Origin of the sequence: Pseudonocardia tropica (assembly GCF_040105315.1) — a bacterium.
GTDB classification, from domain to species: Bacteria; Actinomycetota; Actinomycetes; order Mycobacteriales; family Pseudonocardiaceae; genus Pseudonocardia; species Pseudonocardia alni.
In genome coordinates this window covers 56,500-106,366 of the sequence record NZ_JBEDNP010000017.1, presented here as the reverse complement: position 1 = coordinate 106,366, position 49,867 = coordinate 56,500, and the positions used below count along the sequence as shown (strand labels likewise).

At 75.0% G+C, this 49,867-nt stretch carries 47 protein-coding genes, 2 tRNA genes and 1 pseudogene; 28 read left to right on the top strand and 22 right to left on the bottom strand.

The genetic code is table 11. The features are described 5' to 3' along the window. Positions 1-152: 152 nt before the first annotated feature. From WHI96_RS23400 to WHI96_RS23390, 3 genes are all read right to left on the bottom strand, one after another. A complete protein-coding gene (locus tag WHI96_RS23400) occupies positions 153-1,691 on the bottom strand; it encodes a tyrosine-type recombinase/integrase (RefSeq protein WP_345649949.1) in 1,539 nt (512 codons plus the stop codon). A gap of 82 nt (positions 1,692-1,773) precedes the next feature. Beyond that, positions 1,774-1,846, bottom strand: a tRNA-Arg gene (locus WHI96_RS23395). 68 nt (positions 1,847-1,914) lie between these two features. Continuing rightward, on the bottom strand, positions 1,915-2,388 hold the full coding sequence (locus WHI96_RS23390) for a GNAT family N-acetyltransferase (protein WP_345649952.1): 474 nt from the start codon (positions 2,386-2,388) through the stop codon (positions 1,915-1,917). A 360-nt stretch (positions 2,389-2,748) separates the two neighbouring features. Between WHI96_RS23390 and WHI96_RS23385 the strand changes: the two genes are divergently transcribed. Beyond that, on the top strand, positions 2,749-4,077 hold the full coding sequence (locus WHI96_RS23385; RefSeq protein ID WP_345649955.1) for an MFS transporter: 1,329 nt from the start codon (positions 2,749-2,751) through the stop codon (positions 4,075-4,077). Between the two features lie 451 nt (positions 4,078-4,528). On the opposite strand, the gene WHI96_RS23380 is transcribed toward WHI96_RS23385, so the two are convergent. Beyond that, complete coding sequence (locus WHI96_RS23380) at positions 4,529-4,675, bottom strand: hypothetical protein (protein WP_345649957.1); 147 nt, start codon at positions 4,673-4,675, stop codon at positions 4,529-4,531. A 289-nt stretch (positions 4,676-4,964) separates the two neighbouring features. Here WHI96_RS23380 and WHI96_RS23375 point away from each other — a divergent pair, with 289 nt between their 5' ends. From WHI96_RS23375 to WHI96_RS23360, 4 genes and pseudogenes are all read left to right on the top strand, one after another. After that, the gene (locus WHI96_RS23375; protein WP_345649959.1) at positions 4,965-5,363 is read left to right on the top strand and encodes a 6-pyruvoyl trahydropterin synthase family protein; all 399 of its coding nucleotides are present in this window, start codon (positions 4,965-4,967) and stop codon (positions 5,361-5,363) included. After that, a complete protein-coding gene (locus WHI96_RS23370; RefSeq protein ID WP_345649962.1) occupies positions 5,360-6,424 on the top strand; it encodes a glycosyltransferase family 4 protein in 1,065 nt (354 codons plus the stop codon). Before WHI96_RS23375 ends, WHI96_RS23370 begins: the two co-directional genes overlap by 4 nt. 50 nt (positions 6,425-6,474) lie before the next feature. Further along, positions 6,475-7,299, top strand: a complete 825-nt coding sequence (locus WHI96_RS23365) for a class I SAM-dependent methyltransferase (RefSeq protein ID WP_425571667.1) — start codon at positions 6,475-6,477, stop codon at positions 7,297-7,299. Continuing rightward, a pseudogene (locus WHI96_RS23360) lies at positions 7,296-8,138 on the top strand (lysylphosphatidylglycerol synthase transmembrane domain-containing protein); the annotation flags it as partial. The gene WHI96_RS23365 and the pseudogene WHI96_RS23360, both read left to right, overlap by 4 nt. Positions 8,139-8,201: 63 nt before the next feature. Here WHI96_RS23360 and WHI96_RS23355 read toward each other — a convergent pair. Further along, positions 8,202-8,945: a creatininase family protein gene (locus WHI96_RS23355; RefSeq protein WP_345650211.1), complete on the bottom strand. Its 744-nt coding sequence runs from the start codon at positions 8,943-8,945 to the stop codon at positions 8,202-8,204. Between the two features lie 12 nt (positions 8,946-8,957). Here WHI96_RS23355 and WHI96_RS23350 point away from each other — a divergent pair, with 12 nt between their 5' ends. Then, positions 8,958-9,608 carry a GTP cyclohydrolase II gene (locus WHI96_RS23350; protein WP_345650214.1) on the top strand — a complete coding sequence of 217 codons (651 nt, stop codon included), beginning with the start codon at positions 8,958-8,960 and terminating at the stop codon, positions 9,606-9,608. On the opposite strand, the gene WHI96_RS23345 is transcribed toward WHI96_RS23350, so the two are convergent. Continuing rightward, positions 9,602-10,582 carry a zinc-dependent alcohol dehydrogenase gene (locus tag WHI96_RS23345; protein WP_345649968.1) on the bottom strand — a complete coding sequence of 327 codons (981 nt, stop codon included), beginning with the start codon at positions 10,580-10,582 and terminating at the stop codon, positions 9,602-9,604. The two genes, WHI96_RS23350 and WHI96_RS23345, sit on opposite strands and share 7 nt — an antisense overlap. Before the next feature lie 93 nt (positions 10,583-10,675). On the opposite strand from WHI96_RS23345, the gene WHI96_RS23340 reads away from it, so the two are divergent. After that, entirely contained in the window at positions 10,676-11,344 is a 669-nt protein-coding gene (locus WHI96_RS23340) for a RibD family protein (RefSeq protein WP_345649971.1), read from the top strand. An 8-nt stretch (positions 11,345-11,352) separates the two neighbouring features. Here WHI96_RS23340 and WHI96_RS23335 read toward each other — a convergent pair whose 3' ends face one another. The 5 genes from WHI96_RS23335 to ppk2 form a co-directional block, all read right to left on the bottom strand. Next, entirely contained in the window at positions 11,353-13,707 is a 2,355-nt protein-coding gene (locus tag WHI96_RS23335; RefSeq protein WP_345649974.1) for a CDP-alcohol phosphatidyltransferase family protein, read from the bottom strand. A gap of 36 nt (positions 13,708-13,743) precedes the next feature. Further along, positions 13,744-14,496 carry an FkbM family methyltransferase gene (locus WHI96_RS23330; protein WP_345649978.1) on the bottom strand — a complete coding sequence of 251 codons (753 nt, stop codon included), beginning with the start codon at positions 14,494-14,496 and terminating at the stop codon, positions 13,744-13,746. A 43-nt stretch (positions 14,497-14,539) separates the two neighbouring features. After that, entirely contained in the window at positions 14,540-15,097 is a 558-nt protein-coding gene (locus WHI96_RS23325) for a TetR/AcrR family transcriptional regulator (protein WP_345649981.1), read from the bottom strand. A 25-nt stretch (positions 15,098-15,122) separates the two neighbouring features. Next, entirely contained in the window at positions 15,123-16,217 is a 1,095-nt protein-coding gene (locus WHI96_RS23320) for an SDR family oxidoreductase (protein WP_345649983.1), read from the bottom strand. A 91-nt stretch (positions 16,218-16,308) separates the two neighbouring features. Beyond that, positions 16,309-17,106, bottom strand: coding sequence for a polyphosphate kinase 2 (gene ppk2, locus WHI96_RS23315; protein ID WP_345649986.1), 798 nt, complete (start codon positions 17,104-17,106; stop codon positions 16,309-16,311). 168 nt (positions 17,107-17,274) lie between these two features. Here ppk2 and WHI96_RS23310 point away from each other — a divergent pair, with 168 nt between their 5' ends. Further along, complete coding sequence (locus WHI96_RS23310) at positions 17,275-18,474, top strand: MFS transporter (protein ID WP_345649989.1); 1,200 nt, start codon at positions 17,275-17,277, stop codon at positions 18,472-18,474. A 6-nt stretch (positions 18,475-18,480) separates the two neighbouring features. Here WHI96_RS23310 and WHI96_RS23305 read toward each other — a convergent pair whose 3' ends face one another. After that, positions 18,481-19,167: an SGNH/GDSL hydrolase family protein gene (locus WHI96_RS23305; RefSeq protein WP_345649992.1), complete on the bottom strand. Its 687-nt coding sequence runs from the start codon at positions 19,165-19,167 to the stop codon at positions 18,481-18,483. An 81-nt stretch (positions 19,168-19,248) separates the two neighbouring features. Here WHI96_RS23305 and WHI96_RS23300 point away from each other — a divergent pair, with 81 nt between their 5' ends. The 5 genes from WHI96_RS23300 to WHI96_RS23280 all read left to right on the top strand — a co-directional run bounded on the left by WHI96_RS23300 (position 19,249) and on the right by WHI96_RS23280 (position 24,942). After that, the gene (locus WHI96_RS23300) at positions 19,249-20,106 is read left to right on the top strand and encodes an NAD(P)-dependent oxidoreductase (RefSeq protein ID WP_345649995.1); all 858 of its coding nucleotides are present in this window, start codon (positions 19,249-19,251) and stop codon (positions 20,104-20,106) included. A 77-nt stretch (positions 20,107-20,183) separates the two neighbouring features. Beyond that, the gene (locus tag WHI96_RS23295; protein ID WP_345649998.1) at positions 20,184-20,879 is read left to right on the top strand and encodes a response regulator transcription factor; all 696 of its coding nucleotides are present in this window, start codon (positions 20,184-20,186) and stop codon (positions 20,877-20,879) included. Beyond that, positions 20,876-22,333, top strand: a complete 1,458-nt coding sequence (locus tag WHI96_RS23290; RefSeq protein ID WP_345650001.1) for a sensor histidine kinase — start codon at positions 20,876-20,878, stop codon at positions 22,331-22,333. The genes WHI96_RS23295 and WHI96_RS23290 overlap by 4 nt, the downstream gene beginning before the upstream one ends. A gap of 63 nt (positions 22,334-22,396) precedes the next feature. Next, entirely contained in the window at positions 22,397-24,226 is a 1,830-nt protein-coding gene (locus tag WHI96_RS23285) for a S1C family serine protease (protein ID WP_345650004.1), read from the top strand. A gap of 224 nt (positions 24,227-24,450) precedes the next feature. Further along, complete coding sequence (locus WHI96_RS23280) at positions 24,451-24,942, top strand: MogA/MoaB family molybdenum cofactor biosynthesis protein (RefSeq protein WP_373324192.1); 492 nt, start codon at positions 24,451-24,453, stop codon at positions 24,940-24,942. 84 nt (positions 24,943-25,026) lie between these two features. On the opposite strand, the gene WHI96_RS23275 is transcribed toward WHI96_RS23280, so the two are convergent. Further along, positions 25,027-25,446 (bottom strand): antitoxin, encoded by a 420-nt coding sequence (locus tag WHI96_RS23275; protein WP_345650007.1) that lies wholly within the window; start codon positions 25,444-25,446, stop codon positions 25,027-25,029. A 166-nt stretch (positions 25,447-25,612) separates the two neighbouring features. Here WHI96_RS23275 and WHI96_RS23270 point away from each other — a divergent pair, with 166 nt between their 5' ends. Next, positions 25,613-25,780 (top strand): hypothetical protein, encoded by a 168-nt coding sequence (locus WHI96_RS23270; RefSeq protein WP_345650010.1) that lies wholly within the window; start codon positions 25,613-25,615, stop codon positions 25,778-25,780. A 29-nt stretch (positions 25,781-25,809) separates the two neighbouring features. On the opposite strand, the gene WHI96_RS23265 is transcribed toward WHI96_RS23270, so the two are convergent. From WHI96_RS23265 to WHI96_RS23255, 3 genes are all read right to left on the bottom strand, one after another. After that, positions 25,810-26,460, bottom strand: coding sequence for an SAF domain-containing protein (locus WHI96_RS23265; RefSeq protein ID WP_345650013.1), 651 nt, complete (start codon positions 26,458-26,460; stop codon positions 25,810-25,812). Positions 26,461-26,562: 102 nt separating this feature from the next. Beyond that, the gene (locus WHI96_RS23260) at positions 26,563-26,919 is read right to left on the bottom strand and encodes an FmdB family zinc ribbon protein (RefSeq protein ID WP_345650016.1); all 357 of its coding nucleotides are present in this window, start codon (positions 26,917-26,919) and stop codon (positions 26,563-26,565) included. Positions 26,920-27,026: 107 nt separating this feature from the next. Next, positions 27,027-27,674, bottom strand: coding sequence for a 5-formyltetrahydrofolate cyclo-ligase (locus WHI96_RS23255; protein WP_345650019.1), 648 nt, complete (start codon positions 27,672-27,674; stop codon positions 27,027-27,029). Positions 27,675-27,710: 36 nt separating this feature from the next. Here WHI96_RS23255 and WHI96_RS23250 point away from each other — a divergent pair, with 36 nt between their 5' ends. From WHI96_RS23250 to WHI96_RS23225, 6 genes are all read left to right on the top strand, one after another. Then, positions 27,711-28,613 carry a UTP--glucose-1-phosphate uridylyltransferase gene (locus WHI96_RS23250; RefSeq protein ID WP_345650022.1) on the top strand — a complete coding sequence of 301 codons (903 nt, stop codon included), beginning with the start codon at positions 27,711-27,713 and terminating at the stop codon, positions 28,611-28,613. 2 nt (positions 28,614-28,615) lie between these two features. Further along, positions 28,616-29,836, top strand: a complete 1,221-nt coding sequence (glp, locus tag WHI96_RS23245; protein ID WP_100879581.1) for a molybdotransferase-like divisome protein Glp — start codon at positions 28,616-28,618, stop codon at positions 29,834-29,836. Positions 29,837-29,841: 5 nt separating this feature from the next. Continuing rightward, complete coding sequence (locus WHI96_RS23240; protein ID WP_062400178.1) at positions 29,842-30,507, top strand: GNAT family N-acetyltransferase; 666 nt, start codon at positions 29,842-29,844, stop codon at positions 30,505-30,507. A gap of 203 nt (positions 30,508-30,710) precedes the next feature. After that, a complete protein-coding gene (gene sepX / locus WHI96_RS23235; RefSeq protein WP_345650029.1) occupies positions 30,711-31,919 on the top strand; it encodes a divisome protein SepX/GlpR in 1,209 nt (402 codons plus the stop codon). 52 nt (positions 31,920-31,971) lie between these two features. Further along, positions 31,972-32,047: transfer RNA gene (locus WHI96_RS23230), tRNA-Ala, on the top strand. Positions 32,048-32,288: 241 nt separating this feature from the next. Continuing rightward, entirely contained in the window at positions 32,289-33,293 is a 1,005-nt protein-coding gene (locus WHI96_RS23225; RefSeq protein WP_345650032.1) for a helix-turn-helix domain-containing protein, read from the top strand. A gap of 264 nt (positions 33,294-33,557) precedes the next feature. On the opposite strand, the gene WHI96_RS23220 is transcribed toward WHI96_RS23225, so the two are convergent. The 3 genes from WHI96_RS23220 to WHI96_RS23210 form a co-directional block, all read right to left on the bottom strand. Beyond that, positions 33,558-34,445 carry a CopD family protein gene (locus WHI96_RS23220; RefSeq protein ID WP_345650035.1) on the bottom strand — a complete coding sequence of 296 codons (888 nt, stop codon included), beginning with the start codon at positions 34,443-34,445 and terminating at the stop codon, positions 33,558-33,560. Between the two features lie 83 nt (positions 34,446-34,528). Continuing rightward, positions 34,529-35,095, bottom strand: a complete 567-nt coding sequence (locus WHI96_RS23215) for a copper resistance CopC family protein (RefSeq protein ID WP_345650038.1) — start codon at positions 35,093-35,095, stop codon at positions 34,529-34,531. Between the two features lie 62 nt (positions 35,096-35,157). Next, entirely contained in the window at positions 35,158-36,753 is a 1,596-nt protein-coding gene (locus tag WHI96_RS23210; RefSeq protein ID WP_345650041.1) for a dolichyl-phosphate-mannose--protein mannosyltransferase, read from the bottom strand. Between the two features lie 25 nt (positions 36,754-36,778). Here WHI96_RS23210 and rsmI point away from each other — a divergent pair, with 25 nt between their 5' ends. Further along, positions 36,779-37,654: a 16S rRNA (cytidine(1402)-2'-O)-methyltransferase gene (rsmI, locus tag WHI96_RS23205; protein ID WP_345650044.1), complete on the top strand. Its 876-nt coding sequence runs from the start codon at positions 36,779-36,781 to the stop codon at positions 37,652-37,654. Positions 37,655-37,666: 12 nt separating this feature from the next. On the opposite strand, the gene WHI96_RS23200 is transcribed toward rsmI, so the two are convergent. Together WHI96_RS23200 and WHI96_RS23195 are read right to left on the bottom strand one after the other, a co-directional pair. Beyond that, the gene (locus tag WHI96_RS23200) at positions 37,667-38,842 is read right to left on the bottom strand and encodes a cation:proton antiporter (RefSeq protein WP_345650047.1); all 1,176 of its coding nucleotides are present in this window, start codon (positions 38,840-38,842) and stop codon (positions 37,667-37,669) included. A 15-nt stretch (positions 38,843-38,857) separates the two neighbouring features. After that, a complete protein-coding gene (locus WHI96_RS23195; RefSeq protein WP_345650050.1) occupies positions 38,858-39,340 on the bottom strand; it encodes a cation:proton antiporter regulatory subunit in 483 nt (160 codons plus the stop codon). 95 nt (positions 39,341-39,435) lie between these two features. Between WHI96_RS23195 and zwf the strand changes: the two genes are divergently transcribed. Together zwf and WHI96_RS23185 are read left to right on the top strand one after the other, a co-directional pair. Further along, positions 39,436-40,878, top strand: a complete 1,443-nt coding sequence (zwf, locus tag WHI96_RS23190; RefSeq protein ID WP_345650053.1) for a glucose-6-phosphate dehydrogenase — start codon at positions 39,436-39,438, stop codon at positions 40,876-40,878. Next, positions 40,875-42,734, top strand: a complete 1,860-nt coding sequence (locus tag WHI96_RS23185; protein ID WP_345650056.1) for a glycoside hydrolase family 15 protein — start codon at positions 40,875-40,877, stop codon at positions 42,732-42,734. The genes zwf and WHI96_RS23185 overlap by 4 nt, the downstream gene beginning before the upstream one ends. A gap of 6 nt (positions 42,735-42,740) precedes the next feature. Here the strand turns inward: WHI96_RS23185 and WHI96_RS23180 are convergent, their stop codons facing one another. Beyond that, a complete protein-coding gene (locus WHI96_RS23180; RefSeq protein ID WP_345650059.1) occupies positions 42,741-43,304 on the bottom strand; it encodes a TetR/AcrR family transcriptional regulator in 564 nt (187 codons plus the stop codon). A gap of 113 nt (positions 43,305-43,417) precedes the next feature. On the opposite strand from WHI96_RS23180, the gene metG reads away from it, so the two are divergent. From metG to WHI96_RS23155, 5 genes are all read left to right on the top strand, one after another. Further along, positions 43,418-45,208: a methionine--tRNA ligase gene (gene metG / locus WHI96_RS23175; RefSeq protein ID WP_345650062.1), complete on the top strand. Its 1,791-nt coding sequence runs from the start codon at positions 43,418-43,420 to the stop codon at positions 45,206-45,208. Further along, positions 45,205-46,038, top strand: coding sequence for a TatD family hydrolase (locus WHI96_RS23170; protein ID WP_345650065.1), 834 nt, complete (start codon positions 45,205-45,207; stop codon positions 46,036-46,038). Before metG ends, WHI96_RS23170 begins: the two co-directional genes overlap by 4 nt. A 264-nt stretch (positions 46,039-46,302) precedes the next feature. Continuing rightward, positions 46,303-47,202 carry a resuscitation-promoting factor gene (locus WHI96_RS23165; RefSeq protein WP_345650067.1) on the top strand — a complete coding sequence of 300 codons (900 nt, stop codon included), beginning with the start codon at positions 46,303-46,305 and terminating at the stop codon, positions 47,200-47,202. 43 nt (positions 47,203-47,245) lie between these two features. Then, entirely contained in the window at positions 47,246-48,142 is an 897-nt protein-coding gene (gene rsmA / locus WHI96_RS23160) for a 16S rRNA (adenine(1518)-N(6)/adenine(1519)-N(6))-dimethyltransferase RsmA (RefSeq protein ID WP_345650070.1), read from the top strand. 34 nt (positions 48,143-48,176) lie between these two features. After that, on the top strand, positions 48,177-49,697 hold the full coding sequence (locus WHI96_RS23155; protein ID WP_345650073.1) for a DHA2 family efflux MFS transporter permease subunit: 1,521 nt from the start codon (positions 48,177-48,179) through the stop codon (positions 49,695-49,697). Positions 49,698-49,867 lie beyond the last annotated feature (170 nt).

Genomic DNA, 49,867 nt, shown 5'->3' with positions numbered 1-49,867 from the left:
GTTCGACGATGTTCGGTGTAGGAACCTTCATCATCAACTTCTCGGGGCCCGCCTCACCGCAGCGACACGACCCCACCCGCGCGGTCGATCACGCCCTCACCTGCACTCCATTTCCGGAAGAGCCGCTTAGTCGTAAGTGTAGCCTGAGGTGACTAGAACGACTTCCATTGATCTCGTGGAGTCACTCGTGCGCGGCGTCCGCGCTCAACTTCGACAAGGCCATTATCCTTTAGGAGTGCGACTGCCCGGTTTGCCGTTCCAGCGGAAACGGAGTAGCTATTCTGTAGCTCCAAAATAGTCGGCAGTGTGTCGCCGATTTTTAAGGCCCCGCAGGCGATGGCTCCTTGAAGATCGGCGGCGATCTTTCGATACGGACTGTTGTCGGAGTGCGGTCGCGGAACTGCCATAGGTTTAATTGTCGAAGACTGTTGACCTTGAATGATTCGCGGTGTTGCTGGCATTCGGACGCCGGTTTGCATTGCTCGCTGGTCAGCTTCTGCGACCCATGCCGTGTATGCCCTAAAGGTGGTCGAGCCTCCGCCGCCGTGGCCAAGGCGCCCCGCAACAGTACGGACATCGACGCCCGATGTGATCAGCTCCGTTGCCGAGTAGTGCCGAAGCTGATGTAGGTGCATATCCCAGCCGAGCTTCTTGCACATGCGGACGTAGCGATTTCCCACTGACGACGGCCGCCGCCACGTACTCCCGTCGACCGCACCGGAGAACACGCGAGCATCGGCGGCGAGCGTGATTCCGAGTGTCGTCGCGTCGGCGTCGCACTGCGCCCGGTAGGCGCGGAGGAGTGCGACGGTGTCGGCGTCGAGCGCGATGCGCCGCTGCTGATGGGTCTTGGTGTCCTTCTCCCATGTCGTCGTGTTGTGCTGCGCGATGCTGGTCCCGATCGTGATGACGGCCCGGTCCAGGTCGATCCGGTCCCAGCGCAGCGCGCACAGCTCGCCCCGGCGCGCGCCAGTCGTCATGGCGAGCCACAGGAACGTCCCCCACCACGCCTCGCGGAACGCCATGTTCAGGATCGCCGCAGCCTGCTCCGGCGTCGGCGGGTCCGGCTCGCTCCGGGCGCCGCGCGGTGGCTCGGCCTGGTCGAGCGGGTTGACCGTGATCCAGCGCCACCGCACGGCGCGGCTCAGGGCGCCGCTCAGGCAGTAGTGCACCTTGCGGACCGACGACGTCGCGAGCGGCTTGCAGACGTGCGGCCTGCACGCCTCCGTGCACTCGTGCGGGTCGTCGACGGCGTGCTGGACGGCCTTGCGCCCGTCACAGTGGTCCCGGCACCGGCGAAGGACCGCCTGATGGCTGTCGAGCGTCTCTCCGTCGAGCCGCGCGACCGGAAGGTGACCGAGTAGCGGGCGGATGTGGCAGCGGATCGTCTGCTCGTAGCGCTGCCAGGTCGTCACCTCGACGTCGAGCAGTTCGAGGTAGCGGTCCATGAGCTGGTTGACGGTCGCCTTGGTGCGCGGGTTGCGCTGCTCGTCGACCTGGTTGATGAACCGGGTCCGGACCTTCTCGGCCTCCGCCCTGGCCTTGGGGCCGGCGGGCACGGTCTCGACGAGGTAGTTCCGCTTGCCGCTCAGGGCGTCGATGCCGGCGTACACGCGCACCCGCAACGACCCGCTGGGGAGGGTGTGGATCTCGCCGCGTTGCCGCTGTCGTGCGCCACGAGGTCGCGCCATGGAGCGAGCGTAGCGGCAACTCGCTCCACGTCTAGCTCCATGAGCGCGGGTCGGAGGATCGTCGTTGTGCCTCTGACCTGCGTGCCCCCGGCAGGATTCGAACCTGCGGCACCCGCTTTAGGAGAGCGGTGCTCTATCCCCTGAGCTACGAGGGCGTGGGTGAAGGTTACCTGGGAGCCCTCCGTGCCTCCCCGCCGCCGTCATCGGTGCGGTCGCCACCCGATCACGCCCGGACCGGGGACAGGTCCAGTCGCATGTGCACGCTGTTCGGGTCGTCGGGGTAGTCCGCGAACGGCGGGCAGCGGACGAAGCCGTGGCGGGCGTAGAGCCGACGGGCCGGGGCGAAGAACTCCATCGACCCGGTCTCGAGGTGCAGCGTCCGATACCCGCGTTCGTGCGCGACCGCGATGATGTGCCGGAGCAGCGCGGTCGCCGTCCCGCGTCCGCGCGCTCCCGGAGCGGTGCGCATGGATTTGATCTCGCCACCGGTGGGCCCGAGTTCCTTCAGGGCTCCGCAGCCGAGCAGGGCGTCGCGGTCGTCGTGGACGGACCACACGGTCACCCCGGGCCCGCGCAGGCCGTCCAGGCCGAGGGCGTGCACGCTCCCCGGCGGGGACTCGGCGCGCATGTCGTCGAGATGCCCGGCCAGCAGCCCGGCGATCCCGGGCCCGGTGAGGTCGTCGACGAGGATGCGCACCCGGTCATCGTGCCGCAGCCGGCGCCGCCCGCTCCCCACCGACGCCCGGCCGGACGCCGTCACCGCTCCGCCGCTGTCCCGGAAACCGCTCCGGAACGGTGGACGTCGCCGTTCGTGATGTCGCGCACCATGACACCGGGAGGCTCCTGCGACCTCCCGGCGACAGCGATCCGGTGGTGAACGCTGCGAACCGCTCCACGCCTCTGACCAGCACTCTCGTCGATCGGAGCGGGAGCGGGAGGGGTACCGCCGACGGGTCGCAGATCACTCCGGAATGCTGCTGCGCACCCCTGGCACCTGATCCGTTGGGGCGATCGGGAAAACGTCCTACGGTCCTCCGCAGTCGACAGGGGAGGGATCGTGCGGCCACTGTTCCGGAATCCGCGTTTCCGCCGGTTGTTCACCGCGCAGATCGTCGCGCTCGTCGGGACCGGCCTCGCGACGGTCGCGCTCGGGCTGCTCGCCTACGACCTCGCCGGCGAGCGGGCCGCGCTGGTCCTCGGATCGGCGTTGACGATCAAGATGGTGGCCTACGTCGTCGTCGGGCCGGTGGTCGGAGCGGTGGCCGACCGGGTGCCGCGGCGGCTCCTGATGGTCTCCGCCGACGTCGTCCGCGCGGCGGTGGTGCTCGTCCTGCCCTGGGTCTCCGAGATCTGGCAGGTCTTCGTCCTGGTCGGGGTGCTGCAGGTCGCGTCGGCGACGTTCACGCCGGTGTTCCAGTCGGTGATCCCCGACGTCGTCACCGGCGAGCAGGACTACGCCCGGGCCCTGTCGGCCTCGCAGCTCGCGAGCAGCGCCGAGACGGTCCTGAGCCCACTGCTGGCCGCGGTGGCCGTCGCGGTGATGAGCTACTCGACGCTGTTCGTCGGCACCTGCGCCGGGTTCGTGTTCTCCGCGGCCCTGGTGGCGTCGACGGCCGTCCCGCCGGTCGCGGGTCGTGCCCAGGGTGGCTTCGCGACCCGGCTGCTGCTCGGGGTCCGGCTGTTCCGGGCGGTCCCGCAGCTGCGGGGATTGCTGGCGCTGAACGTCGTCGTCGCCGCGGTGGGGGTGGTGTCGCTGGTGACGACGGTGAACGTCGTCCGCGACCTGCTCGGGGGCACCGAGGCCGACGTCGGGCTGCTGCTCGCGGTGTCCGGTGCCGGGACGGCCGTCGCCGCGGTGGTCTCCCCGCGCGTGGCGCGCCGGCTGTCGCTCCGCACGACGATGCTCGCCGGCGCCGGGATCTCCTGTCTCGCGGCCGGGGCGACCCTGGTGCTGGCGTGGGCTCCGTCGTGGACGACCGCGGCGCTCGCCTGGGCGCTGATCGGCTTCGGCCCGGGGTGGATCATGGTCAACACCGGTCGCCTGCTGCGCACCTCGGCCGGACCCGGTCAGCGGCCCGCCCTGTTCAGCGCGCAGTTCTCGCTCTCGCACGCCTGCTGGCTGGTCACCTACCCGCTCACCGGGTGGCTGGCGGTCTCGGCCGGCTGGTCGGTGACCTGGTCGGTCCTCGCGGTGCTGGCCGTCGCCGCCCTGGCCGCGGCGGCCCTGGTCTGGCCGACGACCGGTGCCGACCTCGTCCGGCACCGCCACGACCACCACGCCGACCACGCCCACGTCGTCGCGGCACGCCCGTCGGCCCGCGGCTGGACGCACGCGCACCGGCTCGTCGTCGACGACCAGCACCCGCACGGACCCGTCCCGGTGTGACCGTCCAGGCCGCGGGGAGCAGTCCGTCGGCGACCTCCCGGGCCGCGCGGATCGGCCCCGTCCCGCGCTCGACCACCGCCACCGCGGCCGCGCCCTCCAGCAGGACCTCAGGGCCCCGGCGGGCGCCGCGGCCGGCTCGGCCGTCCCCGGCCGGTCGACCTGGGCCTGCAGGTAGCTGCGCAGCGCGGTCTTCTCGTGGTGCCGGACGACCTCGCGGGCCGGGTGGTCGAGTCGGGGCAGCTCCGAGGCCGGCACGCGCGGTGACCTGTGCCTCGCCGTGGGCGTCGGGCTCACCGCCGGCCGGCCGGATCGGGACGGCGCGGACGTTCGCCGTCGCCGCCGCGCTGGGACTGCCGCCTGGGCGCAGTGCATCCGCGGCCGGCGCCGCCGGATGCGGACCGGGCCGCGACGACGGGTCCCCCGGTGCGGACCTACCGCACCGGGGACGGGGTCAGCGACGGGCCAGGGCGCGGCCGTGCGTGACGGCGCTCCAGGTGTCGATGCCCACCCAGATCGCGCGGAGCGTGTCCCCGGTGCGCTGGGCGGCGTCCCGCAGGGTCTCGGACCAGGACGGCATCGGGGTCTCGTGGGTGGTCATCGGCTACCTCCTCGTAGTGGTCGACTCGGAAGCTGCTCTGTCCGACTCGCACCACGAGAGTAACTGGCGAGACATGAATGTCTCAACGATGACGATCGTGTGTCATGCCTCATCCGCTCGGAGCAGCACCGGTGACGGGTCGCAGCACCCGGGCGCATGCGTGTGACCAGGGCGGGCCACCCCCGCGACGCGGCTCGGTCGCCGCGTCGCCGACGTGGTGCTTTCATGAACATTGCCCGCTTTTCGTCTGGACAACCGGTTCAGCGAGCGCCGCGTACAGGAGGACCGCTTGTTCAGCATCACCGTCCGGGACCACGTCATGGTGGCGCACAGCCTGCGCGGCGAGGTCTTCGGACCGGCGCAGCAGCGCCACGGCGCGACCTTCCTCGTCGACGCCACCTTCCGGCGCCCCGACCTGGACCCGGACGGGATCGTCGTCGACATCGGGCTGGCCACCGCACAGCTCGCGGAGACGCTCGCCGACCTCAACCACCGCGACCTCGACGACCACCCCGAGTTCGCGGGCGTCAACACGACCACCGAGTTCCTGGCCCGGGCGATCGCGGACCGGCTCGCCGACCGCATCGGCGCGGGGAAGCTCGGCGGCAACGCCGGCGGGCTGACCGGACTGACGGTGACGCTGCACGAGTCGCACGTCGCGTGGGCGAGCTACGAGCGGGACCTGTGACGGCTCCCGCACCGCCCCGCACCACGGGGCGTGCGGTGCACGTCGTCGTCCCCGCCGGGATCGACGACCCGCGCTCCCCGAGCGGCGGGAACCGCTACGACCGCAGCGTCTGCGCCGCCCTGGACCGCCCCGTGCGGGAGCTCGCGGTCGCGGGCGGCTGGCCGGACCCGGACCGGGCCGCCCTCGAGCGGCTCGACGCGGCGCTCACGGGCGTCCCGGACGGCGCGTCGGTGCTGCTCGACGGGCTCGTCGCCTGCGCCGCGCCAGGGGTCCTCACCCGTCACACCGGCCGGGTACACGCGGTCGTCCTGGTCCACCTGCCACTGGGCGACGAGCACGGGCTCCACCCGGCGGTCGTCGCGGACCGGCGGGCCCGCGAGCGTGCGGCGCTGCACACGGCGGCGGCCGTCGTCACCACCAGCGAATGGACGGCAGGGCGGGTGGTCCGTCTGCACCAGCTGCCCGTCGCCCGCGTGTACGTCGCCCCGCCGGGGGTGGACGCTGCCCCGATGACGTCCGCGCACCCGGCCGGTACCCGGCTGCTCGCGGTCGGGGCGCTCACCCCGACCAAGGGACACGACCTGCTGGTCGAGGCCCTCGCCCGCGTCGCCGACCGGGAGTGGACGTTGCGCCTGGCCGGACCGCTCGACCGCGACCCCGCGCACGCCGCGGCCGTGCGCGCGGCGGTGGACCGGCACGGCCTGACCGGTCGGATCACCCTCACCGGGCCGCTGACCGGCCCCGCCCTCGACGCCGCCTACGCGTCGGCGGACCTGCTCGTGCTCCCCTCGCGCACCGAGACCTACGGGATGGTCGTGACCGAGGCGCTGGCCCGGGCCGTCCCGGTGGTCGCCGGAGACGTCGGCGGCGTCCCCGAGGCGCTCGGCGGCGGTGGGCTGCTCGTCGCCCCCGGCGACCCGGACGCGCTGGCCGGCGCGCTGCGGTCCTGGCTGACCGACCCGGGGCTGCGCGCGGACCTGCGCGCCGCCGCCCGGGACCGCCGGGACCGGCTCGACGGCTGGGCCGACACCGCCCGCGCCCTCTGCGCGGTGCTGCCGTGAGCGCCGCCGATCCCCGCGTCGACCCCCGCGTCGACCACACGACCGTCCCGATCCAGGGTGCGGCGGGCAACCCGGTCTGCCCGCCGGAGTGGCTCGCCCTCCGTGAGCCCGCCGACGCCGACGCCCGCTCGACCGCGCTCGCCGACGCCGTCCGCGACCTCCTGCCACCGGGCCCGCTGCTGGTGCGCGACCTCGGCTGCGGCACCGGGTCGATGGGCCGCTGGCTCGCCCCGCGCCTCGACCGTCCCGGTGGCCAGCACTGGGTCCTGCACGACCGCGACCCGGTCGTGCTCTCCCACGCCGTCGCCTCGCTACCCGGCGGCGTGACCGGCGAGGCCGGCCCCGGCGACCTCACCGGGCTCGGTGCCGACGTGCTGGCCGGGACGTCGCTCATCACCGCGTCCGCGCTGCTCGACCTGCTCGCCGCGGACGAGGTGGACGCCCTGACCGCCGCCTGCGCCGCCGCCGGCTGCCCCGTGCTGTTCACCCTGACCGTGTCCGGCCGGGTCCGGCTGCACCCCGAGGACCCGCTCGACGCCGAGATCGGTGCCGCCTTCGACGACCACCAGCGTCGCGACGAGGACGGCCGACGAATGCTCGGGCCGGACGCCCCCGCCGCCGCGGCGGCCGCGTTCACGCGGCACGGTGCGCGGGTGCGCACCGCGGACTCGCCGTGGCGGCTCGGCCCCGACCGGCCCGCCCTGCTCCGCGAGTGGCTGGCCGGACGGCTCGACGCTGCCTGCGCGCAGCGCCCCGACCTCGCCGCGCACGCCGGCGCCTACCGCGACCGGCGCGAGCGTGCCCTCGACGCGGGGGAGCTCACCGTCTCGGTCGGTCACACCGACCTGCTGGCGGTGCCGGGGGAGCGGTCGTGAGGGGCCGGGTGGGTCCGGCCCTGCGGCTGCTCGCCGGGGTGGGGCTGCTCGCCGCGCTGTTCGTGCAGGTCGGTGTCGGGCCGGTGCTGGAGCGCCTGCGCGGCGTCGGGCCGGCGGCGGTCGTCGCCGCGCTGCTGCTCGGCGCGGTGGCGACCGTGCTCAGCGCATGGCGGTGGCGGATGGTCGCCCGCTCGATCGGACTCGGCCTGCCCCCGGGACGCGCCGTCGCCGACTGCTACGGCGCCACCTTCCTCAACTCGCTGCTGCCCGCCGGGGTGCTCGGCGACGTCCACCGCGCGGTCAGCCACGGGCGCAGCGAGGGGAACCTCGGCGCCGGGGTCCGGGCCGTGGTCTTCGAGCGGGTCGCCGGGCACCTGGTCGCGGTGGTGGCGGTCGCCGTCGTCCTGGCGCTGCAGCCGGACCTGCTGCGGGCCGCGTCCGGCGCGGTCCCGGGCGGCGCGGTGCTGCCCGTGCTCGCCGTCGTGGCCGCGCTCGCCGGGGCCGGGTGGCTGCTGCGCGCCCGGCTCGGACGGGTGTGGGCCGACGCGCGCACCGTCCTGCGCCCGCGCACCGCGGCCGGGGTGGTACTGACCTCGGCCGGAGCACTGGCCTGCCACCTCACGTTGTTCGTGCTGGCCGCGCGCGCGGCCGGGGCGACCGCCCCGCTCACCGTCCTGCTGCCGTTGCTGCTGGTCGCGCTGCTGGCGATGACGATCCCGCTGACCGTGGGCGGGTGGGGGCCGCGCGAGGCGGCCGCCGCGGCCGGGTTCGCCGCGGTCGGGCTGCCGGCGGCCGAGGGGCTCGCCGCCGCCGTCGCGTACGGGGTGCTGGCGCTCGTCGGGGTCGCGCCGGGCGCGCTCGTGGTGCTGCGGCGCCGCCGCGCGGCCCGGGGGACCGCGCCGTCAGCGCCCGGCGAGTACCCGCAGGTGACCCTCGAAGGCGACCACGAGCGCGTCGAGCAGGCCCCGGCCCTTCTCGGCGGTGGCCAGCGACGGCCGTCCCACCACACCGGTGGTGGTGTAGGCCGCGAGCCCGGTCGTGAGCAGGTACGGCCGCTCGTCGGCGACGTGGTCGGCGGTGCGGTACGACGGCCGGACCTGGTCGGCGGCGGTGTGCAGCAGGATCGAGGTCTCCAGCTCCCCGGCGTGCATGTCGGCGGTGTTCGAGGTCTCGCAGCCGGCGGCCCGGCGGGCGGCGGTCCAGTCCTCGGAGACGGGGAACAGGGCCATCGGCAGCGGGCCGACGGAGGACTCCTGGACGACGTTGCGCAGGACATGGTTCCCGCCGTGCGCGTTGACCAGGACGAGCGCGGTCGTGCCGGCGGCGCGCAGCGAGGTGGCGACGTCGTCGACGACCGCACCGAGCGTCGCCGCGGAGATGCTCACGGTGCCCGCCCACGCGGCGTGCTCGTGGGAGCAGGAGATCGTCAGTGGTGGCAGGACGCGCACGGGGTGGGCGCGGGCGATCCGGGCGGCCACCGCGGACGCCACGAGGGTGTCGGTGGTCAGGGGCAGGTGCGGCCCGTGCTGCTCGAGGCTCCCGACCGGCAGCAGGGCCACGGTGGCACCCCGCTCCCGGACGTCCTCGGTGGTGTCGACCGGGAGGGGATTCACGCAGGCGAGGCTCTCACGGCCCCGCCCGATCATGGAGGAGCAACGGTGCACGACGACCGACACGAGTTCGCCGAGTCCCGGTTGACCACACGGCACGGCGAGTTCCGCGCCATCGCCTTCCGCGAGTACGACGGCGGTCCCGAGCACCTCGCGCTGGTGCACGGCGACCCCACGGGCGTGGACGCCCCGCTGGTGCGGATGCACTCCGAGTGCCTGACCGGCGACGTCTTCGGCGCGCGGCGCTGCGAGTGCGGCGCGCAGCTGTCGATCGCGATCGAGGCCGTCGTCCACGCGGGCCGCGGCGTGATCGTCTACCTGCGGGGGCACGAGGGCCGCGGCATCGGCCTGCTCGCGAAGATCCGCACGCACGTCCTGCAGGACGAGGACGGCCTGGACACCGTCGACTCGGCCGTCGCGCTGGGCCTGCCGGTGGACGTGCGCGACTTCGGGGCTGCCGCCGCCGTGCTGCGCCACCTCGGGATCGGGCGGGTGCGGCTGCTGTCCAACAGCCCGGCGAAGGTCGAGGCGCTGACCGGGCACGGCATCGCCGTCACCGAGCTGGTGCCGGTGCTGGAGCCCGCCGACGAGCACAACGTGCGCTACCTGACCGCCAAGCGCGACCGGCTCGGGCACGTCCTGCCACAGGTCGACACGGCGGCGGACGCGCCGCGCGGCCACACCGCGACCGGCTACTGAGCCCCGTCGTGCGCCACCCGCAGGCACAGCGACGGCGGTCCGCCCGCCGCCATCGCGGCGAGCACGGCGGGCAGCTCGTCGAGCGTGCAGTCGCCGCCGACCAGGGCGTCGAACCGCGGGTCGGCGAGCAGCCGCAGCGCCAGCGCCATCCGGTCGCCGTAGCCGCGGCGCGCCCGGCGCGGGGACACCGTGCCGACCTGGCTGGCGCGGATGGTGAGCCGGCGGCTGTGGAACGCGCCGCCCAGCGGCAGCGGCACCGTGCGGGTGCCGTACCAGCTGAGCTCGACCACCTCGCCCTCCGGCGCGAGCAGCTCCAGCGAGCGCGCCAGTCCGGCCGGGGTGGCGCTGGCGTGCACGACGAGGTCCCGGTCGCCCTCGGCGTCGTCCGGGACGGCGAACCCGACGCCGAGCGCCGCGGCGACGGCGGCCCGCTCCGGGTCGGGGTCGACGAGCTGCACCCGCGCGCCGGGCAGCCCGGCCAGGACCGCGGCGACCGCGGCGCCGACCATCCCCGCCCCGACGACGGCGATCCGGTCGCCGACCAGCGGGGCGGCGTCCCACACCGCGTTCACGGCGGTCTCGACGGTGCCGGCGAGCACGGCGCGGGCGGCGGGCACGTCGTCGGGGACGACGGTGACCGCGTCGGCGGGCACCACGAACCGGCTCTGGTGCGGGTACAGGCAGAACACGGTGCGCCCGGCGAGCTCCGGCGGGCCCTGCTCGACCTCACCGACGGCCAGGTAGCCGTACTTCACCGGGGCGGGGAAGCCGCCGTCCTGGAACGGGGCGCGCATCCGCTCGTGCTCGGACTCCGGGACCTCGCCGCGGAACACCAGGGTCTCGGTGCCGCGGCTGACCGCGGTGTACCGGGTGCGCACGAGCACCTCGCCCGGCCCGGGGTCGGGCACCGGCACCGTCCGGATCTCGCCGTGCCCCGGCGCCGCCAGCCAGAACGCCCGTGCCTCGTACCCCACCGCGCCGTCCCCGATCCCGGCGCCCGGCGCGCCGACGGCCCCGACAGTATCCGGACGTATCGGGCGCCGGCCCGGTGCGCGGAGGTGATCTGAGTGGACCGGCCGTACGTGCTCGCGTCGGTCGCGATGTCGCTGGACGGCTACATCGACGACGCCGGCCCGGACACCCTGGTGCTCTCCGACGCCGACGACCTGGACCGCGTGGACGCCGTGCGCGCCGGGGTCGACGCGATCCTCGTCGGCGCGGGCACCGTCCGCGCCGACGACCCGCGGCTGCTGGTGCGCTGCGCCGGGCGCCGCGCCGCCCGGGTCGCCGACGGCCGGTCGTCGTCGCCGCGGCGGGTCGTGCTGACCACCGGGGCGTCGCTGGACCCGTCGGCGCGGGTGTTCGCGGGCGGGGAGGCGCCGCTGGTGTTCACCGCCGGAGCGGCTGCGCCCGCGCTGCGCGAGCGGCTCGGCGACGCCGCCGAGGTCGTCGCCGCGGGGGACCCCCCGGACCCGCGCGCGGTGCTCGACGACCTGGCCGCCCGCGGCGTGCGGCGGCTGCTGGTCGAAGGGGGCGGCGCCGTGCACACCGCGTTCCTCACCGCCGGGCTGGTCGACGAGCTGCACGTGGTCGTCGCGCCGTTCTTCGTCGGCGACGCCCGGGCCCCGCGCTTCGTGCGCGACGGCCGGTTCCCGCAGTGCCCGCAGCGCGGCATGGCGCTGATCGAGGCCCGCGCGATGGGCGACCTGGTGCTGCTGCGCTACCGCGCGTCCTGAGCCGCCGGTCAGGAGAACGCGGCCAGGAACCGGTCACGGAACCCGGCCATCGGCCACGGCGGCGCGTCCGGCGGCGGGAGCAGCCCGGGCGTCCAGCCCCAGCCGTCGATGCGGTCCAGCACCCCGGCGTCGCGGGTGATCACCGAGACCGGGACGTCGGAGCCGGCGCCGGGCCCGGACACCGTCGCGCCGGGCTCGTGGTCGCCCAGCAGCAGGACGACGAGGTCCCGGTCGCCCTCCGGGCGGTCGGCGATCCAGCCGGTGGCGCTGCGCAGCGCGTACTCCAGCGAGGTGAGGTAGTCCGCGCGCAGCGTCGCCCGGTCCAGGGAGAAGATCGTGTCGTAGGCCTGCTGGCCGCCGGCGTACGGGCCGTAGACGGCGCCGTCGCCGATCCGGGCCGGGTCGAGCAGCGGCGGCACCGGCGACCACGGCGCGTGGCTGGAGGTCAGGACCACGGTGCCGAGCAGGGGGCCCCGACCGGGGCGGTCGAGCTCGAGCCGGGAGAACGCGTCGAGGGTGTACTGGTCGGGCATCGGGGACCAGCTGAACGGCGGGCCCGCGTAGCCGAGGTCGTCGCCGGCGTACACCCGCTGGTGGCCGAAGAACGCGGCCTCGGGCCACTCCCGCGTCGTCGCCGGGGTGACCACGGCGGTCTCCCACCCGGCGTCGCGGAACGCGCGCGGCAGGGTCAGCCGGTCCGACGCGGTGAGCCGGTCGTGCGCGCCCTGGTCGGCGATCGACAGCCCGGAGAACAGCGTCGCGTGGGCGAGCCAGCTGCCGCCGCCGTTGACCGGTGCGGTGAGCACGCCGCTGCGCGCGCCGTACCCGGCCGCGGCGAGCCGGGCGTCGGCCCCGGCGAGCACCGGCCGGATCCGCGGCGCCATCTCCGGGGCGTGCTGGGCGTTGCGGCCGTAGCTCTCCACGAAGACGACGACGACGTCCGTGCCGTCGAGCGCCGTGAGCAGCGACTCCGGAGGGCGGCCGGCCCATGCGTCGCGGGCCAGGGACTCGGTGAGCTCCCGGCGCTCGGCCAGCGTGCGCGGGACCTGCTGGGCGCGGTGGGCGACCTCGGCGACGCCGTCGGCGGCGGCCACCGGCACCCCGGGGACGAACCGGGCGTCGGCGAGGGGGCCCACCAGCAGCCAGGCCGCGGCCAGCAGCGCGGCGGTCCCGACGGTGGCCCGCCGGTGCCGGGCCGCGAGCCGCCCGAGCCGGGCCGCCGCGGCCGCCGTCGCCACGACCAGCCCCACCGCGACGACGGCGGCGAGCACGGCGACCGCGGTCCCGGCCGCGCCGGCGGTGCCCTGCAGGAAGTCGTGCGCGTTGCCCAGCAGCGACCAGTCGGACACGGCGTCGAACCGGCGCCCCTGGAAGGTGAGGAAGCCGATGTCGGCGAGCTTGAGCAGTCCGAGCGCGGCGAGCAGCGTCCCGGCGAGGGCGGCGGCGACCCGCCGGGCCCGCCCGGGCAGCAGTGCGAGCACCGCCGCGCCGAGGACGGCCTCGATCGGCAGCCGCAGCAGCCCGGCCGGGCGGAGGGCGGCCGGGTCGGCGGGCAGCACCAGGACCCCGCCGACGAGCGCGGCGCACAGCGCGGTGAGCAGCGCGGCCCCGGCCCGGCGGCCGTGGAACGCGTGTCGGTCGCTCGCCCGCCACAGCTGCACCACCGACACCCCGAACGACCACACCAGAGCGGCCAGCGCGACCCCGACCGCGATGAGCGCGACGACGGCGGGCAGCACCCCGGCCGCGGTCACGACCAGCACGATCCCCTGCAGCGCGGCGACGACCTTCGCCGAGTAGCGCGGCGGCAGGGCGCCGCGCAGCCACGGCGCGACCCGCCCGGCCGCGACGAAGGCGTAGCGCAGCAGGCCCAGCGCGGTGACCCACCAGTGCCCGGTCGTCGCGGCGACGTGGACCGACAGCACCATCAGCAGGAACGCGTCGGTCTCCATGTCGAACCGGGCGCCCAGCGCGGTCGCCGTGCCGGTGCGGCGCGCGACCGGGCCGTCGACGCCGTCGAGGGCGAGCGCGACGGCGGTGAGCGCGACCAGCGCGACGGTCCCGGCGCCGTCCAGGCCGACCAGGGCGACGACGGCCACGGCGAGCGCGCCGCGGGCCAGCGTGACCACCCCGGCCGGGCCGAGGGTGCGCTCCCCGGCGCGGCGCGCGGCCCGCAGCAGCAGCGCCGCGGCGACGACGCCGGTGACGGCCGCGGCGGTGACCCGCAGGGCGCCCGCCCCGGTCGTCGGCACCAGAGCGGCGAGGACGGCGGCGAGCAGCGCCGCGCCCGCCGCGACCTGCGGGGCGACGGGGGCGGTGGCGGCGGTGCCGCGGGACGGGCGGAACATCAGGCGTCCCAGCATGCCCGACCTGTCCGGTGATCTTCCCCGGGTGGTGGGTCAGTCCGGCAGGTGGCGGGCGTAGACGTCCCCCGAGCGGCCCAGCGGGCGGCGCCGGTCGAGCAGGGCGCGCAGCGCGGCGGCGTCCACCCAGCGGTCCCCGGCCGAGACGTCCCAGGTCATCGTCTCGACGGGGGAGTAGCGGTAGACGTACCGGCCCAGGGCCTCGATGCGGGCGAGCGACTCCAGGGTGGCGTCGTGCGCGGCGGGCAGGTACTCCACCGAGAGCGCGGGCAACGGGCGGGACAGGCCGTCGAGGACGTCGGCCTCGAAGCCCTCGACGTCGATCTTGCAGAAGGCCGGGACGCCGTGCTCGGCGATGAGCGCGTCGAGCGTGCCGACCGGCACCTCGATCGAGGAGTCCCAGGTCACCCGGGCGAACCCGGCGTCGTCGGCGACGGTGTCGCGCCAGCGCTGCGACAGCGTCGAGACGGTGGGGGTGGCGCGGGAGACCCCGAGCCGGGCGGTGCCCGCCGCGGCGCCGAGCGCGAGGGGCAGGACGGTCACGGCGTCGTCGCGGCCGAAGAACAGCCGCAGCAGCCGGGTGAAGTCCGGCTGCGGCTCGACGGCGACCACCCGCGCGCCCAGGGCCCGCCAGGCACGCACCCGGTTGCCGGCGTGCGCGCCGACGTCGAAGGCGAGGTCGCCGGGGCGCAGGAACGCGGAGTAGAAGCGGCGCATCCGGCGTTGCCGTCCCGGGATCCCGTGGTAGGTCGCGAGGGAGCGGGCGATGCCGGAGGCACGGGTGAGCACACCCCGAGCGTAGTGGACGAACGGGGAGGAACCGGACTCCGCGTCAGGGGGTGGCCGGGCTGCGGTCGGCGGTCTCCACGACCCCGGCCAGCAGCGTCCGCTCGGTCACAGCGACGATCTCCTGCCGCGCGAGCCTGCCGTCGTGGGCGGCGAGCACGGCCCGGGTCAGCAGGGCGTAGAGCGCATCGGTCATCCACGTCGCGGACTGGGTCACGCAGAAGACCCCGCTGCGCTGCCCGCGCCGGAACAGCTCGACGAGCAGGGTGTCCATCTCGGCGTAGCGGGCCAGCACCTCGTCGCTGGACTGGATGCGCTCGGCGAGCACCCACAGGTCCACCGACGGCAGCAGGCCGACGATGACCCGGCGCACCGCCTCGATCGGGTCGTCCTCGTCGGTCCGGGCCTCCCGGATCGCGGCGATCCCGCGCTCCACGCCCATCTCGCTGAGCTCGGAGAGCAGGGCCTCCCGGCCGTCGACGAGCCGGTGCAGGGTCGCCCGGCTGATGCCGGCGCCGGTCGCGATCTCCGACATCGACGCGGCCGGGTTCTGCACGAGCACGGTCGCGGCCGCGAGGAGCACGTCGTTCCGCTCGATGGCCACGCCGGAGACGGTAGACCTCCCTGCGTCAGACCATCGCAGCCGTGCCGACCTGCGGATTCGCGCCGAAGAAGCGGACCATCGCGTCGACGTGGCCGGAGAACGGCGGGCAGTGGACGCCGAGCCCGTCGAGCATCGCGGTCGTCGCGTCGGTGTCGTAGTGCGACGGGTGGGTCAGGTACTCCAGCGTGCTGGACGGGACCTGGAACAGCCGTCCGACGCCGGGTACGTGGTCGATGGAGAACGCGGCGAGCCCGACCGGCATCGGCACCACGCGCAGCCGGGTGCCGAGCCGGTCGGCGAAGACCTCGCACATCTCGGTCACCGTCGGCGGGGCCGGCTGGGCCAGGGCGAAGGTCCGGTTCACCGCCGGGCCGTGCCCGGCGAGCGCGGCGATGCCGTCGACGACGTAGTCGGAGGGGACGAGGTTGAACCGCGTGCGCGCGGCGGCGCGGGGGAGTGGCACGAACGCCGTCCGGCCCTGCCGGGCCAGCAGCTGGAGCAGGTAGTAGGGGCCGTCGAACTTCTGCGTCGCCCCGGTGACCGAGTCCCCGACGACGACCGACGGCCGGTAGACCGACACCGGCAGCCCGGCGTCGCGGGCCTTCGCCACGACCCGCTCGGCCTCGTGCTTGGTGTGGTCGTAGTGGTTGGCGAAGGGCTGGCCGAGCTCCAGGTCGGTCTCGGAGAAGATGCCGTCGTAGCGGCCCGAGACGTAGCAGGTCGACACGTACTGCAGCCGGACCAGCTGCGACGCGGCCTCGGCGAACCGCACGACGTGCCGGGTGCCCTCGACGTTCACCCGCCAGGCGACGTCCGCCGGCACCGAGAGGTCGTAGACCGCGGCCAGGTGGAAGATCTCCAGCGGTCCGCCGAGCAGGCGCTCGCGCTCCGCGGGCTCCAGCCCCAGCCCGTCGACGGTGATGTCCCCGACGACGAGGTCGGTGCGCCCGGCGATCTCCGGCGCGTCGCGCTCGATCCGGGCCAGCGTCGTGCGGGCCTGGTCGAGGAACTTGGCCTGCACCAGTGCGACCGCGCGCGCGTCGGGTGCGCGGCGCAGCGTCCGCGGCAGCAGGGCCGACCCGAGGAAACCGGGGAACCCGGTGAACAGCACGACACCCACGGGTGCACCGCCTCTCACGCGGCGTCCGTGCCGCATCGTCGCTCGTCGGGACGGTATCCGGTACCGGTCGTACCGTGCGGGCGGGTGTGACCTAGATCAGCGTCGACGCGTGGTCGGGCACGTCGCGCTGCACCTCGCGCGGCGGGCGCTCGTAGCCCGTCGACGGCTTCCGGTCCGGCAGCGTCAGCACCTGCCGCGCCACCGGCTCCCAGGGGATCGATCCGAGCAGGTGGTGGATCATGTTGATCCGCGCGTTGCGCTTCTGCTCGGCCTCGACGATCCACCACGGCGCGTGCTCGGTGTCGGTGTGGATCAGCATGTCGTCGCGGGCGCGGGAGTAGTCGTCCCAGCGGGTCATCGACTCGAGGTCCATCGGCGAGAGCTTCCACTGCTTGAGCGGGTTCTCCAGCCGCTCGGCGAAGCGCCGCGCCTGCTCCTCGGCACTGACCGAGAACCAGTACTTGCGCAGGTGGATGCCGTCCTCGACGAGCATGTCCTCGAACACCGGCGCCTGGCGCAGGAAGCGGCGGTACTCGGTCTCGGTGCAGAACCCCATCACCCGCTCGACGCCGGCGCGGTTGTACCAGGACCGGTCCATCAGCACGATCTCGCCGGCGGCGGGCAGCTGCTCGACGTAGCGCTGGAAGTACCACTGCCCCTTCTGGCGCTCGGTGGGCGCGGGCAGTGCGACGATCCGGGTGAACCGCGGGTTGAGGTACTGGGTGACCCGCTGGATCGCCCCGCCCTTGCCGGCGGCGTCGCGTCCCTCGAAGACCACGACGACCCGTGCGCCCGACGCCCGGACCCACTCCTGCATCTGCAGCAGCTCGCCCTGGAGGCGGAGCAGCTCGGCGTCGTAGACCTTGCGCGGCAGCTTCGGGGTGCTCACCGGCACAGCCAACCAGACTGCGGGGTGGCGCGGCGGCCCTCCCGCACCCCCGGCGCCGGCCCGTGACACGGCGAACACTGTGCACGGCTTATTTACTCGTCTAGCGTGTTTATTTGCGACGACGACGCCGCCTCCCCTGTCCCACCACTCCCTCGGAGGAGGGTCCCGATGCGTGCCGTCACCACCCGTCCCGCCTTCGCGCTCGCCGCACTGGCGGTCGGCGCCTTCGCCATCGGCACCGGCGAGTTCGTGATCATGGGTCTGCTGCCCGACGTCGCGGGCGGGCTCGCCGTCGACATCCCCGACGCGGGCCGGCTGATCTCGGCGTACGCGATCGGCGTCGTCGTGGGGGCCCCGCTGCTGGTCGCGGCGGCGAACCGGTTCCCGCGCAAGCACGTCCTCATCGCACTCATGGCCGGCTACGCCGCGTTCAACGTGCTGTCCGCGGTCGTACCCGGCTACCTGCCGGTGCTCGCCGCCCGGTTCCTCGCCGGTCTGCCGCACGGCGCCTTCTTCGGGATCGGCGCCGTCGTCGCGGGCGGGCTCGTGAGCGCCGACCGCCGGGCCCGGGCGATGGCGACGATGTTCGCCGGGCTGACCCTGGCCAACGTCGCGGGCGTCCCGGTGGGGACCCTGCTCGGCCAGCAGCTCGGGTGGCGCCCGGTGTTCGGCGTCGTGGGGGTGATCGCCGCGGTCGCCGCGGTGGCCGTCGCCGCCTGTGTCCCCGACGTCCGCGACGCCACCCCGGTGCGCCTGCGCGCCGAGCTGCGCGCCCTCACGAACCGTCCGGTGTGGACGGCGCTGCTGGTCGCGACCGTCGGCGGGGCCGCGCTGTTCAGCACCTACAGCTACATCACCCCGATGCTGGTCGAGGTCGCCGGGTTCACCCCGGCCGAGGTGACGCTCCTGCTCGCGCTGTTCGGCGTCGGCATGACCGTCGGGAACCTGGTCGGCGCCCGTCTCGCCGACATCGCGACCATGCCGACGATCTACGGCGCACTCGTCGCCGACGCCGTCGTCGCGCTGCTGTTCGTGCCCGCCCTGCAGAACCAGGCGACCGCGGTCGTCGCCCTGTTCACCTTCGCCGTGACGACGTTCGCGCTGGTCCCGGCGGTGCAGCTGCGGATCGTCAGCGGCGCCGGTGACGCGCCGAACCTGGCCTCGGCGGCCAACCAGGCCGCGTTCAACGTCGCCAACGCGATCGGGGCGGCCCTCGGCGGCACGGTGATCGCGGCCGGCTTCGGCTACGCCTCGCCGAACGTCGTCGCGGCCGGCCTGGCCGTGGTCGGGCTGGTCATCGCGGTGCTGGCCGGTTGCGGGGACCGGACCGCCGCGTCCCGGGAGCGCGAGGTCGCCGCGGCGGTCTGAGGAGGTTCAGTACCCCGCGCGACGCAGCGCGTCGCCGAACACCTCGGTGATGGCCGCGTAGCCGCGGTCGTTGGGGTGGAACCGGTCGGAGGCGAGCTTGCCGCGCCAGTGCCGGGTCCGCGGGTCCCGCAGCTCGGCCAGCACCAGCCCGCGGCGCCGCACGGCGTCGTCGATCAGGCCGTTGACCTGCACCGCCGCGGCGAAGGTGCCCGGCTGGTTGCCGACGACCGTGCCGCGCGGGAGCCGGTCGAGCAGGGCCGCGTAGCGGTTCCCGACGCCCTCCTGGTGCCTGGGCTGCATCAGGTCGTTCGACCCGACCAGGCACAGCAGCAGGTCCGGGCGCAGCCGCAGCGCCGCCGGGAGCTGCGCGTCGAGGACGTCGTCCACGCGGGCGCCGTACTGGGACAGGTTGACCGTCCGCCAGCCCGGCAGCAGCGGGACCAGCTGCCCGAACCAGCCGTACTCCGGGGCCGACGCACCGACGCCCTGGGCCATCGAGTCGCCCAGCGCGACGCACAGCGGCCCGCTCCGGGCGAGCTCGGCGCGGTTGCGCCGCTCCCAGTACGCGGCGTAGGGCTCGATCTGCTGCTGCACCCGGCGGATCGCGGGCACGAACCGGGACACCGCGGTGATCACCCGGCCCGGCGGGCGACCGGTCCGGTTGGAGAAGCCGAGATCGCCCGCATCCGTCACGCCGCCAGTGAAGCAGAGGTCGGAGGTGCGCCGTCGTTCCGCGGGGAGCGGACCTGCGGAGATCGTCCTACCGTGGGTCGCATGACGACCGTGGCGCTGCTGGGAACCGGGATCATGGGTGCCGGGATGGGGCACAACATCCTCGCGGCCGGACTGGACCTGCGGGTCTGGAACCGGACCGCGGCGAAGGCGCAGCCGCTCGCGGACGCGGGCGCGGCCCTGCACACCGACCCGGCCGACGCCGTCCGCGGTGCCGACGTGGTCGTGACGATGCTGGGCGACGCCGACGACGTCACCGCCGTCCTGGAGCAGGCCGCCGACGGTCTCGCGGCGGGCCAGGTGTGGCTGCAGACCACCACCGTCGGCGTCGGGCCGTTCGACGGGCTCCGCGCGATCGCCGGGCGCCACGGCCTGACTCTGCTCGACGCGCCGGTGCTCGGCACCCGCGCGCCCGCCGAGTCCGGGCAGCTCGTCGTGTTCGTCGCCGGCGACCCCGCGGCACGCCCGGCCGTCGACCCGGTGCTCGACGCCGTCGGCCGGCAGACCGTCTGGGTCGCCGAGGACAACACGACCGCGCAGGCGAGCCGGCTCAAGCTCGTCGCCAACAGCTGGGTGCTGGCGATCACCGCCGCGACAGGGGAGTCCGTCGCGCTGGCCCAGGGTCTCGGGGTGGACCCGCAGGCGTTCCTCGACGCCGTCGCCGGCGGTCCGCTGGACCTGCCCTACCTGCAGAACAAGGCGAAGGCGATCCTCGACGACGACTTCACGCCCAGCTTCACCGTCGACAACGCGGCCAAGGACGCGGGGCTGATCGTCGCCGCCGCGGAGGCCGCGGGGACCCGGCTCGACGTCGCGCCCGCGGTGCGGGACCGGCTGCGGCGGGCGTCGGAGCGCGGGCACGGCGGCGACGACATGGCGGCCGCGTACAAGGCGTCCTGATCACCGGGCCCTGATCACCATCCGCTGATCAGGGCCTGCTCAGGTTCCTCTCAGAGCCGTCGGCGAGACTGGCGCCCATGCGCATTCTGGTGGTCGACGACGACAAGGCGGTCCGGGACTCGCTGCGTCGTTCGCTGGCCTTCAACGGCTACCAGGTCGACCTCGCCGAGGACGGCCAGGTCGCGCTGGACAAGATGCTCACCGAGCGGCCGGACGCGCTGGTCCTGGACGTGATGATGCCGCGCGTCGACGGGCTGGAGGTGTGCCGGCGGCTGCGCAGCGCCGGTGACGCGCTCCCGATCCTCGTGCTCACCGCCCGCGACGCGGTGTCCGACCGGGTCGCCGGGCTCGACGCCGGCGCCGACGACTACCTGCCCAAGCCGTTCGCGCTGGAGGAGCTGCTCGCCCGGCTCCGCGCGCTGCTGCGCCGCCGCACCCCCGACGCGGACGACGACGCGGGCACCAGCCCCGCACTCACCTTCGGCGACCTGTCATTGGACCCCGACACCCGCGAGGTGTCCCGCGGCGGACGGCCGATCAGCCTCACCCGCACCGAGTTCTCCCTGCTGGAGCTGCTGCTCGCGCACCCGCGCCGGGTCCTGACCCGCGCCCAGATCCTCGAGCAGGTGTGGGGCTACGACTTCCCGACCAGCGGCAACGCCCTGGAGGTCTACGTCGGCTACCTGCGCCGCAAGACCGAGGCCGAGGGCGAGCCGCGGCTCATCCACACCGTGCGCGGCGTCGGCTACGTCCTGCGGGACACCCCGCCGTGACCCAGCCGCTCCCGCCCGACGAGGAGCGGGCCGAGCGCTGGTGGCGCCGCGGGCCCGCGGCCGAGCCGGACCGCGAGCGGTTCACGCTGCGCGCCCGGATCGGGGTGCTCGCCGCACTCGTCGCCGCCGCGATGGTGCTGCTCGTGTCCGCCGCCGCGTTCCTCGTCGTGCGCCAGAACCTCACCAGCTCGCTGGACGAGACGCTGCGCCAGCGCGCCTACGCCGCGGCGCAGAGCGACCTGATCGACCCGCGGCTGCTCGCCGCGCTCCCGCCCGACGTGCTCGGCGCGGCCGACCTGCACATCGCGCTCGTCTACTCCTCGGGCATCGCGACCTCCGCGGACGAGTCGTCGCGGCCGCCGCTGGGGGACCCGGAGATCGAGGTCGCCCAGGGCGGGCCGACCCAGCCGGGGCGCACCGCGGAACTCGACGGCGTGCCGTACCGGATCGTCGCCGTCCGGGCCGGGGACGGCCGCGCGCTGGTGCTGGCGCAGCGGCTCGACACGATGACCCGGGTGGTGACCCGGATGGGCACCGCGCTGCCGATCGTCGGGCTCGGCGGGGTCGTGCTGGCCGCGCTCGCCGGGGTCGCGGTCGCCCGGACCGGGCTGCGGCCGGTGCTGCGGCTGACCGCGGCGACCGAACGCGTCGCCAAGACCGGTGACCTGCGCCCGATCCCGATCTCCGGGTCCGACGAGCTCGCCCGGCTCACCCAGTCGTTCAACACGATGCTCGGCGCGCTGGCCGCGTCGCGCGAACAGCAGCGCCGGCTCGTCGCCGACGCCGGGCACGAGCTGCGCACCCCGCTGACCTCGCTGCGCACCAACCTGGAGCTGCTCGCCTCCGCCGACCGTCCGGACACCCCCGACCTGCCCGCCCAGGACCGCACCGAGCTGCTCGACGACGTCCGCGCCCAGGTCGAGGAGCTGTCCCATCTCGTCGGGGACCTCGTCGAGCTCGCCCGCGACGACGCCCCGACCATGACCAGCGAGGCCCTGGAGCTCACCGAGATCGTCGACCGCGCCCTGGACCGGGTGAAGCGGCGCGCGGGTGAGGTCGAGTTCGACGTCCACCGCACCCCGTGGATCCTCGACGGCGACGCCAGCGCGCTCGAACGGGCCGTGCTCAACCTGCTCGACAACGCCGTGAAGTGGAGCCCGCCCGGCGGCACGGTGCGGCTGTCGATGGTGCCGATCTCGCCGGAGTGGCTGGTCGTCGAGGTGGCGGACGCGGGTGACGGGATCGCCGCGGAGGACCTGCCGCACGTGTTCGACCGCTTCTACCGGGCCGACACCTCGCGCACCATGCCCGGCTCCGGGCTGGGGCTGTCGATCGTCGCGCAGGCGGCGGCGCGGCACGGGGGGGAGGTGCGGGCCGGGCGCGCCCCGGAGGGCGGCGCGCTGCTCTCGATGGCCCTGCCGGGCCGGTACGTGGCGGAGCCGGACAGCCCATAGCCTGGTGTGACACGACGTGACACAGCGGTGACACGACGGACGGAGACGACGGACGGTGGACGCATGACCCAGGACAACCCGCCCGACGAGCCGACCCGCACCGGAGCGGGGACGTCCGGCGGGGCCTCCGGGGGCGGGGCCGACCGAGACGGCGGGACCCCCGCCACCGCGGGACCGGCCGGGTCCACCGACGACGCCCGGGAGCCGCGGCCGGCGGACGGCGCGGGTTCCTCCGACGGGGCGTCCTCGTCGGCCGGGTCGTCCGTGCCGGGGTCCACGGCCGACGGGGCCACCGCCGGTCCGGACGGCGGCCCGGCCTCCGGGGGCGGTACGGGTGGGTCGGCCGGCCGGGGGGAGTCCTCCCCGGACACGGCGGGCACCGGCGCACCGGGCCCGGACCGCGACACCGCCGTCGACGCCGCCACCGACGCCGCCGCCACCGACGCCGCCACCGACGACGCCGCCACCGACGCCGCTGCCACCGCCGCCGCCGCCACCGACGCCGCCGCCACCGACGCCGCCGCCGCCACCGACGCGGCCGCCGCCACCGACGCGGCCCCGCACCACGACCACGGCCCCGACACCGAGGCCGTCTCCACCCAGGACCCGCCCACCGACCGCTGGGCCGTACCCGCCAACCCGTGGGCCCGCCCCGGCTCCACCGCCGCCGACGCGCCCGTCGGGGGCTCCGACGGCGCCGCGCCCGACCCGGACGCCCCGACCGTCACGGCGACGGCGGACGGCACCCGGGAGGTTCCGGCGCACCAGGACGAGACCGGCGGGGCCGCCGCCCCCGGCGAGCCCGCCCCGCCCCCGTGGGCGGCCGGCGCGCCGCCCGCACCGCGGCGTCCGCCCGGCCGCGGCCGCCGGGGTGTCGTCCTGGTCGCGGCCGGTCTGCTCGTCGCGCTGGTCGCGGGCGCCCTCGGCGGACTGATCGGCGCGCGCCTCGCGGGCGGGTCCGGCGGCACGGCGCCGTCCGGCTCGGTCGAGGCCGTCGCCGAGAAGGTCCTGCCCGCCGTCGTGCAGATCCGCGTCGACGGCGGCGCGGGCAACGTCGGCGACCGCGGCGAGGGGTCCGGCATGATCGTCGGTGACGACGGCCTGATCCTCACCAACAACCACGTCGTCGCCCCGGCGGCCCAGGGCGGCACGCTGCGGGTGGTCCTGCAGGACGGCCGCACCGCCATCGGGACGATCGTCGGGCAGGACCCGCAGTCCGACATCGCACTCGTGCGCACCGACCTGCCGGGCCTCAGCACGGTCGAGCTCGGCGACTCCGACCGCGTCCGGGTCGGTCAGCAGGTCACCGCGTTCGGGTCGCCGCTCGGGCTCGGTGGGTCGGTCACCACCGGCATCGTCTCGGCCGTCGACCGGGCCGTCGGCATCCCCGCCGAGTCGGGCGCGCCCGGGTCGAGCGACACCGTGCTGAACGCGATCCAGACCGACGCCGCGATCAACCCCGGCAACTCCGGGGGCCCGCTGGTGGACTCCGACGGCCGGGTCGTCGGCATCAACTCCGCCATCGCGACGGCCGGGCCGGGCGGCGGCTCGATCGGCGTCGGCTTCTCCATCCCGATCAACCAGGCCCGCCGGATCGCCGACCAGCTGCGCGGCGGCGGCAAGGCCACGCACGCCGTGCTCGGCGTGACCGTCGGCAACGACCCGCAGCTGCGCGGCGCGGTGATCCAGGAGGTCACGCCGGACGGCGCGGCCGCGAAGGCCGGGCTGCGCCTGCAGGAGATCGTCGCCCGGCTCGGCGACCAGCGGATCACCACCGGCACCGACCTGCAGGCCGCGGTGCGGTCGCAGCCGCCGGGCAGCGTCGTCCAGCTGGAGGTCGTCGACGGCGGCGGGGCGACCCGGACCGTCGAGGTGACACTGGGCGAGCAGTGACGGTGCGCCCGGGTGCACGCCGTCCGACCGGACGGGGCCGGGTGGGTGGCGCACATGGCACGTCGTTGACGAGTGAAGAACCGGCGTGATGGGGTGTCCCCGTATTCGGTGGTGCCCCACCGAATACGCCCGGAGCGTCGTGTCGGTGCCGGTCCCCCCTCCCCGCACCGGCACGGCCTCCCCGGGGCCGCGCCCCGGCCGACGCTAGGGTGGCCGCCATGGAGATGTCGGGTCCGCAGATCGGCCGTGCCCTCGTGGTGATCGTCGACGACCGGGTCAGTGCCGGCGAGCGCTCCGACGGCACCGGGCCGCTGGTCACCGAGCTGCTGGAGGAGGCCCACTTCCTCGTCGACGGCGTGGTCTCGGCTCCCGGCGACGTGGTGGCCATCCGCAGCGCGCTGAACACCGCCGTGATCGGCGGCGTCGACCTGGTGGTGACCGTCGGTGGCACGGGCGTGTCGCCCCGCGACGTCACCCCGGACGCCACCACCGGTGTCCTCGACCGCCCGGTGCCGGGGATCGCCGAGGCCATCCGCGCCTCCGGCCTCGCCGCCGGTGCGGTCGACGCCGGGGTGTCCCGCGGGGTCGTCGGCGTCTCCGGCAGCACGCTGGTGGTCAACCTGGCCGCGTCCCGCGCGGCCGTCCGCGACGGCATGGCGACGCTGACCCCGCTCGTCCCGCACGTCATCTCGGAGCTGTCCGGCCTCGACGACTGACCGGTCCCACGGCCGGTCGCACCACCGGTCGCACGACGGAGAACGGGCCCCGGCGGAAGCCGGGGCCCGTCCGTCGTGTGCGGGTCAGTTCGCCGGGGGCACCGGCGGGATGCCGCCGTCGTCCTTGCGCACCGGGGGCACCGGCGGCACCGCGGGCGGCTGCTGCGACGCGGCCGGGTTGCCCTGCGGCTTCAGCGCGTCGCCCCCGGGCGGGGTGGGCGGCACCGGCGGGACGGAGCCGCCGTGGGTGCCGGCGCCCGGAGCGGCCGGGTCGGTGTGCCCGAGGGCGCCCTCGACCTTGCCCTTCACCCCGTCGATCTGCTCCGAGTACTTGCCGCCGGTGGCCTGGTCGACCTTCGCAGCGGCCTTCTCGACGAGCGGGCCCGCCTTCTCCTTGGCCTTCTCCAGGTGCGGGCCGGCCTGCTCGATCGCCCTGTCCAGGTGCGGCTTCGCCTTCTCGATCGCGTTCTCGGCCGCCTCGCGTGCCTTGTCCAGGAACCCCATGAGTGGTCCACCTCTCCTGTCGTCGCCCGGGTACCCGGGCGGATGCGTACGGCTGACCCCATGGTGTCACCCGGACGCGTCGTCGTGGGGCGTCGTGAGCCCGGCACGGCACGGTGACGCGGGATCGGTGTCCACCCGTCGTGCCCGGGCACGGCACCATGGAGCCATGAGCGAGCCCGCGGACCGGATGCGCCGACGGATCGAGGAGATCTTCGGCGACGACCCCTCGACCAGCGCCGACGAGCGGGCCGACCACGGCGCCGCCGACGAGCGCGACACCCCGGACCCCGACCGCTGGTTCACCGAGAACCGCCCCCCGCACCACGGCGGCTGACCGGCCGGGCGCCCGGGGACCGGGCCTGCTCACCGCAGGGTCACCGTCACCTCCCCGGCCAGCGTCGCCGCGGCCACCGCGGTCGCCTCCGCCTCGGGCAGCGCGACCAGCACCAGCGGCCCCGGGTCCGCCCGCGCCCCGGCGGCACCGGGTGCGGGCGGCAGCACCGCCACCACCCCGGCCCGGGCGGCCAGCACACGCGCGCCGTCCGGGCCGCCCGCCACGACGTCCACCCGGGAGCCGGGGGACAGCAGCGCCGCCACCGCCGGGTCGGCCGGACGCAGCGGCACCGCCGAGGCACCCGGCCCGCCGGTGACGACGGCGAGCGCGGACCCGACCAGCCGCAGCTCGCCGATCGGCTCGCCCGCGGTCGCCGGGCCGGCGAGCAGCCGCCCGGCCACGGCGGCGGGCGCGGTCAGGGCGCCGGCGGGGGCGAGGGCGGGCGGCCAGGCGGCCACGACGACGTCGGCCGGGCCCAGCGCCGTGCCGGGGGCGAGGTCACGGGCCGCGACGAGCACCGGGACCCGCTCGTCACCCGCGGCGGGGAGCAGCGCCACCACCACGGCCGCGACCGCGAGGGCGGCGGCCAGCACCCGGCGGGCCAGCAGCACCCGTGACCAGGAGGGCCGCCGCAGCCATCGGTCCCACGGGCGGTCCGCCCGTTGTGTCTGCTCCGCCATGGCAGCCCTCCGCCGTCGTCGTGGTCTCGACGCTAGGGCGGGACACGGCCGTCGACGGGCCGTTCCACCGGCCTGTGGACAACTCGGCCGGTTGTGGACGGATCAGGAGGCGGCGGCCTTCGAGGACGACGTGCTGGACGAGCTCGACGAGGTGCTCGACGACGAGGAGTCCGAGGAGGACGAGGAGCTCGACGAGGACGAGGAGTCCGACGAGGAGTTCGACGCGGAGCTGTCGGACTTCGTCGACTCGGAGGAGGCCCCCGACCCGCTGCTCACCGAGCCGGAGCGGGAGTCGGTGCGGTAGAAGCCGCTGCCCTTGAACACGATGCCCACCGAGGAGAAGACCTTGCGCAGCTTCCCGCCGCAGTTCGGGCAGGTGCTGAGGGCGTCGTCGGAGAACGACTGCACCGCCTCGAAGCGGTGGTCACACGCGGTGCATGCGTACTGGTAGGTCGGCACAACATCCTCCGGACGAACTGGGGCGGTGCCCGCCCGCGGGCTGGCACTCGGCGAGAGCGAGTGCCAGCATACTCCGAGGCGACGGTCGCTCCGACCCGTCCACACGGTCAGGGCGAGAGATGCACCACCCCGTCCCGGGGGAGGACGACCGCCCCCACCGCGACGTCGTGGTCCTCGGCCGGGACGTCGTCGAGCAGCTCGCCGTCGTGCAGCGGGACGACCAGCAGGGCGCCGGGCGCGGCGAGCGCGAGCGTCCGGTCGTAGAAGCCGCCGCCGCGGCCCAGGCGTCGCCCGCGCCGGTCGACGGCCAGCGCGGGCACCACCACCAGGCCGGCCGACGCGAGCGCGGCGGGCCCGAGCCGGGGACCGGTCGGCTCGACGACCCCCAGCGGCCCGGGGGCAAGGTCGTCCGGGCCTCGGTAGACCGTCCAGTCCAGCGGGCCCGGCGCGTCCGGGACCACCGGGGCGAGGACCTCGTGACCGGCGGCGACCAGCGCGTCGGGCAGCGACGGCACACCCGGTCCCGCACCGCCGGGTTCGGTGCCGATCGGCAGGTAGCAGGCCACCGGGCCGGGTGTCGCGGTGGCGAGCGCGCACAGGTGCTCCGACAGCGCGGCGGTCGTCGCGGCCCGGTCGGCGACCGGGCGCCCGCGACGGGCCGCCAGCAGCGTGCGCCGCAGCGACCGCTTGGCGTCAGCGGCTCGTCCACCCTGATCAGGCGACGATCCACCCCTGTCCTCCGCGCGAGCCGTCACGGCTCCAGGCTAGAGCTGTGGCTAGGCTCGCCGACCATGAGCGTGCAGACGTCCAGCGGCACCGGGGCCTTCCGCACCGCCGTCGTCCCGGCGGCGGGTCTGGGCACCCGGTTCCTGCCGACGACCAAGGCCGTGCCGAAGGAACTGCTCCCCGTCGTCGACACGCCCGGGATCGAGCTGGTCGCCGCGGAGGCCGCCGAGGCCGGGGCAGAGCGGCTGCTGGTCGTGACCTCGCCGGGCAAGGACTCGGTCGCGGCCTACTTCCGCACCGACGACGAGCTGGTGAAGACCCTCGAGGGCCGCGGCAAGGGCGAGCTGGCGGACAAGGTCCGCCGCGCCCCCGGCCTGCTCGAGGTCGACTCGGTGTACCAGTACGAGCCCAAGGGCCTCGGCCACGCCGTCGCCCAGGCCGGCCCGGCACTGGCCGACGACGAGCAGGCCGTCGCCGTCCTGCTGCCCGACGACCTGGTCCTCCCGACCGGGGTCCTCGCCCGCATGGCGCAGGTCCGCGAGGAGCGCGGCGGCAGCGTCCTCTGCGCCTTCGACGTACCGCGCGAGCAGATCTCGGCCTACGGCGTCTTCGAGGTCTCCGACACCGGCGACGACGACGTCAAGCAGGTCCACGGGATGGTCGAGAAGCCCGCCCCGGACGAGGCCCCCTCGACCTTCGCCGCGGCCGGTCGCTACCTGCTCGACCGTGCGATCTTCGACGCGCTGGACCGGATCACCCCCGGGGCGGGCGGTGAGCTGCAGCTGACCGACGCCGTCGCGCTGCTGATCTCCGAGGGGCACCCGGTACACGTCGTCGTGCACCGCGGCGGGCGCCACGACCTGGGCAACCCCGCCGGGTACGCGCGGGCCTACGTCGACTTCATGCTGCAGCACCCGGAGTACGGCGAGGACCTGCGGACCTGGCTGAACGAGCGACTGAAGGACTGAGAGTGCGCACGGTCACCGATCACCTGTCCCGCATCCTGGACGTGGCGGTGCGCCCGGCCCCCGTGCGCGTCGCGATCACCGACGCGCAGGGGCTGCGCAGCGCCGAGGAGGTCGTCGCGGCGCGTCCGCTGCCGGTCTTCGACCAGGCCGCGATCGACGGCTACGCGGTGCGCAGCGTCGACGTGGCCGGGGCGACCGACGCCTCCCCGGTCACCGTCCCGGTGGTGGGCGAGATCGCCGCCGGGTCGCGTCAGCCGCTGCGGCTGCAGCCCGGCCAGGCCGTCCGCGTCGCGGCGGGGGCGCCGCTGCCGACCCTCGCCGACGCCGTCGCACCGCTGGGGTGGACCGACGGCGGCACCGCGCGCCTCACGATCCGCCGCGGCGTGCCGTCGGCCGGCTTCGTGCGCCGGGTGGGGGAGGACGTCCAGTCCGGTGACGTCGCCGTCCGCGAGGGCGACGTCGTCGGCTCGGCCCAGGTCGCGATGCTCGCCGCCGCGGGCCGGGACAAGCTGCTGGTGCACCCGCGGCCGCGGGTCTCGGTCGTCTCGGTCGGCGACGAGCTGGTGGAGGTGAGCCGCTCGGCGTCGTCCGGGCAGGTCGCCGACGTCTGCTCGCACGCCGTGGTCGCCGCCGCCCGCGAGGCGGGCGCGGAGACCAACCGGCCCCGTACCGTCGGCGGCAGCGCCGCGGAGATCCGTGGCGCCGTGGAGGACCTGCTGCCGGCGTCGGAGATCGTCGTGGTCTGCGGCGCGGGCGGTGGGACGACCGCGGCCGAGGCCAAGAGCGGGCTGGCCGACCTCGGTGGCATCGACGACACCCGCGTCGCGATGCACCCCGGTTCCGCGCAGGGCTACGGCCGGCTCGGCCCGGACGCCGTGCCGGTGTTCCTGTTCCCGTCGCACCCGGCGACCGCGCTGGTGCTGTTCGAGGTGTTCGTCCGGCCGCTGATCCGGCTGGCGCTGGGCCAGGAGCCGATGCGGCGCACCTGGACCGCCCGGCTGACCTCCCCGATCGTCTCCCCGGCCGGGCGCCGGTCCTACATCCCGGCGCGGCTGCTGCGCTCCGACGACGGCGGCGAGCTGCTCGCCCAGCCGCTCGGTGTGTCGGGCACCCACCTGCTGGCCGTGCTGTCCGAGGTCAACGCGCTGGCGGTCATCGACGAGGACGTGACCGAGATGACCGTCGGTGAGCACGTCGAGCTGGTTCCCCGCGGGCGGAACTGAGCCGCGTGCCGCCGTCCGCCGTCCCCGAACCGCCCGGCGGTCACCCCGGCTGGCCCGCCGTCCTCGGACCGCTGCGGGTGCGCGGGCACGAGGTGGGGCTGCGCCCGGTGCGGCTGCGCGACGGCGGTGACTGGGCCCGGATCCGGGTGCGCGACGAGCAGTTCCTGCGTCCCTGGGAGCCGACGACCTACGGCGGGTGGTCCCGCCGCAACTCCGGGGTGGAGTGGCCCGGCCGCTGGTGGCTGCTGCGCGGGGCCGCCCGGCGCGGGCTGTCGCTGCCGTTCGCGATCACCGTCGACGGCGCGATGGCCGGCCACGTCATGGTCGGCAACGTCGTGCGGGAGCCGCTGCTGTCGGGCTACGTCGGCTACTGGCTCGACTCGACCCTCGGCGGGCGCGGGATCACCACCGCGGCCGTCGCGCTCGTCCTCGACCACTGTTTCGGCCCGGTGCGGCTGCACCGCGTCGAGGCCACGGTCCGCCCGGAGAACGTGGCCAGCATCGCGGTGCTCGCCCGGCTCGGGCTGCGCCGCGAGGGACTGCTGCAGCGCTACCTCGACGTCGACGGCGCCTGGCGCGACCACTACGCCTACGCGGTGACCGCCGAGGAGGTCCCGCCGGGTGGTTTCGCGGCCCGGCTGGTGCGGGACGGACGCGCCTCGAGGGCCTGACCCTGCGCAGCGTCCACACCTCGTCCGATCACTCACCGGAGTCACACGTGTACCGCACGTCCCTGGTTTCGCACCGTCCGTCCGAGGGACCACGGCGCGTCGCGACCCGGGTGCGGACGTCCGCCCGATTACGGTGATCGGTGGTGGCGCGGATCGGGGCCGTTCCACCGGGTGGACTGCGCCGGTCGGGGGAGGAGGCAGCCGTGCCCAGCTCTCTGATCTTCGTGGGTCTGGTCGTGCTCTGGCTGCTGATCCTCGTTCCGACCGTCGCCCGGCGTCAGCAGGAAGTGGCCCGGCTCAGCCCGGCGCTGCTGTCCGGGCGGGTGCTGGAACGTCCCGCGCGGCATCGACACCCGGAGGTTCTTGTGACACAGCGATCCGGTCCGACCACCGTCGGCGAGCTGGCGGAGGCGCGGGACGACGTCCCCGCTCCCCGCGAGCGCTCCGCGGAGACCGAGCAGTACGCCTACGACGACGTCGAGGACACCGAGATCGACGACGAGGGCCGGATCCGCGGCCCCGGGGGCGCCGACCACGACGACCACGACCTCGTCGACCACGACCTCGTCGACCAGGACAACGACGACGCCGCCGACCCCGACGGGCGGGTCCGGTCGGACCGGGAGCGCGACCCCCGGCCCGACGACGACCACGCGCCCGCCGAGCCCGTCGACGCCGACGACGAGTACGGGACCACCGCCGACGGGCGCGACGACGTCGACGCTGTCGACGAGGAGGGCTGGTCCCGCCCGCCGGCCCGCTACCGCCCCGGCCGCGGGGGGTTCGACCCCGAGGCCGCCGCCGCGGCCGCGCACGCCAAGTACGCCTTCCGCCAGCGCGTCGTCCTCGGTCTGCTGGTCCTGCTGATCGCCGCGGGCGCGGCCGCGCTGCTGGTCTCGACGGTGTTCTGGTGGGTCACCGGTGTCGTCGGCGCGGGGCTGGTCGGCTACCTGACCTACCTGCGCCGCCAGGTCCGCATCGAGGAGGGCATCCGGGCCCGCCGCGCCGCGCGCCTGGCCGGCACCCGGCAGTCCCCGGCCGCCGACGACCCCGAGCTCGACGAGTGGGCCCACCGCGGCCGCGACGCCTCCGCCGAGGAGCGGGCCGACGACGAGATCCGCGCGACCGCCGCCCCCACCACCGCGGGTGCCGACGAGGACGACGACTGGACCGCCGACGACGGCGAGCCCACCCGGGTCCGCGGTACCGGCGAGCCGCTGGGCGTGCTCCCGGCCCGCGGACGCACCGTCGAGGGACCCGTCGGGACCGAGCACGAGTCGTCGCTCCCGCGCCTCGCCGCGGCCCCGCCGCCGCCCGTCCCGGCCGGGACGTCGCTGGTCGACGTGGACGCCGAGGAGGAGCCCGACGAGTTCGACACGGGTACCCCCCACCGGCGTGCGGTGGGCGAATAGGGGTCTGTTAGGGTTCCTCAGGTCAGCCCGCGAGGGCGGGCCTGATCCACCTGGGGCTGTAGCGCAGTTGGTAGCGCGTCTCGTTCGCATCGAGAAGGTCAGGGGTTCGATTCCCCTCAGCTCCACCACCACACGGCCGGACCCGACGGGTCCGGCCGTTCGTCGTTCCGGGTCTACGGTCGCCGCATGGTCGACCGCCTCGTCGAGCGCGGCCGCGTGCCGATGCACACCTCCGCCTCGGACGACGGCCTGTGGTCGCTGCGGATGCACCGGGAAATCGCGAGATCCTCTCGTCAATCGTGACGATCTTCGTGGGGCAGCGCCCGCCCCGCCTGGCTCCCCGTGATCGCGCACCGGATACTCGTCCGGGTGACCGAATCCCCTGACGGTCGTCCCCTCGACTCCCCGGATCTGTTCTGCCGCGACTTCGCCGCGGTGCTCGACGCCCGCGGCGTCTCCGTCCGCGAGGCGGCGGAACGCTCGAACTGGAGCAAGAGCGCGATCGGCAACGCCCGCACCGGGCCCCGCCTGCCCCGCGCCGACCTGGTGACGACGGTGCTCGCCGCCGTGGGCGTTCCCGAGCCGGAGGTGCGGGACTGGGCGCGCCGGCACGCGGCGCTGGCCGCGGCCCCCGCAGCACCCGCGTCGCCGGCCACGGCTCCGGCGAGGCTCTCGGCGACCGTCTCCGCGGACGTCGCGGCACCGGCGACGGGAGCGCCCACGGCCCGGGACGCGACGGAGATCCCGGGAACGGGCGGCGCGGTGCCTCCCGCGGCGGCCGGGGCGACGGAACCGGCGAGCGCGGCCGCCGGGGGGACGGAACCGGCGGGCAGCGCGGCCGCCGGGGCGACGGAACCGACGGGCAGCGCGGCCGTCGGGGGGACGGAACCGGCGGGCGCGGCGGACTCGGGCGGACGCACGGTGCGGGCGGTGGTCGTCGCCGTCCTGGTCACGGCCCTGGTCGCGGGCGGTGTCGGCTGGCTGGCCGCCCGGACCCTCGCTGCGCCGGCCGCGGCGGCGGGGCCGACCGTCGTCACGGTCCAGAACAAGGTCGCGCTCGGCGCGGAGGACCTCGTCGAGGACTCCGGGCCCGCCTACCTGTCGTCGCGGGCGATCGCGTTCTGCGGTTCCCGGGGCTGCAAGGAGGACGGCACCGACGTCGTCAGCGGGGCGATGCTGCCCGCCACCTGCACGGTGGTGGGGGAGCGGATGTGGAACTACAACCTCGACTCTCCCGCCGCGCACAACCCGCACCGCGTCGAGTCCGAGCTCTGGTACCGCGTGACCTGGCCCGACGGGCGCTCCGGCTACCTGTCGGAGGTGTACCTGGAGCCGGGGTCCCGTGGTGGGCTCGGACTCCCGGCCTGCAGTTGATGCCACCCTCACGGCTGAGTGAGAGCCCGACCTCACCTGATGGTCCACGACCGCGCCGGTGAGGGGCGCTGCCGTGAAGGTGGCGACGATGGTGCGGGTACGACCAGGACTTCGTGCCGGGGCTCGGCGTCGTCCCCGTCATGACCCGCTCCTGGTTCGACGCCGACTGGGGCGGCGCGCTGTCCTACGGCGGCCCGGACGCGCTGCTCCACGCGATCAACCAGCTGGAACCGCAGCTCGGCGCCGCGACGACCCGCTGACCGCTCAGGCGGTGTGGGTCAGGGTCGCGGCGACCCCGGTCGCCGCGACCAGCACGAGGACCTCCACCGCCGCCCACGCCAGTACCGGCAGGCGCCCGGCGCGCAGCCGGGCCCGCGTCGCGCCGCCCAGCGCGGCGGCGCAGGCCAGCAGCACGACCTTGGTGAGGACGACCGCGCCGTAGGCCGTCGTGACCAGGTCGGCGGGGGAGGACAGCCGCGCGGTGGCGGCGAGCAGCCCGGTCACCCCCAGCACGACGACGGCGGCGAGCGCGAGCCGGGAGAACCGGGGCACCGCGACGGTGCGCACGTCGGCGTCGCGGGCGGTGACCAGCAGCGCGCCGAGCCCGCCCACCCACAGCAGCGCCGCCGCGACGTGGGCGACGACCGCCGGCACCGCGTACGCCGCGACCGTCGACGCCGCGGTGTGTCCGGTCGCCGCGGGCGCCGCCGCGACGACGACCACCACCAGCGCCAGCACCGCGGGCCCCGGACCGGCACCCGGCCGGGCCGGCCGCGACCCGGCGACGCCGACCAGCGCGAGCACCGCGACCAGCGCCACCAGCTGGCCGGTCCCGGCGCGCGGACCGGTCAGGAACCCCAGCAGGTCCGGGCCGCGCACGTCGGCGAGCCCGCGCCCGGACACGACCGCGCCCCGGACGAACGTCTCGACCAGCAGCACCCCGAGCCACAGCGGCGCGACGGTCGTCAGGACCCGGTCGGCGCCGGGCACCCGGTCGGGGGCGAGCAGCGCGACCAGCGCCGCACCGGCCGCGACGACCGCGGCCAGGTCCGCCGCGGCCCGCACGACGGTCTGGGCCAGGTCGAGGGCGACGCCGTCGGGTCCGATGCCACCGGTGGCCCCGGCGACGACGACCGCGGCCCCCACCAGCACCGCGACCCACCCGACGACCGCGGGTGCGGGCTCGCGGACCGAATCGCGGAGGACACCGTCGCCGGCGGAGGTCCCGTCGACGGTCAGGTCCGCGACCGGCGCAGCGCGAACACGGCCCCGGCCCCGATCACGACGACGGCGAGCACCACCCACGGCCAGACCGGGGCGCCGCCGTCGTCGGCCGCGGTGGGGACGGTCTGCGGCGCGGTCTCCGGTGCGTCGGCCGTCGGGGCCCCGGAGGCGGGCGCCGGGGTCGCGGCGGCCGTGCCCGGGCCGGGGGAGGTCAGGGTGAACGGCACCGTGCCCGAGACGGGGTGGCCGTCGTCGGAGACCACCCGGTAGGTGACCGTGTACGCGCCGGCCGCACCGAGCGGACGCAGCGGCACGGTGAGGGTGTCGCCGTCGCCGGTGGCGGGGCCCGCCGCGTAGTCCGTGCCGCCGGGGCCGGCCACCGAGATCGTGGCGTCGGCGGCCGCGATGTCCTCGGAGAAGGTCAGCGACACCGACGTCGGCGCGGCGCCGACCTGCGAGTTCGCGGCGGGACTGCTGGACTCGAGCTCGGTGTGCGCCCAGGCCGGCGCGGCCCCGGCGACGAGGGCGAGGAGCACGGCGGGGAGGGCGACCGCGAGGCGGCGTAGTACGGGGCTCACGCCCGGAGTCGTCGTCGCGCCGCCCGCCGGAGTTCCGGACGTCACCCGGACGGAGCAGCTCCTCAGCGCCAGGACGGCAGCCACAGCTCGGCCTGCCAGTGCGCGGCGGTGATCGGGTCGCCGACCAGGATCGGCCACAGCCACACGAAGTTGACCCCGATCAGCGCCACCCACGTCGCGACGACGAGCAGCCCGTTGCGGCGACGGCGCGCGCTCATCCGCGAGTGGCCCAGCATCTGCCCCATCGCGAGCACGACGCCCAGGACCAGGAACGGCACCACCGGCATCATGTAGAAGAAGTACATCTGCCGGTCGATGTTGAAGAACCACGGGACGAACCCGGCGGCGTAGCCGACGAGCACCGCCGTCCACCGCCAGTCGACCCGGGTCACCGCCCGCCACAGCCCCCAGAGCAGCACCGGGATCGCCGGCCACCACAGCGCCGGGGTGCCGATCAGCATCACCGCGGAGACGCAGTCGGTCTCCCCGCAGCCGGTCGCGTCGTCGGCGTAGCGGTAGAGCATCGGTCGCAGCCCCATCGGCCAGGTCCAGGGCTTGGACTCCCACGGGTGCGCCCCGGCGGACCGGGTCGTCAGGTTCTCGTGGAAGGCGAGGACCTGACCGTGGTAGTACCAGAGCGACCGCAGCGCGTCGGGCACCCAGGCGAACGCCCCGCCGGTGCCGATCTCCCGGCCCACCTGGTGGCGGTCGATCCCGGTCTCGCTGCCGAACCACGCCCACCAGGACCCGACGTAGGTCAGCACCGGGATCAGGACGAGTGCCCACAGCGCGGGGGCGACGTCGCGGACCATCGTCCCCACCCACGGCCGGGCGACCCCGGCGCGGCGGCGCACCGAGACGTCCCACAGCACGCACAGCAGCCCGAACGCCGCGATGTAGTAGACGCCGTTCCACTTCACCGCACACGCCAGGCCGAGCGCGACGCCCGCGGTCAGCCGCCACCAGCGCACACCCCAGCGCGGGCCCCACACGGTGTCACCGACCCGCCCCTGGGCGACGACGTGTGCCATCCGGTCGCGGACGTCGTCGCGGTCGGCGAGCAGCGCGGCGAACGCGGCCACCACGAACAGCGCGGAGAAGACGTCGAGCATCCCCATCCGCGACTGCACGTGCGACAGCCCGTCGGCGCACAGCAGCAGCCCGGCGAGCCCGCCCAGCGCCGTCGAGCGGGTCAGGCGCCGTCCGGCCCGCACGACGAGCAGCACGGTGAGCACCCCGGCCAGCGCGGCCGAGACCCGCCAGCCGACGCCGTCGTAGCCGAAGACCATCTGGCCCAGCGCGATCAGCTGTTTCGCCAGCGGCGGGTGGACGATCTTCTCGTAGCCGGGGTTGCTCTCCACCCCGCCGTTGCGGACCATGTCCCAGGCCTGCGGGACGTAGTGCTTCTCGTCGAACACGGGCGTGCCGCGGTCGGTGGGCTCGCCCAGGTCGTAGAACCGCAGCAGCGCCGCGACGAGCACCACGCCCGCGGTGACCAGCCAGCCCGCCAGCCGGTCCGACGGTGGCGGCGCGCCGAGCCGCGCGGCCGGGCCGGGATCGGCGCGGCGCAGCGGTGGCGGGGTGCCCCGCGGGGTCAGACCGGGTTCGGGTGCCGCTCCGGCGACCCGGCTCCCGGCATCGGCGCTCGTGGTGGCCATCGCGTCCGATCGTAGGCTGGCCGACGTGACTCCCGCCCCCGACTCCACGCCCGACACGGCCACGACGACCGGTCGCCTGGTCCTGGCCGCGACCCCGCTGGGCGACCCGCGGGACGCGTCGCCGCGGCTGCGGGAGCTCATCGCCACCGCCGACGTCATCGCCGCCGAGGACACCCGCCGGTTCCGGACCCTCGCCGCGGCGCTGCCGGCCACCTACACCGGCCGGATCGTCAGCCACTACGACGCCGTCGAGGCCGAGCGGCTGCCCGGCCTGCTGTCCGCGGTCCGCGACGGCGCGACCGTGCTGGTCGTGTCCGACGCCGGCATGCCCGCCGTCTCCGACCCGGGCTACCGGCTCGTCGCCGCGGCCGCCGCGCAGGACCTCCCGGTCACCTGCGCGCCCGGCCCGTCCGCGGTGACCACGGCGCTGGTCCTGTCCGGGCTGCCGTGCGAGCGGTTCTGCTTCGACGGCTTCCCGCCGCGCCGCTCCGGCGAGCGCCGCCGGTGGCTGGAGACCCTGCGCGACGAGCGCCGCGCCGTGGTGTTCTTCGAGTCGCCGCGGCGGACCGCGGACACCCTCGCCGACGCCGTCGCGGTGCTGGGGGAGTCCCGCCGCGCGGCGGTGTGCCGGGAGCTGACCAAGACCCACGAGCAGGTCGTACGCGGCACCCTGGCCGAGCTGCACGCCTGGGCCACCTCCGGCGACGTCCTCGGCGAGGTGACCGTGGTGCTGGCCGGCGCCGAGGCCCGGGAGGCGCCGCCGGTCGAGTCACTGGTCGACGCCGTCCGGGAGCGCACCGACGACGGCGAGCGTCTCAAGGACGCCGTCGCCGCCGTCGCCGAGGCCGCGGGCGTGCCGAAGCGGGACCTCTACAACGCGACCCTCGCCGCCCGGGACTGACGCGGCGGGCGGTCAGGCGGTCGCGGGGGTGCGCGTCGGCAGGGCGCGCATGACCGGCTCGACGTAGCGGGCGGCGATCGGGCCCAGCACCGCCATGATCAGCACGTACGCCGTGGCCAGCGCGGACAGCTCGGCGGGGACGGCCGCGTAGCCGACGGCCAGCCCGGCGATGACGATCGAGAACTCGCCGCGGGCGACGAGTGCGGCCCCGGCGCGGGCCCGGCCCATCCGCCCGATCCGTGCGCGCTTCGCCGCCCACCAGCCCGTCGCGTACTTGGTCGCGGCCGTCGACACGGCGAGCACGAGCGCCCAGCCGAGCACCGGCGGGATGGCCCGCGGGTCGGTCGACAGCCCGAACACCACGAAGAACACCGCGGCGAACAGGTCCCGCAGCGGCTCGAGCAGCTTCGTCGCGTTCTCCGCGGTCGAGCCGGAGACGGCGATGCCCAGCAGGAACGCGCCCACCGCCGCGGACACCTGCATGGCCTGGGCGAACCCGGCGACCAGCAGCGCGGCGCCGAGCACCTTGAGCAGGAACACCTCGCGGTCGTCGGAGTCGACGACGGCCGAGACGTAGCGGCCGTAGCGCAGGGCCACGACCAGCACCACCGAGATCACCGCGAGCGACACCGCGACCGCACTGATCCCGCCCCAGAGCGTCACGCCGAGCAGCAGCGCGGTGAGGATCGGCAGGTACAGCGCCATCACCAGGTCCTCGAAGACCAGCACCGACAGCACCACCGGGGTCTCCCGGTTGCCGAGCCGGCCCAGGTCCGACAGCACCTTCGCGACGATCCCGGAGGAGGAGATGTAGGTGACCCCGCCCAGCACCATCGCCCCGACCGCGCCCCAGCCCAGGATCAGCGCGACGGCGACGCCGGGCGCGGAGTTGAGCACGATGTCCACGATCCCGGCCGTCCAGGACCGGCGCAGCCCGGTGACCAGCTCGACCGCGGAGTACTCGAGCCCGAGCAGCAGGAGCAGCAGGACGACGCCGACCTCGCCGGCCAGCGAGGTGAAGTCGCCGATGTCGCCCAGCGGGACGACGCCGCCCGCGCCGAACGCGAGGCCGCCGAGCAGGTAGAGCGGGATGGGGGACAGGCCGATCCGCTGGGCGAGCCTGCCGAGCAGGCCGAGCCCGAAGAAGACGGCGCCGAGTTCGAGCAGTTCGAGTGCGGTGTGGTCCACGACTACCGGGCGGCCTCAGCCGCGCGCGAGGATGTCGGCGGCCTGCTCCAGCTTCTCGGCCGTCCCGACGGCGATCACGATGTCCCCGGCCGCCAGCACGTGGTCCGGCGTCGGCGACGGGATCACCTGGCCCGCGCGCATGATCGCGACCACCGACACCTGGGTCCGGGTGCGCAGCGCGGTGTCGCCGAGCGGGCGGCCGTCGAACGGGCCGTTCAGCTTGATCGGCATCTTGCGGGTGGTGATGCCCGGGAGGTCGGCCTGCTCGTCCTTCAGCTGGTTGACCAGCTGCGGGGCGCCGAGCAGGTTCGCCAGGGCGCCCGCCTCCTCGACGGTCAGCGGCAGCTCCGCGACGCAGGCGTCCGGGTCGTCGGCACGGGAGAGGATCAGGTCGATCTTCCCGTCGCGGTGCGCGATGACCCCGACCCGGCGGCCGCTGCGCAGCTCGATCTCCTTCCGCACCCCGATCCCGGGGAGCGGCGTCACGTCGACGTTCACCCCCGCAACGGTACGCTGCGCACACCGGCCGGCGGAAACACGCTCGTGACCGGCGCCGCCGAATGACCGGCCACGCCCGGGGGTAGCCGGGGATCATGCCTTCGGACCTGCCCCCGCACGTGATCGTGCTGTTCGGCGCCACCGGCGATCTGGCGAGGCGCAAGCTCTTCCCGGGTCTGCTCCACCTGCAGAACGAGGGGCTGCTCCCCGGGGACTTCCGGGTCATCGGGTCCGGGCGGCACTCGCCCGGCTCCGACGAGGAGTTCCGCGACCGCATCCGCGGCGCCCTGTCCGACGACACCGGCTGGGACGACTTCGCGCCGCGGCTGAGCTTCGTGGTCTCCGACGCCGACGACGGCGCCGACCTCGCCGACGCGGTGCGGCGCGCCGAGAAGGACCTCGGCTCCGACGACGTGCGGCGGCTCGTCTACCTCTCCGTGCCGCCGACCGCGATGACCCCGATGGTCGCGATGCTGGGGGAGACCGGCATCGCCGAGCGCTCCCGGCTGGTGCTGGAGAAGCCGTTCGGCACCGACCTGGGGTCCGCGAAGGAGCTGAACGCGGGCCTGAAGGACGTCTACGACGAGGCCGACATCTTCCGCATCGACCACTTCCTCGGCAAGGAGTCGGTGCAGAACATCCTCGCGCTGCGCTTCGCCAACGGTCTGTTCGAGCCGGTGTGGAACCGCCAGAACATCCGCTACGTGCAGATCGACGTCCCCGAGGAGATCGGGATCGAGGGCCGGGCGTCGTTCATGGAGTCCACCGGCACGTTCCGCGACATGATCTCCACGCACCTGTTCCAGATCCTCGGGTTCGTCGCGCTGGAGCCGCCGTACGAGATCACGCCGGACGCGCTGCACGCGGAGAAGGCGAAGGTGTTCCACTCGATCCGGCCGCTCGACCCGTCGCGGGTGGTGTTCGGCCGCTACGCCTCCTACCGCGACGAGGAGGGCGTCGCCGACGACTCGGAGTCCGAGACGTTCGTCGCGCTGGAGACCTACGTGGACAACTGGCGCTGGTTCGGCGTCCCGTTCTTCCTGCGCACCGGCAAGGCGATGGGCGCGACCCGGCGCACCGTGACGATCGGCTTCGACGAGCCGGCGCTGACCATGTTCCCGGGCGGGTCGTTCACGGACGAGAGGAGCGCAGGCGGAACGAGCGTCGGCGCCGTCGCGCAGGACGGGCCGCCCACCGAGCTCGTGATCGAGCTGGCCGATCAGGTGTCGGCCGAGCTCGACGTCCGCGCGAAGGTCCCCGGCCCGGAGCTGAAGGTCGGCCGCGGCCGGATGCGGCTGGACCTCGACAGCGTCGGTGACCCCGACGACGCGCTGGAGGCCTACGAGCGGCTGCTCCTGGACGTCATGAAGGGCGACCGCACGCTGTTCACCACCACCGAGGAGGTCGAGCGGCTCTGGGAGCTGTGCGACCCGGTGCTCGCCGACCCGCCGCGGACGCAGACCTACTCCGACGGGTCCTGGGGCCCGCAGGACGCGCTCGACCTGCCCGGCCCGCGCGGCTGGCGGGTGCCGGAGTGAGCCCCGCTGCGGGCGGCTCGCGGGGTGGGCGCCACGGCGCTGCGGACCGTTACCTGCCGATCGCCGAGCACGGGATCATCGGCGACCTGCGCTCCGCGGCACTCGTCGGCACCGACGGCACCGTCGACTGGTTCTGCCCGGGCCGGTTCGACGCGCCCAGCGTGTTCGCCTCGTTGCTCGACGCCGACCGCGGCGGGCACTGGAGGCTCGCGCCGTGCGTCGACGAGACCGAGCTCGCCAGCCAGCAGCAGTTCTACTACCCCGACTCGAACATCCTCATCACCCGCTTCCTCACCGCCGACGGCATCGTCGAGGTGCAGGACCTCATGGTGGTGCTGCGCCCGCACGACCCCGACCACCGCCAGCGGCTCGTCCGCCGGGTGACCGGGGTCCGCGGGTCGGTGCCGATGACCGTCGAGGTGGTCCCGCGACCCGACTACGCCCGGGAGACCCCGAAGGTCGAGAGCGCGGGCGCCGGCATCCGGTTCACCGGCAGCGGTGTCACCCTGGACCTGACGTCGTCGGTGGAGCTGGAGATCACCGACCACGCCGCGGGCGCGGGGTTCCGCACCGCCGAGGGGCGCACCGAGGTGTTCGTGCTGGAGGTGGACGCGACCGGGGAGCCCACCACCTGCGACGACGCCGCGGAGGCCCTGTTCACCGGGACCGTCGCGTTCTGGAAGGACTGGCTGGCGCACTCGTCGTACACCGGGCGGTGGCGCGAGCGCGTCCACCGCTCCGCGCTCACCCTCAAGCTGCTCACCCACGAGCCGACCGGCGCGGTGATCGCGTCGCCGACGATGGGGCTGCCCGAGCAGCTGGGCGGCGAGCGGAACTGGGACTACCGCTACGTCTGGATGCGCGACGCCGCGTTCACCCTCTACGCGCTGCTGCGGCTCGGATTCACCGAGGAGGCGGGCGCGTTCATCGGCTGGCTGTCGGGCCGGTTCGGTACACGACAGCAGGGGGCGCAGGGCCCGCTGCGCGTCATGTACACGATCGACGGCGACGAGACCCCCGACGAGGTCGAGCTCGACCACCTCGACGGCTACCGCGGCTCGCGCCCGGTGCTGGCCGGCAACGGGGCGTCGGCGCAGCTGCAGCTCGACATCTACGGCGAGATCATCGACTCGGTCTACCTGTACGACAAGTACGGCGACGGCGTCGGCCACGAGGACTGGACGAACCTCTGCACCATCCTCGACTGGCTGCGCGAGCACTGGGACTCGCCGGACGAGGGCATCTGGGAGACCCGGGCGGGCCGCCAGGACCACGTGTTCTCCCGGCTCATGTGCTGGGTCGCGGTCGAGCGGATGATCCGGATGGCGCGTCGGCGCGGCCTGCCCGGCGACGTCGGTTCCTGGACCACCACCCGCGACGAGATCTACCACCAGATCATGGACCGCGGCTGGGACCCCGACGTGCCGCCGCGCGGGTCGTTCGTGCAGCGCTACGGCGCGACCACGCTGGACGCGTCGGTGCTGCTCATGCCGATGGTGAAGTTCTGCGCGCCCACCGAGCCGCGGTTCCTGGCGACCCTGGACGCGATCAACGACGACCTCGTCGTCGACACCCTGGTGTTCCGCTACGACGTCGAGGACTCACCGGACGGTCTCGACGGCGAGGAGGGCACGTTCTCGATGTGCTCGTTCTGGAACGTCGAGGCGATGACGCGGGCCGGACGCCTGGAACAGGCCCGGATCGCGCTGGAGAAGATGTTCTCCTACGGCAACCACCTGGGTCTCTACGCCGAGGAGATCGGCCTGACCGGGGAGCAGCTGGGCAACTTCCCGCAGGCCTTCACCCACCTGTCGCTGATCAGCTCCGCGATCAACCTGGACCGGGCGCTGGGGTGAGACCGCTCAGCGGGTGAACAGGCAGGACTCGTAGAGCCGGACCCCGTGGCCCAGGGCCTGCTCCCGGGTCACGGGGCTGTCCGGGTCCAGCCAGGCCAGCACGATCTCGCCCATCCCGCCGAGGCAGAAGTGCCCGGCGACGCGCAGGTCGTCGGGCTCGATCCGGCTGTCGACGGCGCCGCTGACCATCAGCTCGGCGAAACCGCGGTTGGCACTGCGGCGGCGTGCGACGAGCTCGGGGCAGCCGATCGCGTCGACCAGCACGACGACCCGTCGCGGGTCGGCGGCGACGTCGTCGAACCAGGCCGTCAGCGCGGCCCGGATCCGGGCCGCCGGGTTCGGGGCGGCGGCCTGCACCGCGGCCAACGTCGTGGCGGCGCGCTCGTCGACGATGTGGTCGAACACCGCGCAGCCCAGCTCGACGTCGGAGCCGAACTCGTCGGCCCCGGTCGCGGGCAGCCCGGCCCGTTCCGCGGCCGAGGAGGGGTCGATGGCGGACCAGCCGCCGTCCGCCCACTGCTGCAGGGCCGCGTCGAGGAGGGCCTCGCGGTCCCGTTCACCCCGGTCCATGGGCGTCACTATGGCACCGGAGGCGGGGCGGACCCCGGTTTCGGGGTCCTATCCCCATCTTTGGTGATGTGCCGCCGCAGAACGTGATGGCGGCGGTGAATACGCTGGAGGGCATGAGCAAAGCCGTGCTGACCGCCGTGGCGTGGCCCTACGCCAACGGCCCCCGGCACATCGGCCACGTGTCCGGCTTCGGTGTGCCCTCCGACGTGTTCGCCCGGTACCGGCGGATGGCGGGGGACCGGGTGCTGATGGTGTCCGGCACCGACGAGCACGGCACCCCGATCCAGGTCCAGGCCGACGCCGAGGGGCTGACCCCGCGCCAGCTCGCCGACAAGTACAACGGCGTGATCACCGACGACCTGCAGGGTCTCGGGCTGAGTTACGACCTGTTCACCCGGACCACGACGTCGAACCACTACCGCGTCGTGCAGGACATGTTCACCGCGCTGTACAAGAACGGCTACGTCGTGCCGAAGACGCAGCTGGGCGCGATCAGCCCGTCCACCGGCCGCACCCTGCCCGACCGCTACATCGAGGGCACCTGCCCGATCTGCGGCTACGACGGCGCCCGCGGCGACCAGTGCGACAACTGCGGCAACCAGCTCGACCCGGCCGACCTCAGGAACCCGCGCTCGCGGATCAACGGGGAGACGCCGAAGTTCGTCGAGACCGAGCACTTCTTCCTCGACCTGCCCGCCTTCTCCGAGGCGCTCGGGAGCTGGCTGTCGACCCGCACCGACTGGCGCCCCAACGTGCTCAGGTTCTCCGCGAACCTGGTGGAGAACCTCAAGCCGCGCGCCATCACCCGCGACCTGGAGTGGGGCGTGCCCGTCCCGCTCGACGTGTGGTCGGACAACCCGCTCAAGAAGATCTACGTCTGGTTCGACGCCGTCATCGGCTACCTGTCCGCCTCGGTGGAGTGGGCCCGTCGCGGCCCGGACCCGGACGCGTGGAAGCAGTGGTGGACCGACCCGGCCGCCGAGGCCTTCTACTTCATGGGCAAGGACAACATCACCTTCCACTCGGTGATGTGGCCGGCGATCCTGCTCGGGCAGAACGGCGCGGGCGACCGCGGCGGGGAGCCCGGCCCGTACGGGACGCTCGACCTGCCCAGCGAGGTCGTGTCCTCGGAGTACCTGACGATGAGCGGGTCGAAGTTCTCGACCAGCCGCGGCACCGTCATCTACGTCGGGGACTTCCTACGCGAGTTCGGACCGGACGCGCTGCGCTACCACATCGCCGTCGCCGGGCCGGAGAGCCAGGACGTCGACTTCACCTGGGACGAGTTCGTCCGCCGGGTCAACTTCGAGCTGGCCAACGAGTGGGGCAACCTGGTCAACCGGTCCGTCTCGATGGCCCACAAGAACGTGGGCGCGATCCCCACGCCGACGGCGCCGCAGCAGGCCGACGCCGAGCTGCTCGCGTACTCGCGGGCCGGGTTCGACACCGTCGGCGGGCTGCTCGCGCGGAACCGGTTCAAGCAGGCCGCGGGTGAGGCGATGCGCGTGGTCACCGCCGCGAACCGGTACCTGTCCGACCAGGAGCCGTGGAAGCGCAAGGACGACCCGGAGCGCCGGGACACGATCCTGCACACCGCGCTGCAGGTCGTGCAGGACGCCAACACCCTGCTGACCCCGTTCCTGCCGCACGCGGCGCAGAAGGTGCACGAGGCGCTCGGCGGCACCGGGGTGTGGGCCGCGCAGCCGGAGAAGACGACCGTCGACGACCTCGGCGACGGCCCCGCCTACCCGGTCCTCACCGGCGACTACGCCGCCGAGCAGGCCCACTGGGGGTCGACGCCGATCGAGGTGGGGCGCCCGCTGGCCAAGCCGTCGCCGATCATCGCCAAGCTCGCGCCCGAGCTGGGGGAGACCGGGCCGGAGTGGGCCCCGGTCCGGAAGTGAGCGGACACGGCCGCCGGCCGCGCCCCGAGCCGCCGGAGCCGCTCGCCGCGCCGACGATCGACAGCCACACCCACCTCGACGCGTGCGGCTGCGAGACCGACGCCGACGTCGTCGCCGCGATGGACCGGGCGGCGGCGGTCGGCGTCGTCGGTGCGGTCACCATCGCCGACGACCTCGACGGCGCCCGGTTCGCCGTCCGCGCCGCGCACGCCGACGACCGGGTGTGGGCGGCCGTCGCGCTGCACCCCACCCGGACGGCACGGGTGCCGGCCGCCGACCTCGCCGAGATCGAGCGGCTGGCCGCCGACGACCGCGTCGTGTCGATCGGCGAGACCGGCCTGGACTACCACTGGGACCACAGCCCGCCCGCCGCGCAGCAGGACGCGTTCCGCTGGCACATCGGGCTGGCCAAGCGCACCGGCAAGCCGCTGATGATCCACGACCGGGAGGCCCACGACGACGTCCTGCGCATCCTCCGCGAGGAGGGCGCCCCGGACACCGTGGTCTTCCACTGCTTCTCCGGCGACGCCGCGATGGCCCGGGAGTGCGCCGACGCCGGGTACGTCCTGTCCTTCGCCGGTCCGGTCACCTTCAGGAAGAACGACGAGCTGCGCGCCGCCGCGGCGCTGGTGCCCGCCGAGCAGTACCTCGTGGAGACCGACGCGCCGTTCCTCACCCCGCACCCGCACCGCGGCCGGGCCAACGAGCCCTACGTGCTGCCGTGGACCGTGCGGGGGATCGCCGCGACCCGCGGGGAGTCCGAGGCCCGGGTCGCCGAGACGGCCCGCCGCAACGCCGAACGGATCTTCCGGCTGCGCACAACCGATTGACGCCGTCCGCCGTGACGAGTGACGGGGTTGTCGTCACTCACCGTCGATCACCGTCCGCTCGTCGCCACGCGCGCGTCGGACACGCTGCGCCGGGTCACGGTCCGCTAACGTCCCTCGTCGTACCCGCCGGGACGGGGTCGCTCCCCCGACCCGCGGGACGACGACCGGTCCGCTCCCCAGCGACGGTTCCGCTCCCCGGCACCGCGCCGGTCGTCGTTCCCGCAGGTCATGGCCCTTCCCGGACAGCCGAGCCCCCGGGAAGTCATGTCTTCGCGTCACGCCGCACCGCTCGCCGACGACGAGCTCACGCGACCGCTCCCCGTCGTCGCGCCCGCCGGTCTCGCCGGCGACGAGGCCGGGTACGTCACCTACGAGGGCCGTCACCGCACCGCCGGTGCCCGCTCCCGGGCCGGGGTCCGGACCGCCGCCGCGGCCGCGCTGTTCTCCGTCCCGACCGGTGGCCTCGCCGCCGCGGTGCTCACCGCCCCGGCCGAGCAGCCCACGCAGGAGCTCCAGGCCGGGCTCGCCGCGAACGCCACCGACCTCGGCACGGCGTCGATGAACCTCGACCGGCCCTCCTCGCCCGCGTCCTTCGCCCCGGTCGCCGCCCCGACCACCGGCTCGGACATCGTGAACGCCCAGATCGTCGAGTCGCAGAAGCTCCCGGTGCCGGAGCGGGAGGTGCAGGACCCGTCGCTCGACGAGGGCACCCGCACCGTCGTCGACCCGGGCCGCGAGGGCGCCCGCAGCATCATCTGGCGGGTCACCTACGACCAGGGCCGCGAGGTCGCCCGCGAGCGCGTCGGCGCCGGTCAGGACACCCCGGCCGCCCCGCGCGTGGTGAAGGTCGGCACCAAGAAGAAGGTCGAGGAGATCGTCGCGAAGGCGAAGTCCTCGGCGCCCGCCGTCTCCAACGGCGCGACCTGGGACAAGCTGGCCAAGTGCGAGTCCGGCGGCGACTGGAGCATCAACACCGGCAACGGCTACCAGGGCGGGCTGCAGTTCAACAAGCAGACCTGGCAGGCCTACGGCGGCGGGCAGTACGCCCCGACCGCGGACCAGGCCTCCCGCGAGGAGCAGATCGCGGTCGCCGAGAAGGTCAAGGACGACCGCGGCGGCTACAGCGCCTGGCCGTCCTGCTCCTCCAAGCTCGGCCTGAGCTGATCCCGCACACACCCCGCCCGGGGTGCCCGGCGAGAATGGTCCCGTGAGCGACCACGGGACCGCCCGCCTGCTGGGCCCGGCTGACGTCCGGGTGCTGGCCGACCGGCTCGGTCTGCGCCCCACCAAGAAGCTCGGCCAGAACTTCGTCCACGACGCCAACACCGTCCGCCGGATCGTGAAGTCCGCCGGTGTCGACGGCGACGACGTCGTCCTCGAGGTCGGCCCCGGTCTCGGCTCGCTCACCCTGGCGCTGCTGCCGGTCGCGGCCCGGGTGCACGTCGTCGAGATCGATGCGGTGCTGGCCGGGCTGCTCCCCGACACCGTCGCCGAGCGCGCCCCCGAGCTGGCCGGCCGCCTCACCGTGACCGGGGCCGACGCCATGCGGATCGGCGCGGACCGGCTCGCGGCCGACGCCGGGCCCGGCGCGGCGCCGCCCACCGCGATCGTCGCGAACCTGCCCTACAACGTCGCGGTGCCGGTGATCCTGCACCTGCTCTCCGAGCTGCCGTCGCTGCGGACCGGGCTGGTCATGGTGCAGGCCGAGGTCGCCGACCGGCTCGCCGCCGGACCCGGCTCGCGCGAGTACGGCGCCCCCAGCGCCAAGCTCGCCTGGTACGCCGCCGCCCGCCGCGCCGGGCCGGTGCCGCGCGCGGTGTTCTGGCCGGTCCCCGGCGTCGACTCCGGGCTGCTGGCGTTCACCCGGCACGACCCGCCCGCCGACGCCGACCGGGCGGCGACCTTCGCGGTCGTCGACGCGGCCTTCGCCCAGCGCCGCAAGGTGCTTCGGGGAGCCCTGTCGGGCTGGGCCGGCTCGGCCGCGGCGGCCGAACAGGCCCTGCGCGCCGCGGGTGTCGACCCCACCGCCCGCGCCGAGACCCTGGCGGTGTCCGACTTCGCCCGGATCGCCCGGAACCGTCCGGCGGGGTGCCCTCCCGCCTGAGCGGGCCGTGCCGGGGACCGCGCATGATGGCGTGGTGACACGGTCGAGGGAACAGGTGGTCAGCGCCGACGGGACGAACCCGTGGCCCGCGCTGTGGGCGCTGGTGATCGGGTTCTTCATGATCCTTGTCGACGCCACGATCGTCACCGTCGCGACGCCCGCGCTGCTGACCTCGCTGGACGCCGACGTCAACTCCGTGGTCTGGGTGACCAGCGCGTACCTGCTCGCCTACGTCGTCCCGTTGCTGGTCACCGGGCGGCTGGGGGACCGGTTCGGGCCCAAGCGCGTCTACCTGTGCGGGCTCGCGGTGTTCACCCTGGCCTCGCTGTGGTGCGGGCTCACGACGACCGTCGGCTCCCTGATCGTCGCGCGGGTCGCCCAGGGCCTCGGTGCCGCGATGATGACGCCGCAGACCATGGCCGTCATCACCCGGACCTTCCCGGCGGCCCAGCGCGGGCGCGCGATGAGCCTGTGGGGCGCCGTCGCCGGCGTCGCGACGCTCACCGGGCCGATCGTCGGCGGGCTCCTCGTCGGAGGCCTCGGCTGGGAGTGGATCTTCTTCGTGAACGTCCCGGTCGGGGTGATCGCCTTCGTCGCCGCCTGGCGGCTGGTGCCCTCGCTCGAGACCTCGCGCCGCCGGTTCGACGTCGTCGGTGTGGTGCTGTCCGCCGCGGGAATGTTCCTGCTGGTCTTCGGCATCCAGGAGGGCCAGAAGTTCGGCTGGAGCGCCGGGATCTGGGCCTTGATCGGCAGCGGAGTCGTCGTGCTGGTCGCGTTCGTGTGGTGGCAGCGGGTCACCACCACCGAGCCGCTGGTCACGCTGCGCCTGTTCCGGGACCGCAACTTCTCGCTGGCCAACATCGCGATCTGCACCGTCGGCTTCGCGATCACCGCGCAGGGCTTCCCGCTGATGATCTACGCGCAGAGCGTGCGCGGCTTCACCCCGACCCAGGCCGCGCTGCTGCTCGCGCCACTGGCGATCTTCTCCGGCGCGCTCGCGCCGTACACCGGGCGGCTGACCGACCGCGTCCACCCGCGGCTGATCGGCGGCTTCGGGATGTCGACGTTCGTCATCGCGCTGGCCTGGCTGGCGTGGGTGATGGGCCCGGACACCCCGGTCTGGCAGCTGTTGCTGCCGCTCACCCTGCTCGGCGTCTCCAACTCCTGCGTCTGGGCGCCGATCTCCACCAGCGCCACCCGCAACCTGCCGATGGACCAGGCCGGATCCGGGTCGGGCGTCTACAACACGACCCGTCAGGTCGGCGCGGTGCTCGGCAGCGCGGGCATCGCGGTGCTCATGGAGTCCCGGATCGCCGCGCTCGTCCCGGGCGCGTCGGCGACCGGCGGCGCCCCGGAGGTCGCCGCGACCGGCGGCCCGCTGCCCGAGGCGCTGCGCGACCCCTTCGCGACGGCGATGGCCCAGTCGATGCTGCTGCCCGCGGCCGTACTGGTGATCGGGTTCGTGGCCGTCGCCTGCTTCGCGACGCCGCGCCACCTGGCCGAGCGCCGCGCGGCCGCGGAGCGCACCGGCTCCGCGGAGTCACTCACCCGGTAGCTCCTCCTCCGGGAGCGGGCGTCGGCGGTGGGCCGGGTGATCGGTCAGGCGGCGGTCCTCGGCGCTCCGCCGTGCCGCCCAGACCGTCTGGCCGTGAGGTCTGCACCCGTGAGGTCTGCACCGTGTGGGATCCGCGCCGGGCGATCCGCCTCGGGCGGTCCGCGCCGGGC

Coding starts and splice junctions, on each gene's coding strand:
- WHI96_RS23400 (WP_345649949.1), bottom strand. CDS start 1,691: ATGGCGCGACCTCGTGGCGCACGACAGCGGCAACGCGGCGAGATCCAC.
- WHI96_RS23380 (WP_345649957.1), bottom strand. CDS start 4,675: ATGACCACCCACGAGACCCCGATGCCGTCCTGGTCCGAGACCCTGCGG.
- WHI96_RS23355 (WP_345650211.1), bottom strand. CDS start 8,945: ATGATCGGGCGGGGCCGTGAGAGCCTCGCCTGCGTGAATCCCCTCCCG.
- WHI96_RS23335 (WP_345649974.1), bottom strand. CDS start 13,707: ATGCTGGGACGCCTGATGTTCCGCCCGTCCCGCGGCACCGCCGCCACC.
- WHI96_RS23310 (WP_345649989.1), top strand. CDS start 17,275: ATGCGTGCCGTCACCACCCGTCCCGCCTTCGCGCTCGCCGCACTGGCG.
- WHI96_RS23300 (WP_345649995.1), top strand. CDS start 19,249: ATGACGACCGTGGCGCTGCTGGGAACCGGGATCATGGGTGCCGGGATG.
- WHI96_RS23295 (WP_345649998.1), top strand. CDS start 20,184: ATGCGCATTCTGGTGGTCGACGACGACAAGGCGGTCCGGGACTCGCTG.
- WHI96_RS23285 (WP_345650004.1), top strand. CDS start 22,397: ATGACCCAGGACAACCCGCCCGACGAGCCGACCCGCACCGGAGCGGGG.
- WHI96_RS23280 (WP_373324192.1), top strand. CDS start 24,451: ATGTCGGGTCCGCAGATCGGCCGTGCCCTCGTGGTGATCGTCGACGAC.
- WHI96_RS23275 (WP_345650007.1), bottom strand. CDS start 25,446: ATGGGGTTCCTGGACAAGGCACGCGAGGCGGCCGAGAACGCGATCGAG.
- WHI96_RS23270 (WP_345650010.1), top strand. CDS start 25,613: ATGAGCGAGCCCGCGGACCGGATGCGCCGACGGATCGAGGAGATCTTC.
- WHI96_RS23265 (WP_345650013.1), bottom strand. CDS start 26,460: ATGGCGGAGCAGACACAACGGGCGGACCGCCCGTGGGACCGATGGCTG.
- WHI96_RS23250 (WP_345650022.1), top strand. CDS start 27,711: ATGAGCGTGCAGACGTCCAGCGGCACCGGGGCCTTCCGCACCGCCGTC.
- WHI96_RS23210 (WP_345650041.1), bottom strand. CDS start 36,753: ATGGCCACCACGAGCGCCGATGCCGGGAGCCGGGTCGCCGGAGCGGCA.
- zwf (WP_345650053.1), top strand. CDS start 39,436: ATGCCTTCGGACCTGCCCCCGCACGTGATCGTGCTGTTCGGCGCCACC.
- WHI96_RS23180 (WP_345650059.1), bottom strand. CDS start 43,304: ATGGACCGGGGTGAACGGGACCGCGAGGCCCTCCTCGACGCGGCCCTG.
- metG (WP_345650062.1), top strand. CDS start 43,418: ATGAGCAAAGCCGTGCTGACCGCCGTGGCGTGGCCCTACGCCAACGGC.
- WHI96_RS23165 (WP_345650067.1), top strand. CDS start 46,303: ATGTCTTCGCGTCACGCCGCACCGCTCGCCGACGACGAGCTCACGCGA.